Source organism: Photorhabdus aegyptia, assembly GCF_000612035.1.
Lineage (GTDB): Bacteria > Pseudomonadota > Gammaproteobacteria > Enterobacterales > Enterobacteriaceae > Photorhabdus > Photorhabdus akhurstii.
In genome coordinates, this window is sequence record NZ_JFGV01000009.1 from 1 (window position 1) to 57671 (window position 57671).

54 protein-coding genes and 1 pseudogene (1 of these 55 running past the window's edge) are annotated in these 57671 nt (G+C 40.6%); 14 read left to right on the forward strand and 41 right to left on the reverse strand.

All coding sequences use genetic code 11. From position 1 onward, the window contains the following. The first annotated feature begins 240 nt into the window (after window positions 1–240). The 6 genes from BA1DRAFT_RS03870 (at window position 241) to BA1DRAFT_RS03895 (ending at window position 7534) form a co-directional block, all read left to right on the forward strand. Entirely contained in the window at window positions 241–528 is a 288-nt protein-coding gene (locus BA1DRAFT_RS03870) for a hypothetical protein (protein ID WP_036776216.1), read from the forward strand. Between the two features lie 61 nt (window positions 529–589). Beyond that, the gene (locus BA1DRAFT_RS03875) at window positions 590–838 is read left to right on the forward strand and encodes a hypothetical protein (RefSeq protein WP_082303623.1); all 249 of its coding nucleotides are present in this window, start codon (window positions 590–592) and stop codon (window positions 836–838) included. Window positions 839–1373: 535 nt separating this feature from the next. Continuing rightward, window positions 1374–1718 (forward strand): hypothetical protein, encoded by a 345-nt coding sequence (locus BA1DRAFT_RS03880; RefSeq protein ID WP_235200963.1) that lies wholly within the window; start codon window positions 1374–1376, stop codon window positions 1716–1718. Beyond that, a complete protein-coding gene (gene traF, locus BA1DRAFT_RS03885) occupies window positions 1696–2766 on the forward strand; it encodes a conjugal transfer protein TraF (RefSeq protein ID WP_036776218.1) in 1071 nt (356 codons plus the stop codon). Before BA1DRAFT_RS03880 ends, traF begins: the two co-directional genes overlap by 23 nt. Window positions 2767–2810: 44 nt before the next feature. After that, complete coding sequence (locus BA1DRAFT_RS03890; RefSeq protein ID WP_268747226.1) at window positions 2811–4223, forward strand: conjugal transfer protein TraH; 1413 nt, start codon at window positions 2811–2813, stop codon at window positions 4221–4223. Window positions 4224–4237: 14 nt separating this feature from the next. Further along, window positions 4238–7534 (forward strand): conjugal transfer protein TraG N-terminal domain-containing protein, encoded by a 3297-nt coding sequence (locus BA1DRAFT_RS03895; RefSeq protein ID WP_051560644.1) that lies wholly within the window; start codon window positions 4238–4240, stop codon window positions 7532–7534. A 47-nt stretch (window positions 7535–7581) separates the two neighbouring features. On the opposite strand, the gene BA1DRAFT_RS03900 is transcribed toward BA1DRAFT_RS03895, so the two are convergent. Further along, the gene (locus tag BA1DRAFT_RS03900; protein WP_036776222.1) at window positions 7582–7773 is read right to left on the reverse strand and encodes a hypothetical protein; all 192 of its coding nucleotides are present in this window, start codon (window positions 7771–7773) and stop codon (window positions 7582–7584) included. Between the two features lie 268 nt (window positions 7774–8041). Here BA1DRAFT_RS03900 and traN point away from each other — a divergent pair, with 268 nt between their 5' ends. Continuing rightward, entirely contained in the window at window positions 8042–10642 is a 2601-nt protein-coding gene (gene traN / locus BA1DRAFT_RS03905; protein WP_235200969.1) for a conjugal transfer mating pair stabilization protein TraN, read from the forward strand. A 343-nt stretch (window positions 10643–10985) separates the two neighbouring features. On the opposite strand, the gene BA1DRAFT_RS03910 is transcribed toward traN, so the two are convergent. The 33 genes and pseudogenes from BA1DRAFT_RS03910 to BA1DRAFT_RS04055 all read right to left on the reverse strand — a co-directional run bounded on the left by BA1DRAFT_RS03910 (window position 10986) and on the right by BA1DRAFT_RS04055 (window position 46320). After that, entirely contained in the window at window positions 10986–11429 is a 444-nt protein-coding gene (locus BA1DRAFT_RS03910; protein WP_036776227.1) for a hypothetical protein, read from the reverse strand. A gap of 187 nt (window positions 11430–11616) precedes the next feature. After that, a complete protein-coding gene (locus BA1DRAFT_RS03915) occupies window positions 11617–11877 on the reverse strand; it encodes a hypothetical protein (protein WP_036776229.1) in 261 nt (86 codons plus the stop codon). A 72-nt stretch (window positions 11878–11949) separates the two neighbouring features. Continuing rightward, on the reverse strand, window positions 11950–12189 hold the full coding sequence (locus BA1DRAFT_RS03920) for a hypothetical protein (protein ID WP_036776231.1): 240 nt from the start codon (window positions 12187–12189) through the stop codon (window positions 11950–11952). Between the two features lie 184 nt (window positions 12190–12373). After that, window positions 12374–12553 (reverse strand): hypothetical protein, encoded by a 180-nt coding sequence (locus tag BA1DRAFT_RS03925; RefSeq protein ID WP_036776233.1) that lies wholly within the window; start codon window positions 12551–12553, stop codon window positions 12374–12376. 199 nt (window positions 12554–12752) lie between these two features. After that, complete coding sequence (locus BA1DRAFT_RS03930; protein WP_036776235.1) at window positions 12753–14321, reverse strand: (2,3-dihydroxybenzoyl)adenylate synthase; 1569 nt, start codon at window positions 14319–14321, stop codon at window positions 12753–12755. Window positions 14322–14367: 46 nt separating this feature from the next. After that, window positions 14368–14745: a VOC family protein gene (locus tag BA1DRAFT_RS03935; RefSeq protein ID WP_036776237.1), complete on the reverse strand. Its 378-nt coding sequence runs from the start codon at window positions 14743–14745 to the stop codon at window positions 14368–14370. Between the two features lie 232 nt (window positions 14746–14977). Continuing rightward, complete coding sequence (locus tag BA1DRAFT_RS03940) at window positions 14978–15592, reverse strand: hypothetical protein (protein ID WP_036776238.1); 615 nt, start codon at window positions 15590–15592, stop codon at window positions 14978–14980. After that, entirely contained in the window at window positions 15589–17742 is a 2154-nt protein-coding gene (gene pabB / locus BA1DRAFT_RS03945) for an aminodeoxychorismate synthase (RefSeq protein ID WP_036776239.1), read from the reverse strand. The genes BA1DRAFT_RS03940 and pabB overlap by 4 nt, the downstream gene beginning before the upstream one ends. 11 nt (window positions 17743–17753) lie before the next feature. Then, entirely contained in the window at window positions 17754–19256 is a 1503-nt protein-coding gene (locus BA1DRAFT_RS03950; RefSeq protein ID WP_051560646.1) for a class I adenylate-forming enzyme family protein, read from the reverse strand. After that, window positions 19253–20557 carry a condensation domain-containing protein gene (locus BA1DRAFT_RS03955; RefSeq protein WP_036776240.1) on the reverse strand — a complete coding sequence of 435 codons (1305 nt, stop codon included), beginning with the start codon at window positions 20555–20557 and terminating at the stop codon, window positions 19253–19255. The genes BA1DRAFT_RS03950 and BA1DRAFT_RS03955 overlap by 4 nt, the downstream gene beginning before the upstream one ends. After that, the gene (locus tag BA1DRAFT_RS03960) at window positions 20554–21354 is read right to left on the reverse strand and encodes a thioesterase II family protein (RefSeq protein WP_082303624.1); all 801 of its coding nucleotides are present in this window, start codon (window positions 21352–21354) and stop codon (window positions 20554–20556) included. The genes BA1DRAFT_RS03955 and BA1DRAFT_RS03960 overlap by 4 nt, the downstream gene beginning before the upstream one ends. 10 nt (window positions 21355–21364) lie before the next feature. Beyond that, window positions 21365–22180, reverse strand: coding sequence for a hypothetical protein (locus BA1DRAFT_RS03965; protein ID WP_036776242.1), 816 nt, complete (start codon window positions 22178–22180; stop codon window positions 21365–21367). Window positions 22181–22236: 56 nt separating this feature from the next. After that, window positions 22237–22383, reverse strand: a complete 147-nt coding sequence (locus tag BA1DRAFT_RS23430) for a hypothetical protein (RefSeq protein WP_160169980.1) — start codon at window positions 22381–22383, stop codon at window positions 22237–22239. A gap of 2 nt (window positions 22384–22385) precedes the next feature. Then, window positions 22386–23477: a saccharopine dehydrogenase NADP-binding domain-containing protein gene (locus BA1DRAFT_RS03970; protein WP_036776244.1), complete on the reverse strand. Its 1092-nt coding sequence runs from the start codon at window positions 23475–23477 to the stop codon at window positions 22386–22388. Then, window positions 23474–28612 carry a non-ribosomal peptide synthetase gene (locus tag BA1DRAFT_RS03975; RefSeq protein WP_036776247.1) on the reverse strand — a complete coding sequence of 1713 codons (5139 nt, stop codon included), beginning with the start codon at window positions 28610–28612 and terminating at the stop codon, window positions 23474–23476. The genes BA1DRAFT_RS03970 and BA1DRAFT_RS03975 overlap by 4 nt, the downstream gene beginning before the upstream one ends. Continuing rightward, window positions 28609–32148 carry a non-ribosomal peptide synthetase gene (locus BA1DRAFT_RS03980; RefSeq protein WP_051560648.1) on the reverse strand — a complete coding sequence of 1180 codons (3540 nt, stop codon included), beginning with the start codon at window positions 32146–32148 and terminating at the stop codon, window positions 28609–28611. Before BA1DRAFT_RS03980 ends, BA1DRAFT_RS03975 begins: the two co-directional genes overlap by 4 nt. Window positions 32149–32218: 70 nt before the next feature. Beyond that, window positions 32219–33259, reverse strand: coding sequence for a methyltransferase (locus BA1DRAFT_RS03985; protein ID WP_036776248.1), 1041 nt, complete (start codon window positions 33257–33259; stop codon window positions 32219–32221). Then, window positions 33252–33527, reverse strand: coding sequence for an acyl carrier protein (locus BA1DRAFT_RS03990; RefSeq protein ID WP_036776250.1), 276 nt, complete (start codon window positions 33525–33527; stop codon window positions 33252–33254). The genes BA1DRAFT_RS03985 and BA1DRAFT_RS03990 overlap by 8 nt, the downstream gene beginning before the upstream one ends. 165 nt (window positions 33528–33692) lie before the next feature. Then, entirely contained in the window at window positions 33693–34385 is a 693-nt protein-coding gene (locus tag BA1DRAFT_RS03995; protein ID WP_036776252.1) for a methyltransferase, read from the reverse strand. A gap of 17 nt (window positions 34386–34402) precedes the next feature. Beyond that, on the reverse strand, window positions 34403–35635 hold the full coding sequence (locus tag BA1DRAFT_RS04000) for an FAD-dependent oxidoreductase (protein WP_051560649.1): 1233 nt from the start codon (window positions 35633–35635) through the stop codon (window positions 34403–34405). A gap of 1 nt (window position 35636) precedes the next feature. Beyond that, window positions 35637–36617 carry an alpha/beta hydrolase gene (locus BA1DRAFT_RS04005; RefSeq protein ID WP_051560650.1) on the reverse strand — a complete coding sequence of 327 codons (981 nt, stop codon included), beginning with the start codon at window positions 36615–36617 and terminating at the stop codon, window positions 35637–35639. 41 nt (window positions 36618–36658) lie between these two features. Next, window positions 36659–37438 (reverse strand): ABC transporter permease, encoded by a 780-nt coding sequence (locus tag BA1DRAFT_RS04010; RefSeq protein WP_036776255.1) that lies wholly within the window; start codon window positions 37436–37438, stop codon window positions 36659–36661. 2 nt (window positions 37439–37440) lie between these two features. Next, on the reverse strand, window positions 37441–38229 hold the full coding sequence (locus BA1DRAFT_RS04015) for an ABC transporter permease (protein ID WP_082303627.1): 789 nt from the start codon (window positions 38227–38229) through the stop codon (window positions 37441–37443). A gap of 61 nt (window positions 38230–38290) precedes the next feature. Further along, entirely contained in the window at window positions 38291–39211 is a 921-nt protein-coding gene (locus tag BA1DRAFT_RS04020) for an ABC transporter ATP-binding protein (protein ID WP_036776261.1), read from the reverse strand. Between the two features lie 152 nt (window positions 39212–39363). Continuing rightward, window positions 39364–40302, reverse strand: coding sequence for a ferritin-like domain-containing protein (locus BA1DRAFT_RS04025; protein ID WP_051560651.1), 939 nt, complete (start codon window positions 40300–40302; stop codon window positions 39364–39366). Between the two features lie 742 nt (window positions 40303–41044). Continuing rightward, window positions 41045–41254 (reverse strand): hypothetical protein, encoded by a 210-nt coding sequence (locus BA1DRAFT_RS22930; RefSeq protein WP_160169981.1) that lies wholly within the window; start codon window positions 41252–41254, stop codon window positions 41045–41047. A gap of 844 nt (window positions 41255–42098) precedes the next feature. Next, window positions 42099–42558 (reverse strand): annotated as a pseudogene (locus tag BA1DRAFT_RS23890) (IS4 family transposase); the annotation flags it as partial. A gap of 71 nt (window positions 42559–42629) precedes the next feature. Next, on the reverse strand, window positions 42630–43397 hold the full coding sequence (locus BA1DRAFT_RS04030) for a hypothetical protein (protein ID WP_036776263.1): 768 nt from the start codon (window positions 43395–43397) through the stop codon (window positions 42630–42632). A 150-nt stretch (window positions 43398–43547) separates the two neighbouring features. Then, window positions 43548–44072, reverse strand: a complete 525-nt coding sequence (locus BA1DRAFT_RS04035) for a FlhC family transcriptional regulator (protein ID WP_036776265.1) — start codon at window positions 44070–44072, stop codon at window positions 43548–43550. 2 nt (window positions 44073–44074) lie between these two features. Beyond that, a complete protein-coding gene (locus BA1DRAFT_RS04040; RefSeq protein ID WP_036776267.1) occupies window positions 44075–44602 on the reverse strand; it encodes a hypothetical protein in 528 nt (175 codons plus the stop codon). Beyond that, the gene (locus BA1DRAFT_RS04045) at window positions 44595–45155 is read right to left on the reverse strand and encodes a transglycosylase SLT domain-containing protein (protein WP_036776270.1); all 561 of its coding nucleotides are present in this window, start codon (window positions 45153–45155) and stop codon (window positions 44595–44597) included. The genes BA1DRAFT_RS04040 and BA1DRAFT_RS04045 overlap by 8 nt, the downstream gene beginning before the upstream one ends. Window positions 45156–45322: 167 nt before the next feature. Continuing rightward, window positions 45323–45724: a hypothetical protein gene (locus BA1DRAFT_RS04050; RefSeq protein ID WP_036776272.1), complete on the reverse strand. Its 402-nt coding sequence runs from the start codon at window positions 45722–45724 to the stop codon at window positions 45323–45325. Window positions 45725–45738: 14 nt separating this feature from the next. Further along, window positions 45739–46320, reverse strand: coding sequence for a ParM/StbA family protein (locus BA1DRAFT_RS04055; RefSeq protein WP_036776274.1), 582 nt, complete (start codon window positions 46318–46320; stop codon window positions 45739–45741). 869 nt (window positions 46321–47189) lie between these two features. Here BA1DRAFT_RS04055 and mobI point away from each other — a divergent pair. The 4 genes from mobI to BA1DRAFT_RS04070 all read left to right on the forward strand — a co-directional run bounded on the left by mobI (window position 47190) and on the right by BA1DRAFT_RS04070 (window position 49637). Continuing rightward, the gene (mobI, locus tag BA1DRAFT_RS04065) at window positions 47190–47624 is read left to right on the forward strand and encodes a conjugative transfer protein MobI(A/C) (RefSeq protein ID WP_152544270.1); all 435 of its coding nucleotides are present in this window, start codon (window positions 47190–47192) and stop codon (window positions 47622–47624) included. 1175 nt (window positions 47625–48799) lie between these two features. Further along, window positions 48800–48967, forward strand: a complete 168-nt coding sequence (locus BA1DRAFT_RS23435; protein ID WP_160169982.1) for a hypothetical protein — start codon at window positions 48800–48802, stop codon at window positions 48965–48967. Window positions 48968–49032: 65 nt separating this feature from the next. After that, window positions 49033–49194 carry a hypothetical protein gene (locus BA1DRAFT_RS23440; protein ID WP_160169983.1) on the forward strand — a complete coding sequence of 54 codons (162 nt, stop codon included), beginning with the start codon at window positions 49033–49035 and terminating at the stop codon, window positions 49192–49194. Between the two features lie 119 nt (window positions 49195–49313). Further along, window positions 49314–49637, forward strand: coding sequence for a hypothetical protein (locus BA1DRAFT_RS04070; protein ID WP_036776281.1), 324 nt, complete (start codon window positions 49314–49316; stop codon window positions 49635–49637). Between the two features lie 146 nt (window positions 49638–49783). Here BA1DRAFT_RS04070 and BA1DRAFT_RS24575 read toward each other — a convergent pair whose 3' ends face one another. Further along, entirely contained in the window at window positions 49784–49891 is a 108-nt protein-coding gene (locus tag BA1DRAFT_RS24575; RefSeq protein ID WP_072164755.1) for a group II intron maturase-specific domain-containing protein, read from the reverse strand. A 294-nt stretch (window positions 49892–50185) separates the two neighbouring features. Here BA1DRAFT_RS24575 and BA1DRAFT_RS04075 point away from each other — a divergent pair, with 294 nt between their 5' ends. From BA1DRAFT_RS04075 to BA1DRAFT_RS23445, 3 genes are all read left to right on the forward strand, one after another. Continuing rightward, complete coding sequence (locus tag BA1DRAFT_RS04075) at window positions 50186–51391, forward strand: AAA family ATPase (protein ID WP_036776284.1); 1206 nt, start codon at window positions 50186–50188, stop codon at window positions 51389–51391. Between the two features lie 58 nt (window positions 51392–51449). After that, window positions 51450–52412, forward strand: a complete 963-nt coding sequence (locus tag BA1DRAFT_RS04080) for a ParB family protein (RefSeq protein ID WP_036776417.1) — start codon at window positions 51450–51452, stop codon at window positions 52410–52412. Between the two features lie 899 nt (window positions 52413–53311). Continuing rightward, entirely contained in the window at window positions 53312–53473 is a 162-nt protein-coding gene (locus BA1DRAFT_RS23445; RefSeq protein WP_160169984.1) for a hypothetical protein, read from the forward strand. A 175-nt stretch (window positions 53474–53648) separates the two neighbouring features. Here BA1DRAFT_RS23445 and BA1DRAFT_RS04090 read toward each other — a convergent pair whose 3' ends face one another. The 6 genes from BA1DRAFT_RS04090 to BA1DRAFT_RS04100 form a co-directional block, all read right to left on the reverse strand. Next, window positions 53649–53837, reverse strand: a complete 189-nt coding sequence (locus tag BA1DRAFT_RS04090; protein WP_036776290.1) for a hypothetical protein — start codon at window positions 53835–53837, stop codon at window positions 53649–53651. Window positions 53838–54888: 1051 nt separating this feature from the next. Continuing rightward, window positions 54889–55359 (reverse strand): hypothetical protein, encoded by a 471-nt coding sequence (locus tag BA1DRAFT_RS22940; RefSeq protein WP_152544271.1) that lies wholly within the window; start codon window positions 55357–55359, stop codon window positions 54889–54891. A 625-nt stretch (window positions 55360–55984) separates the two neighbouring features. After that, window positions 55985–56128: a hypothetical protein gene (locus tag BA1DRAFT_RS23450; RefSeq protein ID WP_160169985.1), complete on the reverse strand. Its 144-nt coding sequence runs from the start codon at window positions 56126–56128 to the stop codon at window positions 55985–55987. A gap of 100 nt (window positions 56129–56228) precedes the next feature. Continuing rightward, entirely contained in the window at window positions 56229–56354 is a 126-nt protein-coding gene (locus BA1DRAFT_RS24330; RefSeq protein WP_268747221.1) for a hypothetical protein, read from the reverse strand. Window positions 56355–56359: 5 nt separating this feature from the next. Beyond that, window positions 56360–56488 (reverse strand): hypothetical protein, encoded by a 129-nt coding sequence (locus BA1DRAFT_RS24335; RefSeq protein WP_268747222.1) that lies wholly within the window; start codon window positions 56486–56488, stop codon window positions 56360–56362. An 844-nt stretch (window positions 56489–57332) separates the two neighbouring features. Then, window positions 57333–57671: the 3' portion of a hypothetical protein gene (locus BA1DRAFT_RS04100; protein WP_152544272.1), read on the reverse strand. It continues 273 nt past the right edge of the window; the window shows 339 of its 612 coding nt (coding positions 274–612); the start codon falls outside the window, past its right edge — the gene reads right to left on this strand; the stop codon is at window positions 57333–57335.

Here is a 57671-nt window from a genome sequence, read left to right on the forward strand (position 1 = left end):
GCGATTACCGTCAACCCCACCGATGTCATCAATACAAAAAACCTGTGTAAGATCACACTATTTTTAAATCAGAAATACGGTGCGGAATGACAGATTGAATACAACAACCGTTCAGCGAAGCTGAGCAGCGTTGTTAATCCGGATGATGAAGAACTTGTTCGTTTTGCTCTTATTCTCTTATTTATTCTGAACTTAGAATAAATAAGTTGTGCAATACATTCTACCTTAGGAGAGAAAATTATGCGTGGTCTGCAAATCAGAATGGCATATGCATTAGCAAAAGTCATGCGTGTTATTGATGCAGAAAAAGCTAAAAATGAATTTAGTGAAGTACTATTTGAAGCCCAACGATATGGATATGACGAATACTCTTTCGGCATGAAAGTGCCACCGACAATGTTCCTTGATGAGCCTCAACTGTTAAAAGCATGGCGGAACGGATGGAACTTTCACAGAGAAGCTGAGGAAATACAACATTGCCCTGAATGCAATAGTCAATATAACATTTCCTGCTCATTTCATGATTAATCACCGATCATTAAATCGTCAGGGAATAATACTGCCGGAATTGGCATCATTAGGAGAAAATATGAACTACTCAATCTTAATTGCTGAAGGAATAAAAAGTTCTGACTACGCAGATTACGATGTTATGGAATTTCTTTCTCTGAAAGATTTGCAGAAATACCGAGCATCACACCCTGAAAAAATGAAATATAAATATAGTTATCTCCTTAGTTCGGGAATTCGTCAGGATGGTCGTCATATTGGTATCGTAAATGCAGATCACTTCAAAAAGTTTGTAAAACGAGTAAAAGAGTCAGGAATTAATATCTAATCGACTACTCTGTTGTTAAAGGGCGTTATTTTGCATTCCGAATGTTGTAATGCCAAATTATTAAGAAGGACAGGGTTTCCCTGTCTTCTTGTGCCTAGAAAGTCAGACAGTCTATCAATAAAATCACCTAGGATCTAAGCTATGAAATAATTGATGTATAAATCATTGCACTATCTATGATGTATATAAAGCGGTTGGTTGTGTAAAATGAACAACCGAAAAAACAGATCCGCATTCTGTGCGGTAGATTACCCGGTGCTGTCATAAAGCCCTGTCAATCATCTGACCCAGTCCTTCGGCTGACTTTTTTGAATGAAATCTGCACCCCGGAAAGTCGGATCTATAGTAAACCAAATGGACAAATTACAATCCGAAAATCTCCGCAGATCTCGACAAGTGGGTACCAGTTAGTCACCTAAAAGCTCAGATTTTAGTCAAAAAACGAAGGTTTTTCACCGCGTTTTGCGGCCCTTTTTCCCGTGGTTATTTTGGGCTATGTGGCAAAATTACAGTTCATTTATTCATCAGGATTGGGATGTTGATGAAAACGCTGAAATGTGTTCACAACCGCTCATTACTCATGCCCGCACAAAAATTTCCTGCATTACTCGATACTAATGCTGGTATTCACACTATTAGGTATGAGTTAGAACAGAAGTACAGTTCCCACATGACACTTGATGAAGTTTGTAAAGAGCTCGGGATTAAGCCGGAAAGCATTGTTAAACGCATAGGGCAGTTGCGGTACAGGCATTACGCTCTGACCTATCAATTGGAATGTGCCCGTGTCTTCAAAGGGAAAAATACTTTTTTCTGGACTGAACATATTGCCAGAATTTTTGTTGAGGGAAACAAAGATGAGATCTCTCTGTTTAACTAACATTCTGTTTACCGTGACCATCTGCGGTTTGCTTTCAGCTAATGCAATAGCGGATAACAATAAATCCACCAGCAAAAAGACTGAGTCCACCCTTGCAGGTGGTCAAGCATTTGTTGACGGGAAAGAAGAAGGCTGGTTCTGGAAAAAATCTCTTCCTGAACCACCCAAAAAACTGCCACTGAAAGAAGTTGCTTCTCAGGAGAAAAAATCTGATGAGCAAGATAAAACGATGGAACCACCTACTCCATCAACAGTTATTGCTAAAGTCAACTCAGAAAGGAAAGGCCCGGTACCTTTTACCGTTGCATGGTACCGAGAAAACATTCAGAAACTGCGTGATCGTGCCATTGACAAACCGACACAAGAAAATGTCAGGGCCTACTACCTTGCTCAACGTATTATGCTAGATAAAGCCAGCCGGTTTACAGACATGGCACGTTTGGTAACTTCAACCGATCCTCTCATTGATGAGAATAATCGTCGCTCCACCTCTACCTTTGGCGCGATGGATCAGTCAAACGAAGCCGAAAATAACTCTCGTATTATCGCCAAAAATATCGGCAATAAAGCAGGTATTTTCTACTTTTTCCGTGGGAAAAATTGCACACTTTGTGTCAAACAAGCCTCCGTACTGAATACCTTCAACTATATTACTGGCATTAAGATCATTCCCGTTTCTATCGATGGGAAACCACTGCCGGGCAACATTATGCCTGACTGGCGTATGGATACTGGACAAGCTGCTAAACTGCAAATCACCAACGTTCCAGCGTTGGCTTTGGCGATCCCTCCGTCTACAACTCGCATACTGTCTTTCGGGCCTATTAGTGCTGATCAGCTCATTTCCAGAACTATACTGGTTGCTCATGATGCTAGGCTCATCACAAACCAGCAGTACAAGAGTACCCTGCCATATAACGACAACGGTTATATCGACTCCAACATCCTGAAGGAAATGCCTGAAGACTATCTTGAAAATGCTAATGAATTTATCAAATACATCCAGACAAAATCCGGTTATGCATCACCTGTAAAGGCCAATAAATAGGTATCAGGGATAAGATGAAACGCTTAAATCATTTCACGCATAAGATGCGTTATAAAAAACATGTTTTGGCTGCATCCATTGCTCTAGCCGGACTTTTCGTACCGGTTGCTAATGCCGAGAGTATAAGTAACCAGCTGGATAACATGTTCGGATCTATGTCTAATGTTACCAACCCAGGGGACTACAAAAGCGTTACTCGTGACGGGTATACCGGTGGTGGTTTTGTTCTACGAAACAAACTCCGTACCCTAACGCCTGTCAGTATTGACTTGCCTTCAGCTTCTGGTGGTTGCGGTGGTATTGACCTTTTCGGTGGATCTTTCTCTTTTATCAACGCAGAGCAATTCGTTCAGATGCTACGCAACATCGCAGCTAACGCTGCCGGTTTGGCCTTTCAGTTAGCTCTGAACGCGATGGATGCTGTTCTGGATAATGCGATTTCTAAAATGCAGGCTATTCTCCAGCAGATGAATGACTTGACTGTTAACTCCTGTCAGCTCGCAAAAGGTCTGCTAGTTGATACAGCCGCTGCTTTTGGTTCCAGTGCCAAAGCCTCCGTTTCTTCACAGCTCTCTTCTGATGGTTTGGTGGATCAGTTTAAAGGGATGTGGGGGAACTTTGCTGGTGCAAAAGCACCGGAGAAACAAAAAGAAGAGTCCGGAAAGCGTAAAGCCTGCGACGACTATGGCAACATCATGTGGTGCTTGCTTCAGAATGGAAATTTCAGCGACCAATTCTACGGTACTGAAAACGAACAAAAAGAACTCGTCATGTCTATGACGGGCACGATCATAGTCAGTGGCAAGCTCGGTACTGATAAAGATGGTTCTGCCAAGAAGAGTGTGGTGCGCATTGCCCCCTTGGCTACAACATCAGTGTTGGATTCACTGATTAACGGCGATAATAGTTTTGAAATTTGGTCCTGTGCGGGTCAAACACAAACCTGTGAAAATCCGAAAAAGCAAACGAGGCAAATAAAAGGACTGGCCGCGAATATTACCCGTTTCTTTATCGACGATGGTTATTTAAATTCTGCCAAAACTGGGGCGTCAGTATCGCTTAATCGCCTGCGTCAGGCGGATTACTACAACGTCGCAGGCGCAACCAGTAAAGCAACCCAGTTAGCTCGTCATGATCTGGGTGCTTCGTATTCCTACGTTCGTGAAGTCTCTCCTGTACTTGCCTATTCCTCAGCATACAGTTATCTGAGCGATATGCTCACTGCTGCGGCCACAGGTGCGCGATTGATGGAACAAAACGACAAATCAACATCTGTGTATAACAAAGAAATTATGGAGCTCATCAGTAAGGTAAGGGAAAACCTGTACATCTCCTATATGACAATGGTTTCTCGTTATGGTGGTGAAGGGCGCATCCCAGAAGCCTTTAGCAACTATATGAAAACTCTGCCTCCTGTTCAGTATGAAAATGAAAGTTCTGTGGATGGTTCACTCTAAGAGGCTCTTAAAAAATGACTGAATGGAACGTATATACCATCGGCAGCATTCAATTTATCTACAGTATTTTCAATGCAGTAGCTATGCTGATGAACAGCGGAACATTCTCTGATATGTTCCGCATTGCTGCGTTACTCGGTGTTATCGGCGTGGTGATCGCATCTGCGGTATCGTCTGGTAAAACACTTTCTTTCCAGCACATGACCGTGTGCATTGTCATGTACCTGCTATTCTTTCAAGTGTCTGGACGTGTCAATATTGAGGATGTGACAACCGGAAAATTCATGGCCGTTGATAACGTTCCTGCCGGGCTGGCCGCATCCGCGTCTATCATTTCAACGGTTGGGTATGCCATTACTGAGAAGATGGAACAGGCTTTTTCCGTTCCGTCGATGACAGAGTATGGCTCACTAGACCCGCTGTTCACACTGGCAACGCTCTACGATACGATGAAATCTCCAATGCGTTGGGCATCGAATGACCCCTCTCGTCCTTACAATAACTTAGACCGGAGTGTCTCCAACTACATGCGTCAGTGTGTTGGTAATGACATCATTCGCGGTTCGAAAACCTACGCAGCTCTGTATCGTTCCAGTAATGGTGTAGCTGGATTGTCATCGAATGATGCATTTCAGCGAGTTGTCATTTATGACAGTAATAGAAGTGGTTGGGATAGAAATACCAGTGAGTCAGAAGCTGGTGGCTCACTGTATACCTGTGCTGAGGCCTATACGAAACTGAAAAGCCTGATGATGAATACTACATCGCAACTAGACAGCTCATTTCAGCGTTCTTATACCGCATTAGGTCGTACCTGTGGTAGTGCACCGTGTAATACAGCCAGTAAGATGGCGGAAGTAATGAACTTCTACAACATCAGTGGTACTGATATTCGCGATTTCCAGCTCACGATGATTATGTATCCGTACTTTCGCGATATGCCTCTTTATGGCTATGAAAGCTCATTCCGTGGAACTGCCGCTGTCACTCGCGCCCAGACGATGACTCAGCAAGCTTTCCAGTGGTCTTCATCAGGTTCATCCTTTCTAAGCTGGATGGGATCGTTTATGCCTATTTTTCAAGGGATGGTTTACGCACTGACTCCGTTCATGGCTTTCCTGCTCGGCCTCGGCGTTATGGGGCTGCGCATGGTACTGAAATACCTGCTAGTAGTCGTGTGGACACAAACGTGGTTACCTTTAGCAGCGATTGTGAACCTCTACATTCTGGTTAATACCCGGGAAACCATGAGTGCTCTATTCATTACAACGAGATCTATCAGTTTCAACCAGCTCTATAATATGCTTTATGAAACCCAGAAGAGTATCGGACTGGCAGGCAACCTTTATGCAATGATCCCAGCCCTCGGTGGTTTTATCGTTTGGGGTAGTTCTATCGCGTTTAACTCCCTTGCCAGATCGGCTGCGGCACCTTCTGCGGCAGATACCAAAACTATGGCTCCGGATGTTACGAGCACACCGGCTATCAATTCTCGCGGTGCTGAAGTTGAATTCAACCCGGCCCAAGGATCAGTCATGGGTGGTGCTTCCGGCATGTTGCCTACCGTTGACATGAAACAGGTGTCTTCTCGCAACTTGTCTAGTGCTAAGCAAGAATTGGACTCTTCATCGTCTACACTAACCACTCAGTCCGGGGCTATGCTGAGTCACATTGCTAGCAACATGGAATCAGGTTCTAAATCGCAGGTTTATAGTGATGCGACCAACGCCGCTCTAACCCGTCTAAGCAATGCGGATCGCGCTTACGTTAATGATGTTGCTCAAAAACATGGTATTTCTAACATGCAAGCGCTTGTTGGTATGGCTAAGGGCGAATTCAGTGCTGGCGCAGGAGTCAGTGGAAGTTCCGGCGCATTTAGCGCTTCTGCAAGTGCAGGTATGAGTCGTTCAAAAGCTGAAAGCAGTGGTTTGAGTAATACAAAAACGGCAGATTACAGTAACTCGACTTCGTCTTCTTACCGAGACTCCGATAGTGCGACACAAGCACGTATCGTGAATACCGCTGCAAATGCAGCCTATAACTTACTGTCAGAAAGAGGGGAAACTTCCGCTGTTACTCAGTCCTATAGTGAGGCGCAGGCACGCATGCAGTCAGCACAAAAATCCTATCAGGAAGCTGAGCAATTCGCCTCCAGCACGTCTATGGGGCAGACCATGAATGCAGCTCAGATTGCTCAGTCAATCAGTCACAGAGCTGAAGCGCAATCAACTCTAACACAGGTCCTTGCTGCATATCCGGACCTCAACCAGCAGATTCAGGAAGACACGAATCGTCTGACATCAATCGGTATGACTGAGCAAGACGCTCACACGTTTGCACAATACAAAGCCGCTGTTAATTTAGGACAAGCTGGAGATATTTCACGTAAAGCCGGCTTCATTAATGGTGATTCCTCTCCAGCCCTCACCTCAATCGCAGCTGAAGCTAATCGAGAGATCAGCGGAAACGCAACGAATGCTGGTCATCAGGCCGAGGCAATGGCATTCGGTATTCAGTCTTCTGCCAGTGCAAATGCTGGTTCTATCTCAGGCAATATCAGAAGTACAAAATCTATGTCATCACATGAATATGGCATGGGTCATGTGAATAACCACAATGCTGTAGCTTCAGGCGTTGTTGATTCATCTCGCCGTGAGTTTAACGAAGAGGTCATGACAAACGTCGGTAATGTTGCTGCTCAGGACCTTGAAAACAACAACTACAAACTGGATGGAGTCGCTGGTGGTATGAACCGTGTAATGGAATATGGTTCTAATCTCTTCACAAAATACCCAACCTATGAACAAAACTATAGCGCGGCTGTCACAGCCGCAAATGAAGTTCCAATGGACAACTCACCAGATCGTATTGCGGCAAGGGAAGCTATTTCTCAATACTACGGAGCCGTTAAGGCTGGTGCTAGTGGCCCGACACTTGACCAAGCCAGGAGTAATATGATGGCTCGCGTCCAGTTAGCTACTGGGGGCAGCATTGAGTCTAATGGTATTGTTGAAGGTGGAAACATCCAACTCGCCAAAGGTATTGCTGGACGTCTAGAACAGACTTCACTTGATAAAGGAAGTAATGACGCTGCGATTATCCAGCAAGCAGTTACGTCACTTTGGACTGACCGAACATCTTCTAACTATAATATCGGAGGTAAAGCAGATCGGTTTGACAGTATGAGTGTAGACGCTATGCCGTTTAACAATAAATCTCTAGAGAGTCATGAGCTTCCCGGTAGAGGTTCCAGCCAAAATGATAAAGACTCACCGGAAGTTATGATAGTGACGGGAACACGAAATCAATAAAAATAGAGAACCCTGACAGGATCAGGGTTTTCCTTTTCTTTCATATCTCACGATGCAAGAAACATGTAGCAAACAGGCAAGCTGAGGATAGTCATTGCAATATAGTGGGCTTCCCACAAGCGCGAGCAGTTAGACTTTTTCTCTTTTTTCTTACGATAGCGCGGATCCCCTCCGGTGGCGCCTACCGGTAGCGATGCTCCGGATAAAGGTAATAATCCGGTAATGCCAAACATTTCCATACGCAGCCTCTCATTCTTCAATCATTCAGGACACCGGGGAAATGGCCCCGTTTTGAGGCTCTTCTTCGTTGCTTGTATACACTATTGTTCATAACCTGTTCAATAGTTTTCATAAATGTAGTTTCACACACCTGATTTGGCTGTCGAAATTTGGCTGCCGAAAATCCAACACAATGATTAGCGCTAGATTGTAATTTCCATAAGGTGACCACAAATGAAAAACCTTTTTCGAAAAGAATGGTTTTTAAGGCCAGTTTGTACGTTGTTAATGGTAAGTCATTTAGGGGTGGTCACCTACACTCCTTATACCTTCTCTGCATCCACCCAACAAAACGCACAGTCAGCCGAGCAATTCTATAAAACACTTCCTGGACTTTCAGCTAACAGCAATGGGACAGCACAGTACGGTAATGGTCAAGCGGTTAACATCAATCAGGTATACCCAAATCAGGGCTCTTCCACGTCTCTTGATCAGTTGAAGTCCGTATACGGGAACGACGGAGATACAACGAAACTCGGTTCGGAAACAAATACCGCATTGAAGTCTGAAAACTCACTGCGTGGTGAAGCATATCGAACGGTTTCCGGGGCGACTAAAACCACTGCCAACATTAAAAACACTGACTCTATCTTCGGCCGTCATAAAGATTTCTTGGCTAATCAAGAAAAATACATGCAGGATCTAGGGGACTGTTCAATGTCCAAAGAACTTCATACAAATAGGGTTGTCCAGCATATTCCAGATTACAAGGAGTGTACACGCACTACAAGTGTGAGTGGTACCTTTAACCTATTCCATCCTTATGAAGCAGGACTTCTGTCACATAGAGATGGCCCAGCCAACATCGCAAGCTGCGGCGTAGGTTGTATCGAATTATGGGTCGGCACAGTGGGCGATAACTACTGGGAAGGTAGATGCAAGATCTATGAAGAGGAAATGTCTGTAAACATCATCAATCCTCAAGCGATAACTAGCGCAGTAATCACTCGGGCGAAGTGGGATGATTACATGCAGATCTATATAGGCGGTACCGGGCGAGAAAGTTTAGTTTGGGCAGGCCCGGACGGGCCGAATATTTTTCCACCAGAAACGAAAGGAAAATGCGAGCGAAATACCAGTTGGGATAGAAGTCCCAACGTTGATGTAACCAGCAAATTCCGTAATACGCCACACAACGGCTCTCTTTTCTTTAAAAACCGTGTTTCAATAACTGGTGCAGGTGAAGGATATGCAAAAGTAATGGTTCGCTATGATCCATCCAGAATGGTATCAAATGATATCTGGGAATCAGATCGCCCCCGAGAATTCCAGAATCTGGTTACAGCTATCAATACCGGCTATTGCCAGAATTATAGCGTAACTTGTAGGGACTCAGTGACTCCGGACCAAAATGGTTGTGCATACATCAATGGTGCGCACATTTGCTCCAAGGACCTGACACCATCACCAATCCCCGGTCTATCTCCGTTCTGTAAATCAGCAACGGTAGTATCTCATTGTGGTACAGATGCCGGTGTAAATAATACGTGTAAAAACTATGATAACAACTCGGCCTGTAAATTCATCAAATCCACTTGCATTACTGGGGCAGCTGGTGGTCAAAGTGGATGTTGGCAAGCTTCTGAAGTATGGGATTGTGGTACTGACGCAGTTGTTCCAAGCACTACAGAGAAAGACAAGTATGTCTGCCCTGGCGCTGTCCAGTGTATTAACGGTACCTGCCTGCAACCTGAATCTGAGCCAAGCGGAGATTTCCAGACCGCAGTTGCAATGCTGCAAGCAGCTACTTATGCAGTAAACGAAATGGTTTGTGGTGATGATACAACAGAAACAACGCGTACCTGCTCTTTATTCAAAGGTGAGGCTATGCAGTGCAAGTCTGCAATGGGCGGATGGGTGGATTGCTGCAACCAACCAGTCAACGTAAGCTGGATCCAGTACCTTCAATTGACCTACTATACACTGAAAGTGACGGACGCACTTGCAGTCAAAGCTGGGATGTTTGAGCAAGGGAAAGGGCTTTTTGACATGGGTTCAGAGCTCGCTACTAAAGCCATTGATGCTATCACTAAACCAGTGATGTCAGCATTCAATTCCCTGACAGGCAGAGCGGGTACGGAAGTTGCTAAAGAGATCACAGAGAAAGGGATGACAGGCCTTATCAATGAAGCTGTTGGCGAACTGACGAAGCAAGTCGCTCAATGGACGCTTGATACCTTCGGTCCTACTGTGACAAACGCCATTTTTGAAAGTACCGCTGGTACTGCGGCTGTTGAAGGTGGTGCTCTAGCAAATGAAGGAGTTCAACTCTCTTCGACTCTGGTAAATGCAGTATCAGTTATAGGTTATGCTTATATGGCATATCAGATTGCCAACATTCTAGTGAACATCATCTGGGCATGTACCGAAGATGAATTTAAACTAGCCGTTAAAAAGGAAACCAAGCTGGCGGTTCATATTGATAGTTGGTGTCAGACTGAACTCTTGGGACAGTGCATTGAGAAAAGGTCCAGCTATTGTACCTTCAACTCACAAATCGGGCGTATCTTCCAAGAGCAAGGACGACGTCAGTTGGGAATTGGCTGGGGGAACAAACACAATCCTGATTGCCGTGGTTTAACTCTTGAAGAATTTGGCCGTATAGACTTCAGTAAAGTTGATCTGTCTGAATGGATTGGTTCGCTGCATAAAGCAGATCTCCTCCCGAGTCCTGATAGCATCAATCTGGATTCGGTAACCGGCTCTGGTAGCATTCTGAATATCAATGGTAACAGGAAAAATACCCGTGATCGTTTTCAGGACGGTGTAAACAGCATTGACATCGAAGAAACAAAGAAGAACGTTGAAGCGATTCTAAAAGTCCAGTAGCTCACACAAAGCAAAAGCCCCGCCATTCAAGCCCGTCTCTTGATCTGATTTCATAGGTCAAGAGACTTAGCCAGCAGATAGCCTTTAAGGATGGCTTGTAACATGAACCATCTTTCTCACTGTCCTCCCATCCGACTCGACCATTTCGTTTTGATCCTTTCCGACGCCATCTTGAGTATTTCGCTGTACGATTCTACCCGGTCATAAATGACTTCAGTCATAGTGCCTATGGTCATGATGTCAGCTCTGTCATTAAGGCTCATTTCTTCCAGTTTGTTGATAACCTGAGCCAATATGAAAATGCGGAGCCACAGGATGAATTACCATATTTTAAAGTTGATGATTAATGATCCACTTTATTGTCATCCTTCAGTATCTTCTGACGAATTTCCACGCCTTGTGTTTCAGGTATAGAAAAACAGCTTTCGGCAGTATGGCCGCAGATATAATAATGGCCGTCATAATGTTGTTGCATTTTCACCTTCGTTCCGGGAAAACTGGTGAAAATAGCTTTTACCATGAAGGTGCCTTTTGTGGTGGTCAGGTCGTTGTTCTCTTTGGTGTAATAGTCAGAAACGCTAATACCTTTCACCAGCTCACCTACATCCCAGCTCTCTTTTACGGTTTTCTGCTTCAGCAAAAGAGCCCCCAGGCAGGTTAAAATAAAAAGGCCAAGTACTCCCCAGAAGATGGCCAATCGCCGGTTGACAATCAGGCTTAGATCCACTTCTTTAGACTGGGCCAGTTCTTTTGTGGATAATTTGGAGTTTGCTTTCGGTGAGCTCATGGCTTTAATCTCCCTTCTTAATAGTAATGCTTAAACTAACAAGCAGATATATCACCTGCAAATCCGATAGACCATATTGAATGCAATGGCGTATTTTATTCTTTGCATCGGCATGAATATTCTGACTATATGCCCGCCTTACGCGCTAGCGATAAACCAGTCAGCATATGCTTAATTTGCAGATCAGTCAGCTTACAGACGTCCAGCCTAGCCAGAAACTCACGCTGTTCCTGAAGGCTATATTTTTCCCGGATATCATATTGGCCTGAATGCCTTCGATATTACACGCCATTGTTTTGTTAAATGACGATTGAATGCCTTCCACCAAGAACTCTCTCTCACTGATACCTGTTACATGAGGGGCAAAAAGCAGACCGGTATTATTTTTGATAAACACACAGGATCCTGCGGTGAAATCACTCGTCCATAAAGATTGTTGCTTGTTCATAACCATACCTATAGATTTGATCCTACCACTCATTTATAAATGACAAAGCTTGACCTCGCGGGTTATTTATATTTAGGAATAAAAAACATTGTCTATTGTTTCTGATATATCAATAGCTAATTCATTGTCATCCATACTAGCCAGTCGTTCATACGGATAGATGGGGAAATTTAAATGACTCATAAGCCCTACAATAAACTCGTGGTTACCGCTGTGTTCCAGCTGGTCTTCAGTAATCATCGCCAACTTAATTTCTCCGGTATGGGGATCGGTTAGGATAAAGTCAAATATCGTACCAGACAGTACTGGCATTGCACTTTTTACATCATCAGATTGCTTCCTAATATCCTATTCTTTAGTCAGAATAATGTCGGCCATATGAACACAGAGTGCAACGTTGTACTGATCTGCAAATAAATTGTTTAACTTGGTATAAAGCGATAGGTATTCATGTTGATGTAGTTCGGAATAGATATCTGGCATACCACTGCCTTCGTTAATATCTACGGCTTCCTGCTCCCCCTTCTTCCTGTTGAGGGAACAGTTCATCAAACAAGGGGTGGTCATGCTGTATAGTTTTTGAATTCTTGGGCTTTTGCCTATCCCAGAAAAAAGTCAGTACCAGACCTACCATTCCTATCAGGAAGACGATTATTGTGATAAATTTAAGTGACATTGTTACCCCCAGATTATTATATAAAATCTATGGTACCTCTCTTTTTTGCAAGGCTAATTTTAATTTACGGAAAAATAACAACACCGACTCAGTAATGTTGAATTTTATTATGCGAATCTACCATTGGAAAAGACAGTATTCTTTATCTTGATTATCACCCTTATAAAGTAATAACCAAGACATAAGGTTACATAGATTTCTATTTTAAATAGTCTTGTTTAATTGCTTTCCGATCAAGTTTACCTACAGGGGTTTTTGGTAATTCATTTACTAACTTAAATTTGTCAGGTAATTTGTACTCTGCAATTCCTTGCTCTCTTAAAAACGCTTTAATTTCTGGTAAGCTAATTTTCCCCTCAGCAACCATCGCTACACCAATCCTATGTCCCATGATATGATCTTCAATTGCAAAAACAGCAACTTCTTTAGCTCTTGGAAAATGAATTAGCAATTCTTCCAATTCATCTGGCCCAACCTTCTCTCCTCCTTTATTAATAACATCATTAGATCGGCCAATCACTGTTAAGGTACCATCAAGATTTATTTGAACTACATCACCTGTACGATAGAAACCATCGTCAGTAAAAGACTCTCTATTTGCTTCAGGTGCATTAAAATAGGCTCCTATGGTATAAGGCCCATTTACCTCAAGGATACCTTGAGCAGGTCGTGTATGGATGATTTGCCCATTTTTATCTACAACACGATATTGATCATACATGGACAAAGGCTTACCTTGACTTTGGAGTTTTACGCTCTCAGGATCTTTACGATGAGTTTGTGATAAAAATCCTTCCCCCATACCATAAGATTGCTGAAGAGTGTTTGGGAAACGCTTCATAATAGCTTGAGCCAACTCCAAACTGACTTTGGCTCCTCCTACCTGAACAACTTCTAAACTTGTTAGGTTTCCTGTATATCGACTAGCGGCATTGACCCAATGATGTGCTAATGGCGGTACTAAAGCAATGTGAGTTACAGCATGTTGCGAAATCAAATCAAAACTTGTATCAGGACTGGGATCTTTCGATAGAATAACTTTTCCTCCTTTAGAAAAAATCCCTAAAATACCAGGACAGCCAAGTGCGTAGTTATGTGCCATCGGCAGTGTGACTAAATAAGTGGAATTTTGCGCCATTTCAGCATTGTTTGCAGCTAATTGAATATTGTAAATATATTCAGAATGACGTCGAGGGATCAATTTAGAGAGTCCGGTTGTTCCACCAGATAATAGGTAAAATGCAGTGGCATCAGGATCAAATTGCTCAAGCTCATATGGTTGAGAAGAAAAATGACTAATGTCAATTGCACCCTCACATGTACCAAAGGTAAATACCTGCCTGATATTAGGCTCAGAAGATAGTACATTTCGAATCACACTTAAATGTTCTTTCTCTCCAATTGAAGTCGAAAATATAACCGAAGTTGCTTTACTAGCTTTCACAAAATGAATAATTTCAGCGTGCCGATTGGTAGGTAAAGCCAGAACTGGCTTTACCCCAATTATCAATAGAGCCAGCAAGCTTAACACAAACTCATCATTATTATCGGTTTGCAAAACACAAATATCGTGATGCTCAAGCCCAGATTCTCGAAGAGTAGAGGCTAAACAACGAGATTCCAGCCAAAGCTGGTCATAGGTAAATTCTCTTGTTTCAGAAACTAATGCAATGCGTGTACGATATTTCTCTACTAGCTCTGCAAACCAGTCCGTCATTGAATTGTATCCCAAACAACCTAACTTTCTATATTGACTAAAATCCTTCATCGCTAATACCCTTTCTTATTAAGATTTCAGAGTAAGATTGACTAAATTATCTATAGCTGGGATCAAGTGACGCAGTCGGTGCTGATATATCTAGCAAAGCACCACTTTCATCTTTAATCAAAAGGCGACGTTGACCATAGGGCAAATCACGTGGTGGTTCAACGATATTGAATCCAAGTTTCTGTGCTTTCAAATAATAAGATTCAACTTCTTCTACAATACAAGTGATAATAAGCCCCTGACAAGACTTCTGGTGTACATCTGGAATAAATTCACTTGTTCTTAAGAAAGCGGAAACTTGTCCATGTTTTTCAGAAGACATTGAAATAAACCAGTTAGATTCGTATTTAATATTAAAATTCAAGAGGTTGACAAATAAATCCCGTGTACTTATTAAATTATCAGTAAGAATGTTAGTTAGCATATTGTGCCTCCTTTTTTAGGGACCTATCTCATTAAACTAGGTCATTTATCTGGATTGGTGTAGGATCCAAAACGCCATAATCTATAACTAGATCTTATTTTATATAGGGTATTCTCCCTATGGTTCTTTTTAACCACGGACAGACTATCGTTCACTTTTAGTTATCATCGTTAAATAATAGAGTAAAGTTAGTGTAAGTTCTCCCTATTGATAATAGTATAGATATTTTACACTACACGTGAATTTTCACAATCGCTGAACGTTGCTGTTTACTTACTATCTGCTGATGTTTTATTTGGTTATGTGATGATATACAAATTTGAGCATCAGGATTTACCTCAATTAGCTGCCAGTTTAGCGGAATAATACGGTAAAAATTTGTGTTTATCGGACGCGGTATAGATTGATGAGCATATTGCTGAGTTATCTGTTGTATATATGACTCTGTATTGTCTGGATAACATGCCAACGCAGTACAGCGCAGCTGTTGCTCTCTTGGTATCATGGAAAAAATAGCATCAGCTTCTAAACACGATACCATCTGGATTTCACCATGAATTAAAACATCAACTTTACCATTACTGATAAACAAAGATGTAGCGAATGATTCCGTATCTTCTAATTGGTGATCACTAGGGCTTAACAGATTCAAGACCAAACCATTACGGATCCCAATCAATTCCACTTTACACATCTTCGGAAATGATAAAGTGCTCTGGTCAAGTATCATCAATGTCGCAGTTAAACTTTGTTCTGGCTGTGCCAGATTAAATTTATCAATGATATCTTCAATTTCTTTATCTAAGATACGATATAAATCTAAATTGAACTCACTAAAATGACTCATTTTTTATCCTGCCTATTATATTCTAATTCACTAAATGGGAAATGTAAGCCAAATGGTTTAAGTAATGTGCTGGATTTGATTGCAATTTCTTCCAACTCATCCCATGGATTCGATAAACTAATGATTGCACCACCTGTTCCAATTGACACATGCTGTTGTTTTATAACTAATGTTCGAATAACGATGCTAAAGTCTGCTGCGCCATTCGTTGAAAAATAACCTATCGCTCCAGAGTAAACACCACGAGCAGCCGACTCAAATTTGTCAATCAACTCCATTGTTCTGACTTTTGGTGCTCCAGTCATTGACCCACCAGGAAACGCACATTTTATGCAATCGACTGCATTTTTATCCTCTCTCAATTCAGCCCGAATGGTACTTACTAATTGATGAACTGTGGCAAAACTTTCGACTTCAAATAAAGGCCCAGGTTTAACTTTGCACGCTTTGGCGACACGTCCAAGATCATTGCGAACCAAATCAACAATCATCAAATTCTCCGCTCGATCTTTTTCATTACTAGATAAGTCATTGATCATTAAAGCATCCTGTTGACTATCTGAGATACGCTTTCGTGTCCCTTTTATTGGTCTGCTTTCGGCAATGCCATCACGACTTACTTTCATGAAGCGCTCAGGAGAAAAACTCAGCACTGACCACGTTTTTGAACAACGAATAAAAGCGGAAAATGGAGTAGGGTTTTCTTTTCTTAGTGCACAATATAGAGATAAGTGATCAATATTTTCTTTTAAGTCGAAAGTAATTTCATTCGTTAAGCATATTTCATAACTCTCACCATTACGAATCTCCTCCTGACATGCTTCTATTATCTTAATATATTCACTTGCACTATGTCGTAAATTCAAATTATCGGCATGAGGAAAAACAAAAGAATCCAGATTGATATCAATCTTTATTTTCTCAATCTTAGCTTTTATCTCTGCCAACCATTTTCTGGCTCGTTCGTATTGATAAATATTATCTTTTATAACTATCGCTATTGCGTACCAACGATTTTTTTTGTGATCGCAAACAATAATGCGATTTGTAAATATCATAGCCGCATCAGGCATACTAGATTGATGAATAAAACCGCTAACGACTTCTTTTTTTAACTCATATCCCAAATAACCAAACCAACCTGGCCTCACATCAAAAGGAAGACTATATTCAGTATCATTTACGATCTCGGCTTGCTCTAGTTGCCTATGAAGCCAATCAAATATTCCTGTTTTTTCAATCGATTGTTTATCCTGATTAGAATTAACCTTCAGTATGTGCTGTCTAGCATCGGCAGTAACAAATAGACTTTCTTCTGAACTGGTATCACCCATTATGGAAAAACGACTACGCTCTGTGCTGAGATCATTTGAGTCTAACCAAAAGACATATTTACTTTCGGTAAAAATTTGTTGAAATAAGATTTCTGTACCTACCTTCAATTCATCATCTTCAACCATCATCTGATAATAAATTTTGTGTTCTTTAACAGATTTTTTATCTACATCAATAAATTGAGATTGATGAGAAATAGGATTGGAGATGAAGTGTGAGGAGCGTTTATAACCATATTTGTGACTCAATAAACAGAAGTTTTCAATTAACTTTAGACCATATTCGCTACTCACCGATTCCGGGTGAAACTGACATCCCCAAAATGGTAACTCTTGGTGTGCGACTGCCATAAGAGTATTATCATCTGTCCAAGCTAGCGGACGCAGGATTTCAGGAATATCGTAAACAGCAAGGGAATGATAGCGAACCACTTTAAATCTCTGCGGAATATTTTGAAAGAGATCATCGCCAATATGGTTCACTGAACAGATTCGACCATGCATAGGTTCAGGTGCATGAGAAACCTTAGCTCCAGCTTCCAAACATAATCCCTGATGACCTAAACAAACACCGAGTAACGGCTTGATAAATTCTCTTTGTTGTAAGACCTCACGAGATATACCCATATCAATAGCATTACCTGGATGACCAGGGCCAGGTGAAATCACAACAAGATCAAAATCCTGTAGCCAAAAACTACGCCAATCAGAATAGTCGTTCTTGATCACCGTTGGTTCGTGTTTTGTTACAGAAGTGAATAAATGGACCAAGTTATAAGTAAAAGAATCATAATTATCAATTATCAAAGTCTTCATAAGACTTAATCCTATATCACAAAATTAAATGCAGAAATTGAGTGCATTTTCTCAGTCCAATCAGCGGAACGAATAATATGTCGTTGCAACTTACCGCTAGTCGTTCTAGGTAAAGAACCGACAAAAATAATCTGTTTAGGAACCATATAAGGGGCTAACTGAGTACTCGCTAATTGCCTAAGTTCTTCAGCCAATGCCTGAGTGTGCATGGTGCTGACAACATATGCGTTTAGCCTGCTTTGATTCTCAATGATAGATGTTGTCACACCCACATCAATAACTTCTTTGTGCTGTCGAAGCACATTTTCTATAGCTAAAGGGGATATTTTAATTCCACCAACCATTTCCATATCATCTACTCGCCCAATATATTGAAAAGAACCATCATTTTGTCGGATAACTAAATCTCCTGATTTAAACCAACCATCTTGGAGATCTTTTAAGTTTTCATCTTCACAATTCAAATAACTTTGTGGAATAGTTGGACCTTTGACCCAGAGTTCGCCTTCATCACCATCAAGCAATTCTTCTCCTCGAAAGTTTCGTACTGACAATTCGTAATTAGGTAAAGCATAGCCTAGTGAGTTATCAGGATTATAATTTCCACATGTACCACAATAAGCATGACCTACTTCTGTTGAACCAAGCTGATTTAGCAAAGTAACTCCTAATTTTTGAGTTATTTGATCCCTAAGAGATGGCTGTAATGCTTCCCCGGCAGAAATTAAACAACGTAACGTATTTAGATGTTTATTATCACGATATTTTAGCCAGGCAGCATAACCTGATGGTACCCAAAACATACAGGTAACACCAAATTGAAATATAAGATCATTGATTTCATAAGCATTTGGACGATGTTGAGTCAATAACGCAGCACATCCTGTCATGAGTGGAAAGACAAGGTTATTGCCAAACCCATAAGCAAAAAATAGCTTGCTTAGAGAAAATAATATGTCGTCTTCTCTGATGTTCAACATACTGAACGCTACAGCATCACGGTAAATTAAAAAATCTTGATGTTGATGTGGTACTGCTTTCTGTTTGCCCGTTGTACCTGATGTAAATTGTACATATAAGGGAGCTGTTGGTGACTGTTCAAAGAAAAATAGTTGCTGACCGCAATTTACCGCATTCAGTAATGACTCCTCCGTCAATAGCATTATACCGTGATAGTGATTCGCAATATTTTCTCGAACAACAGCCAAATTGGGTTTTAATTCGTTAACAATGTCTTTATGATTTTTTGGTGGCAAATAGGGATTGACGAGTAAGGCGGTTGCACCTAAGCGAGCACAGGCAAGGAACAAAGCAACATAATGAACACTATCATCTAAGCCAATGACGACTCGGCACCCATTAGTAATGTTATGCTCACTTAACAAATTTGCAATACAACGTGCCATACGATGCAACTCTGCGTGTGTGTAATTACCGTATGGACTCATAAAGGCGAGCTTTTCATTCCAATGATTTAATTTACTAAGTACTTCGATTTCATTAGCAATATTCATTGTGATAAGCCTCTATACTGTCCTGTTATATTCAGTAATAGAGCAATATATCCCTTCAAGAAACGGGCTGCCCAATGTGGACGAAATCGCAAGTCTGAAGCCGCCATAATGACTCGTATACCTTCTTGGGAAGGTATCAAAGCCAGATCAAGATCAAAACGTCTCGCTAAGCCATTTGGAGGGTCAATAGCTAAAGCCTGTAAGCTCGTAAAAGACTTCAACTGCACTATATCTGTTGGGAACAACTGAAATACAACATCTCCGATTGAATCCAAGGAAACAGTCCCAGCAGGCAATAACTGATATGGTAAGGATTGATGTGCAATCGCCCCTGAAATCATTGTTCGTAACTCAGAAATTACATCATGAATCGATGAATTTTGATTGATACGAGTTCGTAAAATCACCATATTGGATAAAAATCCAATCACGTCTTGATGGTAAGTTCGATTGGCTAGTAGTGTGGCAACCGCTAAATCAGACTGCCCAGTAAGACGATGTAGATACATCATGAAGGCAGAAAGTAACACGTTATAGAGGCTAGTGTTGTTGGCTTTTGCCAAATTCTTTAGTTGATGCTCTGTTCTACTATCAATATGCTCTCGGTATAAAGTGATAGTATCCTGCGCCAAAGGAATAGATATTCCCCGATCTCGTCTTGGCAATTTAGGAAATTGCACATTTTTCAATGATTGTTGCCAGAATTCTATGCTGTTGTGGTATTCTCGACTATTTAAATACGTTTGTTCCCACTCTACAAAATTACTGAATTGGTAGGGTACCTTCGGCAAAACCTGCTGTTCATAAGCCTGACCTAACATTTGGCTGACCAGCCCACAAGACACTGCATCAGTAATTAAATGATGTTGATTAATACATAATACATTTAGCTCATCGGTTAAACGCCATAAAATCACACGATAAAGAGGTTGATTGAGATCAAAATGCTGTCTTAATTCTTCCCGTAATACTGAATTTAATTCAGGAATTAAGTTCAGATCTGTTTCTTGCAAATTACTTATGTCGAGTGTAATTTCTTTTATATGTGCTATTTCCTTATCAACAACATATCGTCTTAACTTTTGCCCTTTACCAATGAAACGAGTCCGATATACCTCAACTTGATCAATAATCAGTTGCCATGCTTGAATTAATCTCACTTTATCAAGCTTTCCTTTTAGTCCAATGATAATTGGACAATTTAGCGAGCCATATCTACCTTGATAATGATCCATCAACCACATCATGCGTTGACCGACTGACACAGGTAATTCTGATTGAGTAGGGATATTATTCGTCATGGCAAAGACTCTCTAGTTGATGGAACGCAATTTCGTCGTAAGAGCTGCTCGGCTTTTTCGATTAATGCCTGAGCATGCCCTACTAAATAGAAATGACCGCCAGAATAGGTCAATACTTCTATCGGTGTTGAACTAAAACTTTGCCATCCTTGTAAACATTCAATATCAATATCAGGATCATTATCTCCCCCACACACAATTATTTGAGTTGTCAGTTTAATCGATAAATCAGGTTTATATTGTTCTATCAGCTGGTAATCGAATCGTAATGGTGGCGTCAATATACTCATCAATTCTTTCTGATGAAGAATATCGATATGGGTTCCTCCAATACGAACCATTTCCTGCCACAGCTCAGGAGTTGTTTTTTGATGAAATTTTGAGGGTACAATTTTGTTTAGAGGTGGATGACTGGAGAGTATGATAGCAACGGGAGCCATATTGATTTTTTCTAACCGATGACACAATTCAAATGCAATCGCTGCACCCATGCTATGCCCTAATAAAACATAAGGCATATAATGAAACTGATGTAAAAATACAGGCACCAATTCATGCATCAATTGAGACATTGATGTATGACATTTATCTCCCATACGTTCTTCTCGTCCAGGGTATTGAATTGCATATAAGCCTAGTTGTGGTGGTGTCTTCATACCCCAAGCTCGAAAAAAACTCGCATTTCCTCCTGCATGAGGCAGACACACTAATCCTCTATTCGGTTGTACGTTCATACAATGACGAGGTGGACTGATTTGGATTATCGAATGAGAGATTGGTGAATGGATATTAAGCATATTGATACCTTTACTCTTTTACATGAGCATTCATGTTTTTACGCACCGGATTATGAGGTAGGCCAATTTGACTGGATATGGTAGACCACAAACGACATATCTCTAAATGACGTTGTGCTCTGACTAACCATTGTGACGATTGGCGCTGTTGATGAACTTGACAAATTAATTGTGAGATCGCTGTAGGCCAATCTTGGTATATTGCGTCGGAGAAACTCTTATCTGGTAGTGAAATGAGTTGATTTATCAACTGTTGTTCCACAACATCGTGCTTTGGAACTCTGGGACTTGGTACCCAGAGCAGAGGTCCTTGTGTATCAATTAATATGAGAGTCCCTGTATCTGCTGTAGCATCTATACGTAATAACAAACGAGTAGAATCATCGGGATCATTTGCATCCATCGTCATATCTATTCGCAAACCAAAGCTGATATCAGGATTAATCTTTCCGGTAATGCGTGCAAATTCAGGAGAGACTTTATTACCTGATTCATAATCAGTCACCTTAAAGTAAGGTTCTCCTAAACCGAATAAAAGATCTAGTGCGGCAAATGCAACTTGATAAGCACAGGTTATTTCTACATGACCTAATGAACCCAATACCATGAGTTTTCGAATTTCAGATAAAGTTTGTCTGACAGAAGTTAATTGATCGTAAAAAGTATTAAGGTAATAACACTGTCCATATTTTCTAGCCCAGCGGATATTTTCAACTAGTTCTCGTTCATGGAGAGGATGTTCTTGTATTACATCCATACCACAGCTCAACATATACTGCGCGATATCAGAACCATTACCCCCAAGTAATCCAGAACGAACTACCACACATGCCAATTCCGCAGTACCTTTGACACATTCATTTTGAGCTAGTCTTTTTACCCCTAATTTTTTGCCAAACTTTCACTTTGATGATGCCCCCGTCCAACAATGCCGGCGAGCTTATAAGGAGTTTCCTCACGTAAAAGGGCTTGTGCATATAAAGCACCAAATGTAGCCCCGCATACGATAGCCCGAAGTTGTTCTCCCATAGTTAAATAACTCCTTCCTCTGGTGTTGTATATAAAGTGCCTTTCACTAAATGCAGTAAAGAAACACTTTGATGGCTACGGAGCGATTGTATCGCCCAAGATTCACTTAACACTTGGCTACCGAGATATGCGCCTGACGTTATCTTTTGAGTCAGTATCCCTTCAATAACCGTTGCAATGGCTGCTGCACACAATTCACTTGCACTCTGCCCACGCATTTGTAAGCTAGCTAACGTTTGCTTGTGCTCCCCCAGTAATTCACAAAGAAAATGTTGAAAAGGAGGACGCTCAGCTAAATCAACTATACTTGCATTAACCACAACTGTTGCAGCTTGTGCCACTTCATTCATGGCTAATGCACGCTTTAAAGCAGATTGTGTTCGTTTCCCTAGATATCCAATCCAAGCTTCGATGGTTCTTACGCCTGTTACCTTTTTAATAAAATCCAATTCATCATCTTGATAGGCAATAAATTCAGTAACTTCTGGCAGAATGGAGGCAAAATTCGTCGGTAAGGTGTGGTGAGCCATATTCGTATTAAGGGAGAATTGACTTTTCAAACGCTGTTTTGCTGCGACGATGACATCGCTTACAGCTGCATGGGTGAATTTATCATGACCAAACAATACGAATCGCAGGTGTTGCATGCCTTGAACCTGTGTGCATGCCCATAATGGTAAAGCTTCTGTCAAACCTGGCATCAGTCCACAACCAACCACAACATGTATATGATGTCGTTCTATCACCTCAGAAAACTGCTGACGCAGTTTGATAAGTTCTGGATAACCCGCATTGACATCAATGACATCAATACGTTGCTCAATTGCAGCTTTCACAACATTAAGACCAACATTATGGAATGGCCCGCTGCAATTCACGACGAGATCACAGCCATGAATAAACGCATTTATTGATTCGATATTACTTCCATCTACTAGCCTCAATAAAAAAGGTGGCTCTGAAAAAGGCAATTCGTTTTGGCTATGACGTGACCCCAATCTCAATATGTACATACCATGGTGATGAAGTGCTGCCACTAATGCTTGCCCAATACTGCCTTGGGCACCAACGATAGCAATAGTTGGATAACTCATTTGTTTACCTCCAACTGGCATTCGAATAGGTCAAATATTTTCTCTATCAACTCATCTTTGGAGATTATCCTTTGTTCCCAATTTCCCAGGCAGTATTGACTCAGCTCGTTCACTTGTGACAGCAAAGAAGGATCTGAGTCAGCTACAATGGTGATATCAAACGTCACAAAGTACTTAATAGTGTCTTCAGATGCCTGTACATAAGGATTATTTCTATCCAAATCTGGATGTAACAACCAACATTGAAGATACTGAGCAAAGTGATCGGAGTTAAGCCGCCGTCCTAGTGATAACGCCACTAACGCATCATCATCTTTAGCTATAAGATTGACATGCATTTGCCGTATATCAGGTAATTGTGAGAGTGTACTCTGTAACCACTCTTCGAATAATTTATCTTGTTCTATACTTTCGCATAATGCTGGGTTACATCCGATTTCAATGACCATACCTAAGACACTGAGTTCTTGAGAAATCAATTCAAAACCAGTATCTTGTTGAAAATTAATGATTATATAAGCAACCTTACTGCCTGGATAACCTGCTCTGATGGAGAGACGAGAAACATTTTGGATAACCTCTTCGTCATATAGGATTAGTGCATCTTGATTGTTATTGTCTGCTAATACGATGGAGTGTTGCTGTAATACTTGGGTTATATGAGCGATGGTTCCACCTTCCATTAACAATCGAAGTACATCGTCAAAATGATGTTGCTCATACTGCTGTTGTTCAATAATTTTTGCGGCAAGTCTAGCTGCAAGAAGTGAGTCACCACCATAATTAAAAAAACCAGTGTTTCTATCAGTCACCTCTGTATTCAAAACAGAGGTCCATAAAGCCGCCATCCGCTCTTCTACTTCGTTGGTTAGAGATTGAACGTATGACGATGGGTGTAGGTTTTCTTCATAAGGCGTAATGAAAGAATAAAGTTGCTTATGGTTAACTTTACCATTATCTGATAATGGGAGTTGTTCAAGTAACTCAATACGATTTGGTAACATGTAGTTCGGCAACCTTTCTGACAAGTACTGGAAAAGATCATCTTTCTCAACAGATTTTTTTTCCAATTGATATTGCGCAATGAAAGTTTGCAAACCAATATTGGCTAGAGTACCACTGGGTAATGGTGTGATGACAACCCATCCCATAGTTTCCAGCAATTGTTGCCATTCACTCGCTGTCAAAAAGACACGGCCAGATGGTGCCCGAAAGTCCATAAGTACTTTGCTATGATCCTTATTGCCCAACATAAGCTCAAGTGAAGCAAGGGCTTCTGGGTGTTCATCAGTAGCTTCCAACATAACTAACCACCCTCCTGCTTTGAGGACTTTGGATAGCGTTTCCAATGCTTTTGGGATATCAGGTAATGCATGTAAGACATCACCACAGATAACAATATCAACGCTATCAGCTGGTATTCCTTGCATAGTTGGTTCTTTAAGCAGATCAAAGTACTTAATTGTAATATTGTCCCTTTGACAATATTGCTCAGCTAGATCATTCAAATAATATGCAGAGATATCTGTCATTATGTAGTGCACATTCTGATCTAAAACAACTTCTATAATACTTTCTGTCAATCCTCCAATACCTGCCCCAACTTCCAAGATAGTACAAGTTGATGACTTTGATTCAGCATGTTGTTCAATAAATAGTTGAACCGCTTTCGCACTAATCATATTGCATAGACTTGCAGAAGGATTATCTCTAAAAGTTGCTTTAGCAATGTGTTTACTGCCCTTTGGAAAAAATAAATGTGTCGGATGGATTTTGCCTTGTAACTGGTTCAATAATTGATTAGCGCTGCTACGAAAATAATCCAATAACGCGAAGGGGTAATTACACTGAGAACCTAATTCATATATTTTCCACCATTTCTCATCAAGTCCATCATTATCCACTATATTAATTGAATAAAGATGATGTTGAGGTTGCGATACATATCCCTTTTGTGTCAGTAAAATAATCCAACGTTTGACTAATCGTTCGTATTGCATTGGTAAACATAAATTATCAATTAAACATTCAATAGACCATTGTTGTGGAAGGTTCAACTCTTGTAATAATCGCACAATATGTAATGTCATGATCTGACGTAAACACGATGTCATCATAATTAACGCTTCTTGGTTAAATGAAGCGCTTGATTTCTGTACCACATTTAATTGATGTGATAAATTATTTAGCCATTTTTTACGCTTCTGAAGAAGATATTTTGAGAGCATGTTAGGAACAACGAATGCAACCAATTGCTCAAAGTTTTCCTGTTTTTCATGAATAACGACGGCTGAAACAATATCAGAATGTTTTTCTAAAACTGAACTAATTTCACCTAGTTCAATTCGATGACCACGGATTTTAACTTGCTGATCATCGCGCCCTAGAAATTCTATTTCTCCATTATCAAGATAAAGTCCTAGATCACCCGTTTTATAAATTCGTTGTCCTGATTGAGGGTGATAAATAAAACTTTCCTTAGTTTTTTCCTCATCATTAAAATAACCTATTGCTAACCCTAACCCTGAAATATATATATCTCCTACTACACCAATAGGACACAGTTCAAACTGGTGGTCAAGCACTTGCACTTGTTGCCCCGTTAAGGCTCTACCATATGGGATACGTCCAAGTTGGTTGTCCTGAGCTTCAATCTGATGCCAAATAGACCAAATTGCCGCTTCAGTTGCTCCTCCTAAACTCACAATGTCTAAATCAGGAATAATTTTATGAAAATTGTCAGCTAGCGTAACCGAGATCCAATCTCCACTCAGTAACATAATTCGTAGAGAATCAATAGAGATATCGGATGTTACTATAAGGTAGTCATAGAGCATGACAGCTTGAGCAGGCACACTGTTCCACAAAGTCATTTGATGTTGCACCAAAAGTTCACACCAGTGTCGAGGACTGGAACGTAATGCAGGATCTGGGAGTACTAATTTTGCACCAAAAGATAAGGGTCCAAAAATATCATAGACTGATAAATCAAAACTCAAATTTGCTAAACCAAAGACTACATCTTTCTCTGATAATGATACCCTGTGGTTAATATCCAGAATTGTATTCATGGCTGCCTCATGGCTCATCGCAACCCCTTTTGGTTGGCCTGTTGTCCCCGAGGTGTATATAATATAAGCTAAAGATTTAGGTGTAATATCTTTCACGTCATAAGGTTGTCCCTCAGACAAATAAGGCTCAACGACAATAACTTTGCCTTCTTTATAGGTCATTTGAATGGCAAGCTGTGGCTGAGTTAGTATCAAATCAACATCAGCATCTTCAAGAATGAGTTCTCTTCTAGCCTGTGGCTGTGAAGCATCGATAGGCACATAGGCACGTCCACTGATTAATATGGCTAAAACACTAATAACCTGTTCAACACCTTTATCCATCACGATAGCAACTACTTGCCCAGCGGCATACTGATCAATCTTGTGAGCTAAATGGCAAACCTCATTATAGAGCTGCTGGTAAGTTAATTGCCGACGGCTATCGACAATAGCTGTACGCTGCTTAAATCGATGTAAAGATTGTAGCCATGGTTGGTGTAATAGATATCCTTGATAGGGACTAGAAGTCGGAATATTTGTTGCAATGCTCCGTGAATCGCGCACGACACTATTCACACGTTGCCAATCAAAATCCTGGGTTGCAATGTCATCTAATATTTGCTTGTAAGCCGCAAACATATCTTCTAAGGCACGACGTTCTATCACGTCGGCTCTATAATCCCAGTTCATGTATATTTGCCCATCTGCTTCAAGTAATTGGCAATCAAGCCATACTTGTGGTGTCCATGTGATACCATCGCGTAAGCGCAATTCTATTGAACGATTTTCTTCCGTGGCCCCAACCGTACTGGTAAATATAATGGGTAAGAACGCTGCTTCTCTTCCCTTTTCTTTAGCTATTTCGCGTAATACCTCTACACCGGAATAAATGCTATACTGCATTTCTTTCCATAGTTGTGTTTGTATGTTTTGAGCTCGCTGTGCAAAGCTTAGATTGGCGGAATAACTACATTGAAATAAGATAATTTCTGTAAAATCGCCGAGAACACGCTGAACATCCTCATGTAATATAGGACGATTCATCATCGTTAGGTTTAATACAAAATCAGCATTTTTACTCCAACGCCGAATGACCTCGATAAAAACTGTTAATAAAAGGGCCGTTAAGGTCAGCCCCTGTTGTTGCGCTTGTTCTCGTAATCCTTGAAGCACGTTTTGACTAAGCTTAGAAAACATACGTTTAAAGCTATTAATATTCGTTATCGCATAAGGATCTGCACTTTTATTCATTGGTAAGTTGGGAGCAGAGCCCAGATCATTGATTCTATTTCGCCAATATTGACGAGCTTGATAGTAATTGGGGAATGTTTTGAGGCGTTGTTGATGAATAACAATATCACGAAAATTGACATCACTGATAGGCAACGAGTTAATATCACCATTCGTTCTTGCGATCAAACACTCTAATAGCATGTTCACACTGACAAAATCCATAACCATTAAATCTATTAATAAGTGAATGATTGCAGATTTATCGGTTCGTGGTGTCAATACCACCTGATATAAGGGCCAACAACTGATCTGTCGTTTAAGACTTGCAGTGAGCATCTGTTCGCGAATCTTTAAACAATGCTGAGTGAGTGTATCTTCCGATATGTTTGTTGGTACGTCTGGTGTTATCTGTACTGTTTGATAATCAAATTCTGTTAACACTTGCTGATAACCATCTTCACTGATACGTGTTCTCAAAACAGAATATTGCTTAATGGTTTCATTCAACGATTGTTCAAATTTATCACAAAGTAAGTGTGATATTTCTACCTCTAAATACGCTTGACATGGTAAACCGCCATATGGCATGCCGCGGCTGCGTCCAAGCAAATAGGCTTCTTGAATTGGAGTCAATGGGAATGGTTCAAATAATGCATTAGAGTCAACAACAATCGAATTATCAATTTCCGCTTTCAACAGTTCAATAATAGCTGTTTTTTGTGTTCTGACTTGTTGCTTCAATACATCTGTAAAAACTCCTGGTGGAGCCCTAAATCTTAATTGCTCATCATCAACCCAAAGTTCGATGCCAAGATTTCTTAAAGTCACAATGATATTTTCAACCATCATATAGTCCCCTCATCTAATATGACTTGTTGCTGCCGCGTCAAACTTTCCGCTAAGCTGGCAATAGAAGGAGAACGCAAGAAATCTTCGAGCTTAATGGCAATATTTGTCTGTCGGCGTAATATTTCAATAAACTGAGTGGCTAATAAGCTATTCCCCCCTAAGCTCATAAAGTGGTCATACCGATTAACCGTTTCAATCCCCAATAACTCCTGCCATATCAAAGCAATTTGTTGCTCTAGTTCCCCTTCCGGCGCAGTTGTCTGCCCAACAACTTGTTGTTGACATAGTAACGTCAAGGCATTGCGATCAATCTTGCCATTGCTTGTCAACGGAAAATTATCAACCACGATATATTGACTTGGTAATGCATAACTCGCCAAATGCTTGACGAGATACTCTTCAATACAATCCTGTAATGCGGAATGTTCAATACCGTCCTGACATGACAGCACCGCCGCCAGGTGTTTATTTCGTTCACCAATGACTAAAACAATGGCTTCCCGTATCCATGGATGACGGCATAACGCGGATTCTATTTCCCCCAGCTCCAGACGATGCCCACGGATTTTTATCTGACAGTCATTACGTCCTAAAAACTCTATACAGCCATCCGGCCAATAGCGTCCTAAGTCTCCGGTACGGTACCATCGCATCCCATTGGACATGATAAATTGCTCGGATGTACGTGCCGCATCATCACGGTAACCTAAACCAATACCTGTACCGCCAATCCATAATTCACCACTCACCCAATCTGGACAATCCCGCCCCTGACTATCCACAACTCGGTAGTGTTGGTTACTCAGAGGGTATCCATAAGGTACTTTAACCCAGTCAGGTGGTACTTCTTTGACTTCGTACCAATTCGACCATATAGCCGCTTCTGTCGCCCCCCCTAACGCAATGAAACAACTTAATGGGCTGCGGTATCTCAGCCGTTCGGCTAAATCCAGACCAATCCAGTCACCGGAAAGCAAGGCTAAACGTAATGTAGCAAGCGAAACTTCTTCCACGGTGAGTAACATTTCCAATAAAGCAGGCACGCTGTTCCAGATTGTGACCCCATAACGTGCAATATCTGTCTGCCAGCGATAGGGATCTCTGCGCTCCGATTCTGCCGGTAGCACGAGAGCGCCCCCGACACTTAACAACCCGAAAATATCATAAACGGATAAATCAAAGTCTAATGCCGAAAGAGCCAGGACTTTATCTGACGCATTGACTGAAAAACGGGAATTAATATCTGCCACCGTATTCCACGCAGCCTGATGTGTTATCTCGACACCTTTCGGCTCCCCCGTTGATCCTGATGTATAGATAATATAGGCCAATGCCTGCTCATTAACGGTCACCTTCGGTAAAGCCACCTCACTACGCAGACAGGTACCTGTTTCATCCATCACGACGATAACGGGACAATTATTCACTTTCTGGAGACTCGCCACTTGCTTCTGTTCCGTAAGTATTGCGCTCAATCCCGCATTGCGATAAATCCTGTTTCTGCGCTCTACGGGCTGTTCCACTCCCACCGGAACATAGGCAGCCCCCAGTGACAAGACAGCTAAAACAGCAGCCACTTGTGCCGGACTTTTGGGTAACGTCACTGCGACACATGCACCACCTGATACACCGTGTGTTTGTAATGCTTCCGCGATGCCTTGAACGTGTGTTAGTAACTCACCATAACTCCAGCAGCCAGAATCCCCCCATTGCAGTGCAACAGCTTCAGGCCGGGTACGGGCATATTCAAGAAAACCATGATGTAAACAAGCGACCGGGAAGGTGTGTTGGGTATCATTCACTTGTTGGCGAACAGCCTGTTGATGTGAAGGTAAAATATCAGGTAATAATTCCACCCAATGAGACTGCTCACATGCATGCAACAACAGTTGTTCAAACGCGTGGAACATGTCGTCTAATAATCCTGCCGGAAATAGCTCATCGACACTGTCCCAGTTAATTAATAACCCTCCGTTATGCTCTACGACCTGATGATCTAACCAAACTTGCGGAGTTTGAGAAATCATATAACCAGGGTGACCTAACACTACTTTGACGTCTTCATCAATTAATTCACCCATGCCTATTCCACTTGTGAATACAGCAGATGTGATAAACTCCCCTCCATTCCGTTTAGCAATCTCTCTTAAAACCTCTACACCAGAAAAACTTTGATATCCCATACTTTCCTGAAAAATACGTTGCTGTTTTGCACATGCTTGCTGCAATGTCTGCACATTTCTGAGATCTATTTCCAGTACTAAGATATTTGTAAAATCTGCAACCATTTGGTTGATATCTGGAAGAATATTTTGACGATCAAAAATTGGCACATTAATAAAAAAATGTGTCATATTGGACCATCGAGATAGTACAAGACCGTAAATTGTTGTGAACAAGATTGGTAATGTAATACCATTCTGCATACTCATTTGTTTCAGTTGAAGCATGTGATAATGAGATAACCAACAGGAGCGGCGTTTAAATTGAACAGTGGTAATTGATTCAGGAGTGGTTTGTAGTGGTAAAGCAATTCGTGATGGCATTCGTTCTATTCTATCCAACCAGTATAATCTGGCTTGTTCATATTCCTGTTGATCATACTTTTGCTTCCATAATAGATAGTCTGAAAAAGTAGTTCGAATGGCAGGTAACGTGGTTTGTTTCTGATACGCTAATGCAAGATCCTTAAGCATTATTCTAATACTCAGCACATCTGCAACTAATAAATCCACTTCAAAATGGATAAACATTTCTTCTGCGAAACGACTAATATTAAAATCGAATACAATCCCTTCTTCTACTGCAAGCTTACGATGTGACCATTTTTCTCTGAGTTGCAGAAGGATATATTTCCCCTCTTCAGACTGACTTGATACATCACCATAATCACATACAGAGACTCCTTTCCAGTGCCAGTTTTGTATCACCTGTTGTGTACCATCTTCTAAGAAACGACAACATAGCATTGGATGCCGCTCAACCATATGTGCAATTGCGGTATTTAGCCTAGTAACATCTAAATCGCGAATATGAAATTCCACATAAAAATGTGCGCTCACATCCCCTAAGGCGAAATGGTTTTCTCGACCAATCCAATATGCATGTTGCACAGAAGTCAAAGCAAAAGGCCCTGTTCCTGAAGAGGGCAATTCATTCGGTAACTGGATGATTGGAGCGTGATTCAGTATAGAAAGCCAGGCATCAAGATACGGCGCTGAAATAAGTTCAGCAAACTTGACAGTAACTCCTTTAGCTTTCCAAATATTAACCAATTCCATTGTTCTGATTGAATCAAGTCCCCATTCAATCAGACTATCACTTGGATCTATATCTTCAGTATCAATCCCTAAGATATTCGCTAGATCACTTATTAATTCTTTAAGTGAATAAAATTGACGTCGGTATCGTAAAGCATAATTATTCACTGCCCTACGCATTAATATCCACTCTTGACTATATTTGTGCAGTATAGCTGTTTCTCCTGATGGGTTCGTTGCCTGATCCTTAAAATGTGTATCATCAAGATAGTTCATTATTTGACCGCCAAGTAATAGTTTTTAATGGTATAATTGCATTGTTAAACAAGTAATTAAGAAGAAATTTTCACTTCTTAATCCCCTCCACAATGGGAAATAACATTGTGGGGATTACACGTGTCAATTTCAGACCAGCCTTATCAAACAACATTGCAGACTGCTCTTCGCTACGAGCATGGCCTGAAACCATAGCCATCATTAATAAATCGTAGATACGAGAATAAGTGGTACCTAGATCGGCACTATTACCAGGAATAAGTACAGGATCAATAACAACAATTTTGCCGCTAGGATTCATCGCCTGAGCAACATTTGAGAGGATTTTGGCTGCTTGTTCGTCGTCCCAATCGTAAATTACTCGTTTAATAATATAAAGGTCGCCACCTCTTGGTACTGCATCAAAAAAGCTGCCACCGTGGATTTCGCATCGAGAGAGAACACCTTCATTTTCCAGAGTCAAATGAGCTTTATTAACAACATGGGGTTGATCAAACAGTTTACCCTTTACATGCGGTAGAGATTTAAGGAGGAGAGATAATAATCGACCATTTCCACCACCAATATCTACAATAGTTTCAATACCAGAGAAATCATACGCGGCTAAAATTGCACGATATTCCAGTGGAGTAAACGTCGCCATGGCGTTATCAAACATCAGACTATAATCTTTATGAGAAGCACAAAAGTCCCAGTAATCTTGATCGTGGACTATATCGAAGCAAGCTTTCCCTGTGCGCAAACTATAATCAAAACGAGACCAGGCTTTAATGTCTGCATGAAGCATACGGTATCCATCTCGAAGCGAAAACGTAGAGCGGGTGCTTAATAATTCAGACATCGCTGTTTGCTTAAATATTCCAGGTTCATCTGTTTCTGCAAAAATTCCTTTGCTGGCTAATGCCAGCATTGCTCTATAAAGAGCAAATTCGTTAGCACCAACTTCTTTAGCAATCTCTGTGACTGATTTAGGTCCATCCACAAGACAGTCAGCAACCTTTAATTCAGAAATAGACCTGATAGTGAAAGGAATAATATAATCAGCAAGCTCAGTAAACCGACTAATTGCTTTTATCTTATTGATACCCTTTTTCTCTGTTAAATCAATCATGATAAATATTTCCTTCCCGTTTTACTTGCTCTTCAATGTAGGCAATGATGTTATCGACTGTTTGAATTCTTTGAGCAGTCGCTCTATCAATGGGTGCTAATTTAAACTTGTCTTCTAATGCAAACGCTAACTCTGCCATGGATAAAGATTGATATCCTAGCTGATCAACTAAGTGTTCATCCCCCTTTAACTCATGTATTTCTATTGGGCTGAGTTCAATAATCAATGTTTTGATTGATTCTGTAAGTTCAATGCTATTGATTTCCATATAAGTCTCCATTTGATGCCATTTTCAGTTAATTATTTAAACAACACTTACGACTTACGGCTCAGAAAAATAATTGATTAAAGTAATAATCAAGAATAATTCTTTATGATTTATAAACATGAAATGCTATGTTACTGGGAAAGTAGATAACACCTTGTTTACTTATTAATTTTCTTTCAACCTTTTGGTTATTTCGAGTAATTGATAAGTTAAGCCACCTAGTTTAGTATCTACATGGGCAGCACGTAAAATAGAAACATGCCGATTCAAACACTCTGCCTCATGACATAATTTATTGATATCTCCTAGGTCAGTAAATCCCAATAAAACCTTTCCCATAGGAGCTAAATAATTAAACGCTTCAGTTAAAAAACGTTTGTGCGTTTCATATCCATAATCGTAAATAGCCGAGTTTAATTCTGATTCTGGTCGCTGTGCTATCCCATCCACAAAACTGGAATTCCAAAAAATAATGTCAAATTGTCTACCAGTTTCAATTTCATTAAATAGATTACTTTGTATCACCTCAACTTGTTCTTGGACACTGTGTCTCTTAACATTGCGTAAGGTGTTTTCAACAGCAACAGATGATATATCTGTCGCTAGAACGTGCTTACAGCCAGTAAGTGCTACCAAAACGGAAAGATATCCCATTCCACAGCCTATCTCACAAAACCTTGTTTCTTGATTGAATTGTAGCCACTCTGGGTAAAGTAATGCACCTCCCGTCAAGTGTGGCGCATATACACCAGGCATCAAATCCCAAGTCATACCGTTCAATGAAAAGGTAATGTTCTGTACCACACTTTCATGACGTTCTAATAACTCTTCCACAACTGCCTCTCGATATTTACTCATGTTTATTTAGCCCTTCATCAATAACGAGTTGGAAATCTTTTTTGAGTGAGTGCAGGTCCGTATGGTGCAGCATCAAGCCAACGAGCTGATGGTTTGTAAATATTACTCAGGAGTAAAGCTGCAATAAGTTTTGCTTTATCAATTAGCCGAGGGGTCCGAATTACATTCAATGCTTGCTTTGCTGAGCGACAATTTTCTATAGCTGCTGTTCGGCGAGAAAGATCAAAATCATCAATACACCCTCTACGCCGAGATTCAGAAGTTGAGACTGTGGCCAATGTGATAGCTTGAGCAGCCACATCCGCATCCGCGATACCGCTATTAAGCCCTCGGGCACCATAAGGTGGAAATAAATGCGCTGCTTCACCAACCAATAAAACACGTCGATATTCATCAACAAAAGATTCAGCGACGACTTGATTAAAGCGATAAGTAGAAACCCAATTCATATTGGATAAAAAACGTTCTTCAATCAGATTTGATAACCAAGACCTTAACCCCTTTTGGCTTATCATCCAATCAACATCGTCACCTGGCTTACACTGCAAATCCACTTGCCAACCTCCAGCAAAGGGGATAACTAATACATGTCTCCCTTCTAATTGAGGATGTTTATAGTGAAATGTTCGTTTTTGCTGATAGGGAGAACTTTCCGAAATAAAATCAATAACGATATGAGTTCCTGGTGATGAATCCCCAACCAATTTAATATTTAATGAATTACGTGTCTGTGAGGATGCACCATCAGCACCAAGAGCATATTTTGAATAATACGTTGCTTTATTAGTAATGATTCGAACACCTTGTTTATCAGTATTGACTGACTGTACAGGTTCTTCCCAAAGAATATTAATTCCAGTTTCATTACATGCTTCACGCAGCAGTTTTTCAGTTTCGCTTTGGCGTAAACTAACAAATGGAGGAAAAACCTCCGCCCCTAATCTTTCATCTGAAATTTTTTGTGAGTACACAAGTTTTCCTGAAAAATAAGTTTGCCGTTCTTGCCATACAAATCCTTTTTCAAAAAAACGTTGTGCCAGTGGTTGATGAAAGCGTGCTAACAATTTCAGCGAATCATGGTGTAAAAATAAAGCCCTGCTCCCTGGTCTTGCTTTTTCTTCAGCATCAGCTTCAATTACCAGTACATTCAAACCATAGGCTTTAAGGGCCAATGCTGATGCCAATCCTACAGGACCTGCACCAATAACAATCACAGATAACGGCTGAGAAGATATATCGATAGTATTCATGCTACTTTTCTTTCATGTTGACCATAGGTTGCGAATGCAATGCTCGACGTAAAACATACATCTGCTGTTCCAAAGCTTTTATTGAAATATCTGCGGTACGAACCATATATTCAAACGCATGAAACGTACCTGAATAGCAATGAAATTCAGTAGGAACTCCAGCTTTTAGTAAGCGACTTGCATAGGAAAAGACTTCGTCACGATAGACTTCTATATTATTCGTCATTAAATAAGTATGAGGCAGACGAGTTAAATCATCGGCTCGATTAGGTACGGCCAAGTAAGAGGGTTCACCTTCTACATCAGTGAGATAATATTTCCACATTTTCTCTGCTGCAATTCGATCACCTCCAGGTATATTCTCAAATTCAGACATAGATTCCGTGTTTAGACGGTCATCTAAGGCCGGATAAAGCAAGAACTGAAATATTAGGTTGGGGCCATCATGATCCCGGGCCATTAAAGCGAGTGACGCTGCTAAGGTTGCACCAGTGCTACATCCACCTACAGCGATACGAGTTGAGTCGACGTTAATTTTGTGTGCAGAATTAGCTACCCATGTCAGCGCAAGGTAACAATCGTTTAGCCCATGAGGAAAAGGATATTCAGGGGGTAATCTAAAGTCTACTGAAACGATGACGCATTCACATTCTATCGACATACGCTGGCATCGCGCATGTTCCACTTCCAGATCGCCAAGTACAAATCCTCCACCATGCATATAGACCAAACATGGCTTCTTCTCATTTGGTTTTCCGGTTGGTGAATAGACTCTGACACGTAGCACGGAATCTTCTTTTGACCTCTCAATAAAATATTCCGAAATAACAACGCGATCATCTTTTTCAACTTTACCAATAAATTGTTTGAATTTTTCAATCATAACTCTTGCTTTTTGATAATCTGCAAGATCTATGATAGGAATCATATCTGCAACTCTTGCTAATTGAGCATCTAAAAGCCAAGGTGTTGATTTATTCATCACTTACTACCACTTAATGATTCGTTAAAATTCCAAATGAGCTAGGCAGCCCTGAACTTGCGACTAAACACATAACAAGTGACCGGTACTGCAATGCTCAGAAATATGACTGAATAAATAATTACAGTGAATAATGACTCTGAATATTCTTTTCCTAATGCAGTAAGCCGCATTGCTTCAGAAAACACAGACACTGGATTATGGGATATCAGTGGTTGTATCCATTCTGGGAATGCGTTTAATGGCGCCATACTTAGAGATCCAAATATCACGAATAAAAAAAGTATATTCAATAAGACGGTAAGAAGCTCTGGGCTATTATTTATCATTGCAATGATTAAACTGAACCAACTTAACGTTAATGGAATAAATATCAACGTAATCATAAAACAAGTGAGCGATAAGAGCGCTATCTTAAATGAGAAACCTAGTATTAAACCTATAAGAATCAAAAAGATTGATGAAATAAGCACCCTGGTAACTTCGTAAAAAATAATCCCAAAGGGAATACTCATCCATAAAATAGGCATGGACCTAATCCGCTGAAATATCACTGTATTTATTTCGGTTTGTAAATTTACCGCAGTAGGTATTGAACCAAACAGAGCACTGGAAACCAAAATGCCAGGTAACAACCGTTGGATATATTCTTGTTGTTCATATCGCAAAACCGCTCCGCTAAACATCATATAGAAAAATATAAGTAGCAGACCTGGAAAAATAATAGAGGAAACCAACAGAGGTGGTTTGCGTAGAAAGCGCAATATATAGCGGATGGCCTGAGTTAATGTGTTATTTAACAACAACGTCAATATATTCATTTTCAATTCCTTCTCAATATATAATATTGAAAAGCTGAAAAAATAATAGTTAACACTAATAAACTTATCAATGGTATTAGATATAACTCTGTGTTCGATTTCCCATTTAATACTGACCGCATCACAGATAAAACAGATGTTACTGGAGAATAATGAACAATCGGTTGTATCCATTCAGGAAAAGACTTAAGAGGAGAAAATGCTGTTGAAATCATCATTAATGGAGCATATATTATAGAGACGATGGCTGATGTAGATTCTTGTATCTTTAACCAGTGACCTATAATTCCCATTCCAAGATTCACAGTGATCAGGAATAGAAGTGGTATAAGAGTAAAGAGCAATATTGAATACCATCCGGAGTAAAAATGCATACCACTTACCCACCCGATAAAAGTGAGTACGATAATAGCAATAATACCTTTAATCATATCACCAAATACCCGAGAAAATATGATAGAAATTGGACTGACTGGCATCGACTTAAGTCTTTGATATAATCCAGATTGGTGATCTTTTGCTATCGCAGAAGCATTTACCATGGCAATGAATATGATAGCCTGAATAATAATAGAAGCAGGTAACATTTGAGTATAATCAAATCCATCATGAAACATGATCTTACTCATAATTAAAGAAAATAATCCCCAAAATACTAATGGGAAAATAATTGAACTAACCCATTGTCCGATATTTATTTGTAAGTGTTTACATACACGACCAGTTAATGTACCTAAACAAATAAACCCTGGTTGATGTAAAAGCTTAGGAATCTTTCTTAATAACATCATAAACTCCTCGTGCTTCTTTAAAATTGTAGGTAATAGAATAACCCACTAAGCTATGCTCTTTTTAAGAGTCGCTCGTTATTTTACAGAAAAGATCATCAAGAGAAGGGCGAAAAAATTTCACATCAGCAAGTTCAATAGCTGCCTTATCAAGATTTTTCATCAACTCAATAAATGAAGCCACTCCATGATTTAAAACGATATTAATACAGAACTGTTTGGCATCTATAGAGACAATACCAAATTTAGTCATAATCTGTTGAGCAACAGCTAAACGTTCATGATGAGAAAAATAAATAGATGCGGAAAACTTACCATACTGGTGTTTTAATTTTTCGGGATTACCACTTGCACAAATTTTACCATCATTGATCAAAATTAGATTGTCAGCTAATTGATCCGCTTCTTCCAAGTATTGGGTGGTTAATATGATGGTAGTGTTATTCGATTTTAATTCCTTGACCGTTTCCCATAAATCATGACGACTTATTGGATCTAACCCTGTCGTCGGTTCATCTAAGAATAATATTTTAGGGCGATTGATTAGTCCGACTGCGAGATCTAAACGACGTTTCATCCCACCTGAAAAATTACTTACTCGTTTATGACCTTCATCAACAAGGTTAAAATTTACTAACTGTTGATGAACAATCTGTTTGAGATACTTACTCTTTATACCAAATAATTTACCAAAGAAAGATAAGTTTTCCGCAGCAGTAAGCTGTTCATCGAGAGCAGTATTTTGACTCACTACTGAAATACATTTACGAATTTTTGATGCTTGAGTTCGTAAATCGTAACGATTAATTCTAACAGTTCCCGAATCAGGTATAAGACAAGTCGTAAGTATTTTCACCGCGGTGCTTTTACCAGCTCCATTAGGACCGAGGATAGCGAAAGACTCCCCTTCTGCAACATTAAAAGAGACTTCATCTAGCACTTTCTTTTTTGCAAAAGACTTTGTTAGTTTTTCAACATTAATCACAGTTTACAAGCCCTTTTATTTTGTATGTAACATGCCTAAATCATGGTATACATCAAGCACCCTTCTCCGTAATATTGTTACCACTTATCCCTTTTCATTCAAAGTTGCTATTATTGTTACTTACTGAATTAAGCTCACGTATGAAATATCGATTACCGTAAAAGTTGCATTTTTTGTAACTTCATTCTCATATTGTCACTCATTAAATCTAAATTTCTCAATACTAATCCAATTTTGCTAAATACTGTACGCCTAAAATCAATCATAACTGAAGATTGCTTTGCAAAGTCAATTCCTCTCTTTTGGGGAATATCTAAACGTTCCCAAATATCCGTCAACAAAAACCTTTTCTGAATTGCTTCCGCACAATCAAGTACAAACTCTTCTCGAATACGTTTTTCACTAGAAGAAATATTTTGATAATATTTCCGCAATAATAGAACACCAAACGTAACGTGACGACTTTCATCTATAGAAACTAATTCGACAATGCGTCTGATGACCGGATCATGGAACATTGCAGCACCGAGTCGAAAAGTTGCTTCTGCCAGTCCTTCAACGATAATTTGCATTCCAAGTACTTTCATATCCCAGCTAAACGCATTTAATGCATCACTAAGCAAATTCTTGAGTGGAGCTGACATCCCGTATGGTTTCTTAATATAACGGTCTACATATCTGCTAAAAGTTAAGACATGTCTTGCTTCATCGGCAATTTGTGTTGAGCAAACTAATTTTTGATCATTATCTGCCAAAATCATTGCCAGAGCTGAAGTTCCGACTAGTGCCGCTTGTTCGCCATACAAAAATTGACACACTAACCAAAACTGTAGCTCCCATTGGAATTGAGAAAATAATGTCTTGGTATCTTTTTTCTGGAATTTTGCGAATTCCGATAAAGCTGCATGATTGGTGTTGGATATAACTGAACCATACCCAATATCTTCAATCCAATCTATGTCTAGATTTGGGTTCCAATTACTATTCTGCGCATTATGATATAAAAGACGGAACTTGCTATCAGCCGGAACCGTTGGTAAGCCGTTGACCACTGCTTCAATCTTTAATTTAGATGTAAACGCAATACTCATAAACAGCCCATTCATCAATAAGTAACTATAACTATTAACTCACACTCAAGCCAGTTTAACTAAACAGATTAACACCGTATAGTTAAAATTTTATTAAATCAATGATTCAATCATACATATTATTCCTACACTTTCCTTGAGATAGGTCACATTATAATATTAATTATTTAAATTTTGTTAATTAACTGATATTAAAATATTAAGTACATCATAACTATAAATACCCATAATGATAAATGTATTTAATGTTTAATAAGGCTGTACTAGAGGTGAAAATTTTTCCAAAACATGATTACATAAGAATTGTATTAAAGATTGTAAACCACTTTACTTTACATTTTATGTAACAAGAGTTAAGAAATTTTCATGGTAGAATTTTAAGCTGGTACGATTTACCAAGTATCAGTTCAAAACATCCAGATATTAGTCAAATAGATAAACTGTATTGCTATTATGAAATAATGCAATGGATGCCTTCTCCAAATAGACTTTAGTGAGCCATGATGAATACATCAAGGTGTACAATGAAACAAGATATCGGAATTGTGTGAGATTTCAGATTTATGCCGTAGATCATGTCATGTCTTTAGGTACCAAAACCAATTCCATTTCATCTGCAAATTCTTTACGTTTTTCGTTAACCTACTTAGAAATATCGGCTGGTTCAGATTCAAGAGATACATACAAATCTTGTTCTTCCACCCGATATCCAAAAATTATTATTGCTTTACCGCCGTGCTGCTTAGAGGGCTATTGAATTGTTTGAGTCAGTGTTGTCATGATAAATTTTTTCTGTCCAAGGCTGAGTAAAATGATAATCTGATGCTCCTGATTCTCCTGATTCTCCTGATTCTCCTGATGCTCCTGATTCTCCTGATTCTCCTGATTCTCCTGATTCTCCTGATTCTCCTGATTCTCCTGATTCTACTAGTTGGCTTTGAATAATCCCCATTTTTTAGTATTTGTGGATTGATATCTTTTTGCGGAGTAATTTGGCTATGCGCTAAATCATCTAGTTTATCCAAATCAACAGGTATATCGGCGCAGTTTAACGGAAATTGCTTTTACCGCCATAGAGTGTTGGAACGGAGATTCCATCATTTCTGATAGCTTTTGCAAAGGCTACAAATATCCTGGGTAGTTCAGGTATGGAAGTGTGAAATGTTACACCAGTGATCGAATTCCATGCCCTATCATTCCACTTTAAGCCAATCTTACATGATACGCCGGTAAATGGGGAAATTAGGTATTTCCATGACCGTAACGAAGGAACGTCAGCGAAATCTGGTACCATTTACCTGGTTGTATTTGATGTTGAATAAAGGTCAATTTGTAGATTTTCATTGTTATAACTGAAAAACTCATATGAAGGGCGATTTATTCATAAAAATTATTTACCAAACCCAGAATGCCTACCGTCTAATAGAATTGGAAGTCACTATGTCTGTGCAACATGAAATAAATACAGAAAATCGGCGCATTGATATATTTTTAGAAAGTTCAAATAGATTAATAGGCTATTGAAAATAGACCGTGAGTATCTTCATTGTGCTTATATTTTACAAATGATGTTTCTTTTAATTGTCATCTTTAAACCACCGCCTAGGGAGTAATGCTAGTCAGTTAAGCAACTGACTGGCTGTTTTCTGTATTTATATGGCCTTTCCCTCCTTGTCGGTAATTTCACTAACTGCGCTATACTTTCCAGATCTCGCATCAGCATCCTCATTACCATGCCGCACGATTCTGAGAAGCTCAGTTGATTCGGCCATCAACCACCATCTTTATCATCTGATTTCACTTTCTTTCATCGTGCCGAAGGCGGTTGAGGTTAACAGGTGGCTGGTCAGCGTCATCTGGCAGACTATTTTCACCTAGAGATAAATCTTCGGTTGGCCGCAGTATGTCTGACAAGGGAAAGCCGTATCATTTTCAGGTGTATCCGGAGTTCGCCAGACCACACCAGCGAGGATGTGTGACTGAGCCATGCCACAGTTGTGCAGTTTGCGTAAAGACACAACGAACGGCATCGCTCCCAGTCTCTGATGGGTCTGTATAACACAGCGCTAGGTGCAACAAAGGGACGGTTGAGTAATGTCACCGGGCCGGATTCAGCGAGGCAGCGGGCAATAAACTCCGGATTAAGGAAATAACATAAAAAGCCAATGCATTACGTGTGGTACCGTAATAGGAAATAAGGTCAAGAGCCTGAGCAATGTGCGTAAAAAAATCCGGAAACGGGGAGCATTTCCGGATTCTTACACAGCCACTGGATCAGTCAACTGATCCTTAACTGATCGGCATTAGCCATTCGAGCGTTTTTTTACCTACGGTCTGTTGAAGTAATAGGTTTCACCATTATGGAAAACCATCGGTGGATGCTCATGTGAACCCGGAAGGAAAACGGCACGACTTGGGCCAAGCTCTACGCTCATTTGTTTTACAAACGGTACGTTATCAGCCTGACTTGAGTATTTGAAGAAGCAGTTACTCAGCAGGAAAAAACTGGCTTTACCATCTACTACTATCGGAGGCGAAGGCAATGTTGGAATCACGTCTTCATATGAAACCCATTCACCGTTCTGAGCAGGGCGTTTAATTAGTGTTGAACCAACACTCTTATTATCGCCACAGACCGGTCCAGGTATGTACCCATGCATAGACTTTAGCGTTTTCCTCACAATCGGTTCAATTTGCTGATAGTTTCCCGTAGCCATCATATTATTCCATGACCCAACGCGTGCCATGCCATCCACCACAGGAGCAGGAGTATGAGCCGTCAGCACGGAGAGAACTGGAATAAATGCTGTGTGAGTAGCAAAACCCGCTGCGATATCTGCGGTTACACCACCGTAGTTACCCGTCCCTTTCTGGCTCGGACGTACCGGTACCTTGAGAGGAACAATCTTGCCCTTATCGGTCATCCCGTTATAAACAACGTAATTATCCCCTGCGTCAGTGATTTGGCGCAGATCCATTGCCCGTGCAAACTGAAGTGCCTTTGAAGGATTACTATCCACCGGCATTGTTGGAGGAACGTTAGCACAGCCAGCCAGAGCCATAGATACCAAGGTGATGCTCAGAAGTTTTTTCATCAGTTATACCTTATCGTAGTTCATGCTCATAAACATTCTTAGTCATCATACTAACCCTCCCCATTTAGGGGACGAAGTGTCTCGGCTAAAAAAGTCACTGAAAAAAACTATAAAAAGCGTGGATTTTGTTTCCCAGCTAATTGCTTTCTGTCACTCTTTATTCATCTCAGCTTCATTACAAAACGGACACTGATGCTTTTTATATGTCCTTTCGCAACTGTAGAGCGAAATGAAATACATCCCACATTTGTTGCATTTAACCATTCTGATTTCTTCTGAACGAAAGTCTCTCGCCAATATCCACGCTTCGTTCGGATCCAGCATCATTGCCCGCGCTTGAGCGGGACGGAACTTAATATTCAGTTCGCGGTAAATTTCAAAACTATCAACAACATCCAGGATGTTATCAGTGTTCGCTGGGTCTTTTGCTCTGCGCAGATAAATACTCATAAAATTTGTGGCTTCGACTTTTTTAGCCATAGAACTCAAAAAGGTTTCTGACTGCTTCAAACGGCCAATGGAAACTTCCTTCGAACCGAATTCCTTTTTCAGGTAGTCAATAAGACGGTCACTGGTATTCAATGAATGGATAATCACCTTCTTCCTAAAACCCAACTTAACCATACGTTGAGTCATTGCATAGACATCTTCATCTTTCACTAACGCTGCTTTCATCTTCAGTTGCTCCAATCTTCATAACGTAATTGCAGGTATGCCGCTAATTCCATGTGAGGCTTATCGTTTCCAAAGATTGAGCTCCAATCGCCTTCAGCAAGTTCAGGCAGCGGGCGAACCGGTTTGAAGTACAACTCGCCTCTAATGATCGCGTCGATGGTCTGCATATCATCTAAGCGTTCAATAAAGGACACGGCTTCTTCAGAACACATCCAATAGAAGGACTGGGCTCGGGTACCGTTGTGAATGTTCAAACGTACACTGAGTACTAACAGTGCCAGACGCAAAATGAATGAATCATGTCGGACGAAATTATCTATTTCACGATTCTTACACTCCGGATCATGACCAATGACAAAGACAGGTAAGTCATATTCTGAGACAGCCTTAATCAGACGAATTTGATTTTGCTTATCCTTCAAAAATTCCCGGTCCTCAGCCGACATTGAGAACGGGCTGTTGTAGTAAGACTGCATGCGTGTTTCGATCGATATTGCACAATTCATAAACGAAATATTTTCATTAACCATTTTCAATCAGCCTTTTCCAAATCCGTAGCACATTTTCCCCGTAGTTGCGTGCTTTATCACGCAAGGCTGGATTTGGTGTGTGATAACTACCAATGGCAAGTACGATGTCATTTGGCATAGAATCGATCGCATTGCACAATACTTTAGCTCCTACGCGGATGTTGATATCTACATCCAAAAGATCTTCTGGCTTATTGACGTAGTGACCGTTCCAACGGTAGTTGATCTGAGAGATACCGATATCGGTTACTGGAGACGCGGCAAGATAGCGAGCAAGAGCTCGTTTAGCGTCCGCATAATTTATTGGATAGTAAGAACCGTAAACAGGATTGTTTAAGGCCCACGGACTGGGTGCTATATACCCTTTTTCACCTGTGCTCTGACGACTATCATAAAGTGCAACTGCGTACAGAAGATATGGATCAAGCCCACATTCAGCTTTAGCGTATTTTTCCCACGAAGTTTTGCGCAGATCAATAATACCAGCGCTGGCCTGCTGACTCAGACTGATACACAGAACTGCCACCATACCGGTTTTAACGAGATTCTGCATTTTAACCCCCAATGCAGGGCCATTAACCTATCCGAAGGCGTTTCCTCGGTGGTTTATTTTAGGCATCTGCATTCTTTTCCGTCATTTTAACAGCTTCGGTATTCCCCTCTAATGGTGAGCTACCATCAGATACCAAAGTATCATTTTTGCTTCCTGCCTCGCTCTTCTCAGTCAGTCCCACACTGATTTGAAGACTCAATACTTCCTTTCGATACTACTTTATTAACAGGTTGGGCTTGAATATTACTTTCTACTACATCTGCCTCATCCTTTTGACGAAGCATTTCATTTAACTCCTCCGAATCTTCATTTGTTGATAGTTTTTGTAGTTGGGTGTTGGTTGCTGCTGAATTCCCCGGATCGGCGGTTTTATGGGTTTTCCCCTTAGAACGCTTCAGTTTGCATGTCGCTCTTTTAGGTTGTGGGGTAGCAATACGACTACTTCCCCCAAAGTAGGCTCTGTTTGCTAATGCAACCAGGGCACTACTTCTTTGCCCACTTGGGAATGATTCAAGGTACTCAACCAGCTCTGGAAACAGCAATCTATTGATTGTTGCTCTGACCTGCATGGAGCCCCCTTGATTTATTTGTCGCCGTAAAACATGCCGTTCACACCATAGCTCCAAAAGCCAATCTGATTACTGGCTACCGCTACCGGGTCCGGATTGGATACAATTTTCGCGTGTGGAAAGAATTCGTGTATCACGTTTTCGTAAAAAGCTGTACCTCCACTAGTAGCCGCAATTACATGGATTGCTCCCAGTGAACGGATATTTTTACGGTTTTTTTTCACAACATCGCCCACAATCTGTGGAACTGCTCGTTTCAAAAGAGGAACCAATTCATCTTCTGTGATTAGATTATCACGGTTGGTGGTACCGTTGATGACACCGACACCCCGAGGAAGGACCATGACTTTTTTTACTATAACTGCCAGTTTGGGATTGATGGCGAACGTGCCTGTCAGACGTGCCGTTAACTTACTACTCTCACTTTCATTCTGTGCCAGACGTACCGGAAGCCCCGTTACCAGCAAATCAATCTCAGTCCCCACTTTTTTTGATATCTTTGCCAGTGCCCTAAAGTACAATGCCAAATACATTTCTGTCTTTACGTTGCTATAGCCGATGTTTACTGCACATACAATCAGCTTACTATCGCTCATTAGTTAACCTTTCATTAACAAATAATCATTATGATGCTCACCATTTTGATTTCCACCACTCGCCCCCACAGCGAGAAATTAGGCAGAAATGCTAGATGAACATCTCCCCCCAAAATAGTTTAATTTTGTTTATATTCAGCAACATAATATTCATTTCATCTTGCATTTCCATTTTTTTTGACCGCAAAATGACGCGAAATGAGGCTTGTTTTAAGACCAGATCTGTGCATTTAAAACGTACAAATCTAGCAATAAACAATGTGCAAAAAAGGACTTTATGCATGTACTTATTTAGCAACATTTCATGTATAAATATATCCATAATCCATGTACAAGAACTCCATCGTAAGATCTCGTTTCTATTAGTTTTATAATCTTTGTTGTACCATCAATTCTGCACCTAACGAAATTTATTTTAGTTATTATTTACTCAAAAAATATCGTTTAGAGATCAATCAGGAATGGGTTTTTAGAGACATCTAGATAGCCAAATGAAAGTTTATTTAAATTAATATTTGATTAAAAACAATTAAAAATTTTATTGAAACTACACTCTTATTTCGTGATCTTAGTCACCTTTCTACACGGCAAACTCCTACCAGCTCAACTATGAGTCTGAAATTTAAAATTGGTTTACCTAATTCAGTCGGTATTCTGCCTCTCTCCAGAAAACATGTTTTTTATAGAAATGCCAATTTAGATCACTTTTGGTAATAATAGTATTCTGCCTAATGCTACAAAGCGGGTTGTACGACTGCATGATACCGAAAAAATACAATCCTTCTTTTATGCAGAAGATAACTAAACTGGCGTAATAATAGTAATACTGTTTTTTTGAAGAATTCCATCATCTGAAATATGGGGGGGTTATGATGGACATTGAGGGTTATATCAAAGCGTTGGAAAAAGCGCGAAATGCACTGGATCAGGCCGCTGATAAAATTCTAGATGAGGCAACTAAATTGCGTTCCGAATACTGGTCGAGTGCTACCAGTGAAGATGAAAAAGCCCGGTACTCATTCAATGTGGTCAAACAAGAATCAACGATCAGGATCCGCTGGGCACGAATGACGCCTTTTCGAAAAGCTGGCGGTGATATCTACCGTGTTGTTCCGAAGTACCTGACAATCAACAAGGGGGAAACATACCCGGTATCCAAATTCAAAGATGCGGGTCCGAGAGAACTCAGTTTGATAGTGATGTACGAAGCACAATTAACTACCCTTCGTGCAGAGCTCAAAAAGAACCGTTCAATTCGCCAGTTAATTTCACGTCGAATTACAGAGAACAAAAAGCTGTTGTAATAGGGAAAACTGATGAATCAAGTATGTAATCTATTTGCCAGATAGGAAGTAGGTACAAAAACTAAGGCACTGTTATGGAGGGTAAAAGCTTTGCGTGAAATTCTGGCCGGATCTGCATTATCGATGGAGTAGATAATGTCGAACAAAAAAATCACTAATATCTTGGTGCTAAATGAACTGGTTTCATCACTGGAGCAAGTGAAGACATAAGTTAAGGGAGTGCCGAAAAATTCGGTTATCTACGTCCCTCAAGCCGATCGATGGGATCAAGATTTGCTTACGAAACTCGTGACCACATCCGGTTAGGTGTCTGTTTGGTCAATTAACATCAGCGCCTCAATCAAAGAGTTGGTAAATAAAATGCACTGATAGCAACACAAATAACTAACCGGGCACCGTCCCGGTTCAAGTCATTACCTTTCAAAAAACTCTCCACAGTTAGTGAGACTTCGGGCAACCAGCAGCGTTTAAAGCGGTGATCGGTCTTCGGAATGAATCGGGAATTTCAGCGGTGGTTTTTTCCAGGGATGTGTATACGCAGAGAAACAAAGAATACTCAGGTTTGAATTTTGCAATAGTTCAGCGTGAAACAGTAAATAAAGCGAACAATAGGGTTTAAGTGTGATTTTTGTTTTTAATCGGAGCGATATCGGTATGGATGGTTAAGTATGAGTGATTGACGCATTCGGTATTGGCAAATGAAGTAGAATCTTGCACGTGGTCAGTGACCCGGAAAAGAGTATTTTCCTCCGAGGATATTTAGGGCTTTGTTACTATAGCGCTGTTGTCGATGTAAAAAACTCAAGCAACAAACGATACGACAGTGTATCAGCAACAATGACACGGGCTTGTAAACAAGCGTAGGATTTAATGTCAGTTGAAGCAGGTAGGTTATGATAGACATGGCGAAGATGAGCGGGGTGAGATCCTGGTGCCACATGTCTAGGTTTGGCTGTGAATTCAGCTCAGGTTCGGTTGAGGTTTTGGTTTTTCCCATTCAGCAGGGGCTTAGCCCCTAACCAAAGAGAATTGAAAAAGAGTGTGGAGAGTCTGATACAAATATTGGCTAGACATAGCACTATCTCTGGGACTGCCCCACACTACTCCAAGTTTTAATTGAAAACCATGAGTATTCCCCATCAATTTGTTGATATGACTTGTGAAAGGTTGTTTGAATGAATAGCTGGCAAGCAACAGTGGCCGAATGTGTTCAGGATTCAGGTATCAGGGAGCGCGGTAAGCGGACTACATACCCATTTTGGGAATACCAAACGGATACACACAGTCGGAATAATCGGTATACCAACAATTCAAAAATTTCGTCACCCGTCTTGATTGGGTGAATATGTCTGTGTGTCATTATGCCGTATTACTTTATTCACTAATACTATCGGAAGAGGAAAAGAGCATGACTCAAGATAATATGCAACTGATGGGTTACAAGATTACTGTGCCGAGTTTGCGCTTCTGGTTTATTGTCTCTCTGGTTTTCCTGGCGGTTTGTACCATGAATGCGATCAGCATTGAGACATTGACTAGCTTATTTCATCATTTTTTTGGTGTTCGGTAGCTGAATGGTGGGAAATATTGATTCTCAGTTCGTTTTTATCCAGCTGTATTGTGGTTATCTAGCAATTATGAGATTTTTTTACCGGGATTGTCCGGTTTATTTTCACTCTGTGGGGTAATATGTTCTCTTTGGTTAAAGTGGCTACCGTAGATGGTATGCAGGAAACGTTGTGTCTGGCCTCTTTCTCTCGTTTGGTGTCGGGTGCACCAGAGCGATTTTTGGTAACTCGATCCATAGATGATCTTCACCATGTCGTCACCCATGAGGAAACAGGGTGGATGGTTTGCCCGATAGATTTGCTCTCCACCACGCTGGAGGGAGTTGAAAAATCAGGCAGCGACGCTTTGAATGATTTTATTGGTCGTTATGGTGAGATTCGTCTTGCTGAGCTGATATCTAGCACCAAAAAGGATCTGACCGAGAATAAGTATCCAAAAATCTAATTTTTCAGAGACTAGTAACACGCTATCACGTTAAAAGGATGATTTCTTTTTCTATAAAAAACGTCTCAGAGATGCTCTGAGGCGTTTCCATTACCAGAGGAGAAATGAATTTTAAGCGCTTTTTGTTCCACTGCGCCTAAAATCCCTTAAAAGGCACTGTAGTAATTCACCCATCCACGTATCACCACATTGAACATGTGCGTCAGATCATCCAACGTCCTGTCACTGAGCAAATGCTGATTCCGGCGCTGCACTTTCTAGCGGATCATGATTATTTGGGACAACGGCCTATATCCACTAAAGTCTGATAGTACCGGTATCCCTCTCGACATTCACCGGTTAAAGAGTTTTTTGACTAAGTTTGTCAAAAAATCTATCTGCGGTGAAAATACGAGCTGTGTAACATATTTTTTAATTTGTACATATTTTTATGTAAAAATCACAAAAACACTGTACAGTACACAAAAACACTGTACAGTACATAAAAGTAATGAAAAATCACAAAAAAATGTACAATTAACTTGTACATTTCGTGGGAAAATGCACATATGAAAAAGAGCTATGGTGGAATTTTAGATACCGCGAAGCGAGCGGAGATAATGCTGCATGGTCTTAGCAAGCAGATCGAGCAACAGCGAATAGAGCTTAATCAAACAGAGTATTATCAAACATTCACTAAAGGTACAGTTGCGAAAATGCCTATGCTGAATCGCCGTTACGTGGATCAGGCTGTTGCTGAAATGGAAGAGAAAGGTTATAAGTTTGGCAGACGTCAGGCTGGTTCCATATATCAGTATGCATTAACACTTCAAAATGTGATCGATATTTATAAACACCGCAATGTTCCGGCCTACAGGAATAAATGGGGTGAAGCCTTTACTATCTTTGTGGTTAGTCTTAAAGGTGGGGTTTCGAAGACTGTATCTACAGTTACGCTTGCGCACGGTTTACGAACTCTTCCTTCTTTAATTTATAATGATTTGCGTATTCTTGTCATTGATATGGACCCGCAGGCCTCCGGCACCATGTTCCTGAGCCATCACAATAGTATTGGCTCGGTACTGGAAACTTCCGCACAGGCAATGCTTAACAATGTAAGCCGTGAACAGTTGCTTGAACAGTTTGTTCGCCCGACCGTGATACCTGGAGTGGATGTTATACCGGCATCTATTGATGATGCATTTGTCGCGAGTGAATGGAACCAACTGGTTCAACAATACTTGCCCGGCATGACTCCGTCAGAAGTGTTGCGTAAAACTATTATTGATCGCCTGTCTAAAGACTACGATTTTATTCTCATTGATACTGGACCGCATCTTGACGCGTTTATGCTCAATGCTATTGCGGCCAGTGACATTTTACTGACTCCGACACCGCCAGCACAAGTAGACTTCCACTCTACAATGAAATACCTAACCCGCCTACCGGAAATGGTAGAGTGTATTGAGAATGAAGGGGTTGAATTACGCTTACGTGGCAATATCGGCTTTATGTCAAAAATGGGTACCAAATACGATCACCAGACGTCTCAGAGCTATGCTCGTGAGGTCTTCACTGCTTCAATGCTTGATGCGTCACTTCCCCGACTGGATGGATTTGAGCGCTGCGGTGAATCATTTGATACGGTGATCAGTGCTAACCCTGCATTGTATCCGGGAAGCGCGGATGCACTAAGAAATGCTAAAAATCAAGCCGATATGTTTGTTAGAGCCGTATTTGACAGAATTGAGTACATAAGGAGCAACCGTGAGTAAATCTATTGAGGAAAAAGGAGTAACCGCGAGTAAACCTATTGAGGAAATAGGCCGCAAAATGGGGAATTCTCCCCTGAACAGCATGCTGAATGCTCAAGAAGTTGAAAGTCGTACATTTACGTTGGCCTCCGGGAAAAAGGTAGTTTTTACTCGTCAGCATATTTATGCCAATGAACTAAAAGAGAAGACTTTTGCTGATCCGACCATTAACGGCCGTGACCAGAGCACGCTGACTGAGGAGTCCTTGCAAGACATTCTCAGAACGATACATCTGCAACAGTTTTTCCCGGCGATTGGCCGGAAAGTTGAAGAAAAAATTGAGATTCTGGATGGTTCTCGCCGTCGTGCTGCTTGTCTCGTTAAGGGGATCGGTTTAGATGTGCTGGTAGCCTCTGAAAATATTAATGTGCAGGATGCTCGCCAGCTGGCCGCTGATCTCCAGACTGCCAAAGAGCATAACCTACGTGAGCTGGGAATGCGCTTCAAGTTTATGGAGGATAATGGTATGACGCGGCGCGAAATCGCCAAAGCTGAAGGTGTTTCTGCTGCGAAAGTTACACGAGCGTTCCAAGCTGCTTCTGTCCCGACTGAAATGATAGCCTTCTTCCCAATTGTCTCAGAACTGACACTGACAGATTATAAATTTTTGCTAGATATGGCTGAAGAGATTACAAAACGTCAGCTGTCACTGGATGATATTCTGGCCGAGGTGCAAACTGAAATGGAGAAGGCTGAGGTTAAGGAAGAAGCTCCGGATGCTGTAAAAAATGCGATCATGAATCACTTCCGCGATGTGAAGTTGGCCCGTAGAGCCCCACGTCCTGTAAGTCCCGAAGTGGTTACCCTTCTGAGCGAGTTTGAAGATAAGCGTATTTATGCACGACGCAAAGAAAACCCGAAAAACAGAACTCTTGTTTATGAGTTTTCTCGTCTTGATAAAGACCTACAATTTCGTATAGACAAAGTGGTACAGGAAATTTTTGAGTCTTATAACAAAGACAAATCACTTTCCTCCGAATAGAACTGATCCAATCCCTATTATCATATATAGGCTGGCATGACCGGCCTGGATTTTTTGAATTTTCCTCATACTTCCCGTTTTTTAAGTTACGTAATACTCATCCATGCCATTGCCATTATTCATCAGTTGCGAGTCATTGGTAGAACGTAGCAGAAAAACGGTAGGAAAACTGAGTGAGGGTCAGGTATCGTCCGACAAGGGGGAATGGTTGAGTAGCATATTCATACTCTAAGACCGTTGTAGTAATGAAGAAAAATCACTTTCGTCCTCAACAAACGAGGGAGGTTTTTTGGTTATTTTCAGAAGACGACTGTACATTCTGTCAGAATTCGGCTGCACTTAATTACTAGGGTTATATGACAAATCGTCGAGCCGTAGTTCTGATAGACAATGGTCTGCCCGCTCTTTGGTGGATGGTCAACACCTATGATTTTGATTCGGCAATCTGTGGTCCATGCCTAAACCTCACCTTGTGCATACGAGTATCAAGTATATCGAGATTGGTACAGATGGCTCCTGAAATTCCTTTATCAGAGGCTGCCTGCATATCGGGTGTTATGCCCTGTCAAATGGTGCAAAATGACATAAGTAGTTAAAGGGTCTCCAGGGTTTCCGTTGATACCGAATAAATGATAGGCCCGTCTGGAGATCGGATATTTTCAGTGTAGTTACGGTAAAATAAACCAGCATTGCCCGACAGGTCGAGTTTATCCGGCACGCCTGCTCCTTTTGCTCATCTGTCAGATATCTGAGCGGTACGTTTACGTACATATAAATTATTAAATGTCTCCAAGGTCTCATTAGCAGTGGTGAGGAAAAGTACTATTCATTAGCTGATTCGAGAGTGTGATTTATTTTAGTTGTATTAGTTTTTTACCGGCTGGGGGCATCGTATTATTATGGTTGTCAAGACACACCATCGTCCTCATCTGAAAAACATCCATGAACGTTACGATTATTGGGGTATCAAGAAATATAGTGGGCATAAGAATCTGAAAGAATGTTTTCATCCAATTAATCAGTGCATCCTTTTGCTTACCCTCGCTAAGCGCAGTGAATAATAAACCAAGCGAACTAAAATTTTCTAATATGGCTGCGACCATGTAAATCATAATAACTATTAAATATATACATCATCATCTAACGTAACGCCTTTCTGCACACAGGATGGAACAGAGATCATGAACGTGTGAGATGTTTATCTACGGATGAAGTTCGTATTTTCTGCTATGTTCATTAAGGATTGCCATTGTACGTCTCAAACCACTGTATCAACACTGTCACCATAGTGTTGTTTCTCAGGTCATCTAGCCAGAGGGTAATAACTTTCAGTTTGTTTTTATCACCATCAATGTTGGACAGAATAAAAGCGCTATGGGTTTCATCATCGTCAGGCATCGGTTGCTGTACTAATAAAGAAATCATGGAACACCACGGGTTGCTTGTACGAAGTTTTCATGCTGGATCAGCAGAATGTTAGTTACAGGTTTCATCCATCAATAAGAGCTTTTCTAAATCTACTTTTTACCCGTCATTCTCCTGTTCAACTCCGGATTTCTGGCTGATGATCTTCTCTTCCTCAAAGACCAAAGCAATATCGCAGATATGGTTTTGTATGTGGAGTAGCGTTGCATCGAGAGAAAGAAAAAATGTACCAGGCGTTGTCTGCAACCTTATAACAAAGGTTATATGAATAATCAGGGTCGATCATAAAAGTCTTCTCATCTTTCTTATCCACCAGTAGATGAGGTAATACGAACTTAACTTCTTTTGCCATCACGTGGCGTTAGCGATCGGAAGCAGCTTCAAATCGAACACCCAGCATATATTGCAAAGTAAAGGGGTGATAGAACCCTGTTTTACACACGGGTATTTGGTTTAAAAAGTGGTTTTGGTAATCCACCAAAGCCTCTGTCATCCCGTCAGTGTTTTCAAAAATCACTGACCAGCGGGAGTCTTCTCGCAAGAAGCTATCAAAGCTTTATCACGAGAATATTCAGTGTCATAAAGACTGTTCAAAATTTTTCTGTGCGTCTAACTGACGCTTCTAACCTCTACCACGCTCATCAGAGCGGCAATCAGTAACTATTTTATTACGCATATACATCTTATTCATACTGTATATGAATAAGATGTCTTAGTGAAAAGTTGAGCAGATTCGTGCGGCCCAACTGTGATTTGGTTAAGCTATTTTTCTATAAAGAGATACAAGTATGTCCGTAGGTACCTAGCTTGCTCATATAGAAACCAGCAGGTTGCAAATTTTCAGCTTTTATCTGGAACTTGCTGATCAGGCGGTTACCTATCTAACGCGCAGCATTCGCCATATCGTTTAGACGAAAGCAGTCGTTTGACAGGTTCAAGAGTACGTGATCAGCAAAATCGCAGTCAGGAGCATCACTCTCAAGCTGTCGGTCTACAGACCACGATATACACAGTATTCCGACAATACTATATTTTCTAACTGTGCTGGATTTTATGAACACTCGTAGAGCATCTCAGCAACTGAAAAACCAACATTCTGAGATTCAAACCACTGCCAGATTTGATGAGTGTCAGTACCAATCGGAAAATGTAAAAAAGGCTCAGAAATGGCAATGTAATCATCATCCTGTGTAATTTCATCAACAGGAATAGTTCCCAGTCTCTTCCATAACTCTTTCAGTTGTAAGAGTGAATATTTATTCACCGGTTTCTTCGGCAGGGTAGCAAATAAATCACTATAGTTCGATTTTTTTAAGCTAAGCGGCGCTACATCAAAATGAAAAACTGGTTCACTCCCTAGGATATTTGACATTTCATTCACAAATTCGTAAGGGGAGAACATGGTTATTTCTGTAACTGGTGGATAAGGTTTGTTTGGATTAAATACCAAGAAAGCCTTATCGTTGACGTAGGCAATCTCGCGGCCATCAGACAGAAGAACGTATGTTGCGATTGAGGACATAGTATAACCCTGCATGTGTTTATTTTGATTCGTTTCATACTGGGTTTAGTAGAACATATGTTGCACCGGTGACGAATACACAGACATAAAAATCTATTGTTACCCTTATGCAGGTGACGGTTAGTTTCTTTTCACGGATACCCTACACCTGATCCTTAAAAAAGATTAAGAAACTCATCATGATGCTTCTAAGAAAATTTGCTATCAAGCGAGGTAATAACAATAGTGCCTTGTTTTTCGCGCTTTATCACAAGTTGAAAAGATCATACTCTCGTTTTTAAGAACGTTATTTTCGGTACCAAAATACGGCTTGTCTTCAAAATCTCCGTCATGGGTATCGTGATAGATGGTTATCTGGTCGGGATTACCGTTTTGTTTTATCCATTACTCCAGTGATGTGCCCATCTCATCCACGCTCACCAGTATTTCCAGCCCTAATGCGGGTATATGGAGCCTTTGGATGCCGCTCGCGTCGTGCAGATATGTAAGCAAATGAATTGCCGGAGTATCATGGTAAGACCTATGTTCAGAAAGCTAAAAATTACTTTCTCACTTGCTCGGGAGTAATGCTGAGCTCTTCCCAAGTTCAGCGCTCCTGACTTGGTATCCCTTTTGGTTTATCTTTCTAATCAGTCTGGAAATTCAGTCCCATAACTTCGTCGTCGATAAAATCAATAATGGCGGTTTGGCCACTTCGAGCCTCTGAATGAGATGGAGCAGCAAAAGAACCTCCCATATGATATTTTTGTAATGGCATAATGATTGTCATATTTTTCCTTGTTATTGTGGTAGAAGTGTCATTTTTGGTGGTGTGTATCCGGTGATGAAATGCCCACCGTGCTGTGGGTACAGGTACGGGTAATGATAAATCAGTCTTTAATGACGTGCTGGCAATAAACGTCGAAGGCTTTCTCTTTCGGTAATTCGTTGATAATGACAATATCACTACCCTCACGTTGACGCAGGGAAGAAAAGAGCTTGGTTTTATCGCGCATGGCGTTCAGACTTGTTTTTGCAGGTTGCCATCTTTCACAAAAAGCACCTTTTTAGGATACTCTTGGTTAAATTTGTTGAGGATGGTTTTTCTGGCTTCCATCACAGAAACGAGATTGTCTACCACCATTTCCAAATCTATTCCCGCCTTCTGTATGACCTGTGCCAATAATGGGCTAAAGTGTCACTTGAACGACCATTCAGTGTTGTTCAGGTGACCGTAGCTTTCTGGTGCCACGTTGTGCATCTTTGCAGAAAGCCTGAGCCAGGCACGCATTATATATTAGGTTAAAATCTGCTGTTCAGCTGTATTAGTAGCGTACACTTCGGGTGAATACATTGCCTGCGGAACAGTTGTGCTCTGCACTGATGTTTCATGGTTTGGACTGACCTCTCTGGGTAACGTAATCTGACTGGTGCAATTTGAGATGATGGTTTCTACTAGCCTCTTTATTCACAACGTGAGTAACGCTCCACTTCCATTCTTACAGTAACATCAACGCATCCATGCTCCGGTAGCAGCAGAAAAATACGGTTGATGTCTTCTACTAGTTACACATTTTAAGATGGTCGGGTGGTAAGTACTTTTTGTAGAGTGTTCCTTATTCCTGTACTGTATTATCGCCCCCCGTTGATGCGGAAAAATTTCGACTTTGAGCATATTGTTTACCATCGCCAAGTTAAGAAGAATAAGACGCTACAGTCATCGGCCAGATTCCCGAAATAGTCATCAGGCGTTGCCTCTATTTCGTTACAGGTTAACTCTTATTCTAGTACCCTTTGTCGCACCAGTTGTTCGTTCCACAACGGCACTTTAGTATCCGACATTCCCCGGCCGGGATGGTAGCCGGGGCAAATTTCTCAATGGGAGTGCGGTTATCAAAATAGTAACCTTTGATAAGGAAGTTGTTTCCTCTCCCACCCAGTCTTCATACCGAAAGTAAACATCGCTGGTGGTGATAATTTGTGTCCCGGCGATGTCAGATATTCATGGACTCCAGCTGTGTCGTACACTTTTTCGCGCTGGCAATGTAGTATTCGGCTTCGTCGGCATTATAGTTATCTATCATCATCAGCGCGAAGGTTTCCGGGTCTCCGTAGTATTCACCGTTAGAAACACGGATACCGTCAGCGGTACGCAGGGTAAAAACATGATCCATGTAGTCCGTGCTGAAGACTTCGCTCACCACATTCTCAAACTCTAGCGGGTTGTTCATGTAGATTGCGCAACAGGACAGAGAAACTGGAATAGTGGTTACCTCCGTATTACCGATAATCAGCCACTTTTCGACACGGAGATTCTCGGGCAGCTTTTGCAA

What these genes read in the sequence shown, in the direction of transcription:
- BA1DRAFT_RS23450 (WP_160169985.1), bottom strand. Translation starts at nt 56,128, where the DNA reads ATGACAATCATTATGCCATTACAAAAATATCATATGGGAGGTTCTTTT.
- BA1DRAFT_RS04000 (WP_051560649.1), bottom strand. Translation starts at nt 35,635, where the DNA reads ATGAATACTATCGATATATCTTCTCAGCCGTTATCTGTGATTGTTATT.
- BA1DRAFT_RS22930 (WP_160169981.1), bottom strand. Translation starts at nt 41,254, where the DNA reads ATGGGGATTATTCAAAGCCAACTAGTAGAATCAGGAGAATCAGGAGAA.
- BA1DRAFT_RS03985 (WP_036776248.1), bottom strand. Translation starts at nt 33,259, where the DNA reads ATGATTGATTTAACAGAGAAAAAGGGTATCAATAAGATAAAAGCAATT.
- BA1DRAFT_RS03940 (WP_036776238.1), bottom strand. Translation starts at nt 15,592, where the DNA reads ATGAGTCATTTTAGTGAGTTCAATTTAGATTTATATCGTATCTTAGAT.
- BA1DRAFT_RS03990 (WP_036776250.1), bottom strand. Translation starts at nt 33,527, where the DNA reads ATGGAAATCAATAGCATTGAACTTACAGAATCAATCAAAACATTGATT.
- BA1DRAFT_RS03895 (WP_051560644.1), top strand. Translation starts at nt 4,238, where the DNA reads ATGACTGAATGGAACGTATATACCATCGGCAGCATTCAATTTATCTAC.
- BA1DRAFT_RS04015 (WP_082303627.1), bottom strand. Translation starts at nt 38,229, where the DNA reads ATGATGTTATTAAGAAAGATTCCTAAGCTTTTACATCAACCAGGGTTT.
- BA1DRAFT_RS04070 (WP_036776281.1), top strand. Translation starts at nt 49,314, where the DNA reads ATGTTCTCTTTGGTTAAAGTGGCTACCGTAGATGGTATGCAGGAAACG.
- BA1DRAFT_RS04025 (WP_051560651.1), bottom strand. Translation starts at nt 40,302, where the DNA reads ATGAGTATTGCGTTTACATCTAAATTAAAGATTGAAGCAGTGGTCAAC.
- BA1DRAFT_RS03875 (WP_082303623.1), top strand. Translation starts at nt 590, where the DNA reads ATGAACTACTCAATCTTAATTGCTGAAGGAATAAAAAGTTCTGACTAC.
- BA1DRAFT_RS23440 (WP_160169983.1), top strand. Translation starts at nt 49,033, where the DNA reads ATGACTCAAGATAATATGCAACTGATGGGTTACAAGATTACTGTGCCG.
- traN (WP_235200969.1), top strand. Translation starts at nt 8,042, where the DNA reads ATGGTAAGTCATTTAGGGGTGGTCACCTACACTCCTTATACCTTCTCT.
- BA1DRAFT_RS04090 (WP_036776290.1), bottom strand. Translation starts at nt 53,837, where the DNA reads ATGATTTCTTTATTAGTACAGCAACCGATGCCTGACGATGATGAAACC.
- BA1DRAFT_RS23430 (WP_160169980.1), bottom strand. Translation starts at nt 22,383, where the DNA reads ATGGGAGAACAACTTCGGGCTATCGTATGCGGGGCTACATTTGGTGCT.
- BA1DRAFT_RS03910 (WP_036776227.1), bottom strand. Translation starts at nt 11,429, where the DNA reads ATGAGCTCACCGAAAGCAAACTCCAAATTATCCACAAAAGAACTGGCC.
- BA1DRAFT_RS03960 (WP_082303624.1), bottom strand. Translation starts at nt 21,354, where the DNA reads ATGCTTAATATCCATTCACCAATCTCTCATTCGATAATCCAAATCAGT.
- BA1DRAFT_RS04005 (WP_051560650.1), bottom strand. Translation starts at nt 36,617, where the DNA reads ATGAATAAATCAACACCTTGGCTTTTAGATGCTCAATTAGCAAGAGTT.
- BA1DRAFT_RS03995 (WP_036776252.1), bottom strand. Translation starts at nt 34,385, where the DNA reads ATGAGTAAATATCGAGAGGCAGTTGTGGAAGAGTTATTAGAACGTCAT.
- BA1DRAFT_RS22940 (WP_152544271.1), bottom strand. Translation starts at nt 55,359, where the DNA reads ATGTCCTCAATCGCAACATACGTTCTTCTGTCTGATGGCCGCGAGATT.
- BA1DRAFT_RS03975 (WP_036776247.1), bottom strand. Translation starts at nt 28,612, where the DNA reads ATGATGGTTGAAAATATCATTGTGACTTTAAGAAATCTTGGCATCGAA.
- BA1DRAFT_RS03980 (WP_051560648.1), bottom strand. Translation starts at nt 32,148, where the DNA reads ATGAACTATCTTGATGATACACATTTTAAGGATCAGGCAACGAACCCA.
- BA1DRAFT_RS04055 (WP_036776274.1), bottom strand. Translation starts at nt 46,320, where the DNA reads ATGAGCGATAGTAAGCTGATTGTATGTGCAGTAAACATCGGCTATAGC.
- BA1DRAFT_RS03930 (WP_036776235.1), bottom strand. Translation starts at nt 14,321, where the DNA reads ATGAAGGATTTTAGTCAATATAGAAAGTTAGGTTGTTTGGGATACAAT.
- BA1DRAFT_RS03955 (WP_036776240.1), bottom strand. Translation starts at nt 20,557, where the DNA reads ATGACGAATAATATCCCTACTCAATCAGAATTACCTGTGTCAGTCGGT.
- BA1DRAFT_RS04010 (WP_036776255.1), bottom strand. Translation starts at nt 37,438, where the DNA reads ATGAATATATTGACGTTGTTGTTAAATAACACATTAACTCAGGCCATC.
- BA1DRAFT_RS03950 (WP_051560646.1), bottom strand. Translation starts at nt 19,256, where the DNA reads ATGAATATTGCTAATGAAATCGAAGTACTTAGTAAATTAAATCATTGG.
- traF (WP_036776218.1), top strand. Translation starts at nt 1,696, where the DNA reads ATGAGATCTCTCTGTTTAACTAACATTCTGTTTACCGTGACCATCTGC.
- BA1DRAFT_RS03900 (WP_036776222.1), bottom strand. Translation starts at nt 7,773, where the DNA reads ATGGAAATGTTTGGCATTACCGGATTATTACCTTTATCCGGAGCATCG.
- BA1DRAFT_RS03870 (WP_036776216.1), top strand. Translation starts at nt 241, where the DNA reads ATGCGTGGTCTGCAAATCAGAATGGCATATGCATTAGCAAAAGTCATG.
- BA1DRAFT_RS03915 (WP_036776229.1), bottom strand. Translation starts at nt 11,877, where the DNA reads ATGAACAAGCAACAATCTTTATGGACGAGTGATTTCACCGCAGGATCC.
- BA1DRAFT_RS23435 (WP_160169982.1), top strand. Translation starts at nt 48,800, where the DNA reads ATGAATAGCTGGCAAGCAACAGTGGCCGAATGTGTTCAGGATTCAGGT.
- BA1DRAFT_RS04050 (WP_036776272.1), bottom strand. Translation starts at nt 45,724, where the DNA reads ATGCAGGTCAGAGCAACAATCAATAGATTGCTGTTTCCAGAGCTGGTT.
- BA1DRAFT_RS03970 (WP_036776244.1), bottom strand. Translation starts at nt 23,477, where the DNA reads ATGAGTTATCCAACTATTGCTATCGTTGGTGCCCAAGGCAGTATTGGG.
- BA1DRAFT_RS04035 (WP_036776265.1), bottom strand. Translation starts at nt 44,072, where the DNA reads ATGAAAGCAGCGTTAGTGAAAGATGAAGATGTCTATGCAATGACTCAA.
- BA1DRAFT_RS03880 (WP_235200963.1), top strand. Translation starts at nt 1,374, where the DNA reads ATGTTGATGAAAACGCTGAAATGTGTTCACAACCGCTCATTACTCATG.
- BA1DRAFT_RS04045 (WP_036776270.1), bottom strand. Translation starts at nt 45,155, where the DNA reads ATGCAGAATCTCGTTAAAACCGGTATGGTGGCAGTTCTGTGTATCAGT.
- pabB (WP_036776239.1), bottom strand. Translation starts at nt 17,742, where the DNA reads ATGAAGACTTTGATAATTGATAATTATGATTCTTTTACTTATAACTTG.
- BA1DRAFT_RS03920 (WP_036776231.1), bottom strand. Translation starts at nt 12,189, where the DNA reads ATGCCAGTACTGTCTGGTACGATATTTGACTTTATCCTAACCGATCCC.
- mobI (WP_152544270.1), top strand. Translation starts at nt 47,190, where the DNA reads ATGATGGACATTGAGGGTTATATCAAAGCGTTGGAAAAAGCGCGAAAT.
- BA1DRAFT_RS04075 (WP_036776284.1), top strand. Translation starts at nt 50,186, where the DNA reads ATGAAAAAGAGCTATGGTGGAATTTTAGATACCGCGAAGCGAGCGGAG.
- BA1DRAFT_RS23445 (WP_160169984.1), top strand. Translation starts at nt 53,312, where the DNA reads ATGGTTGTCAAGACACACCATCGTCCTCATCTGAAAAACATCCATGAA.
- BA1DRAFT_RS03925 (WP_036776233.1), bottom strand. Translation starts at nt 12,553, where the DNA reads ATGTCACTTAAATTTATCACAATAATCGTCTTCCTGATAGGAATGGTA.
- BA1DRAFT_RS24330 (WP_268747221.1), bottom strand. Translation starts at nt 56,354, where the DNA reads ATGCGCGATAAAACCAAGCTCTTTTCTTCCCTGCGTCAACGTGAGGGT.
- BA1DRAFT_RS03935 (WP_036776237.1), bottom strand. Translation starts at nt 14,745, where the DNA reads ATGCTAACTAACATTCTTACTGATAATTTAATAAGTACACGGGATTTA.
- BA1DRAFT_RS04030 (WP_036776263.1), bottom strand. Translation starts at nt 43,397, where the DNA reads ATGAAAAAACTTCTGAGCATCACCTTGGTATCTATGGCTCTGGCTGGC.
- BA1DRAFT_RS03890 (WP_268747226.1), top strand. Translation starts at nt 2,811, where the DNA reads ATGCGTTATAAAAAACATGTTTTGGCTGCATCCATTGCTCTAGCCGGA.
- BA1DRAFT_RS04080 (WP_036776417.1), top strand. Translation starts at nt 51,450, where the DNA reads ATGGGGAATTCTCCCCTGAACAGCATGCTGAATGCTCAAGAAGTTGAA.
- BA1DRAFT_RS04040 (WP_036776267.1), bottom strand. Translation starts at nt 44,602, where the DNA reads ATGGTTAATGAAAATATTTCGTTTATGAATTGTGCAATATCGATCGAA.